Source organism: Microbacterium terrae (genome assembly GCF_017831975.1).
Lineage (GTDB): Bacteria > Actinomycetota > Actinomycetes > Actinomycetales > Microbacteriaceae > Microbacterium > Microbacterium terrae.
Genome location: NZ_JAFDSS010000001.1, coordinates 3,592,148 through 3,649,818 on the forward strand (window position 1 = coordinate 3,592,148; position 57,671 = coordinate 3,649,818).

At 71.1% G+C, this 57,671-nt stretch carries 46 protein-coding genes (2 of these 46 running past the window's edge); 25 read left to right on the forward strand and 21 right to left on the reverse strand.

Annotation, left to right across the window (positions count from 1 at the left end; genetic code table 11):
* The 4 genes in view from JOD63_RS16365 to fadD5 are tightly spaced (at most 55 nt apart) and all read right to left on the reverse strand, a layout consistent with a single transcriptional unit that may run on beyond the window.
* On the reverse strand, positions 1-356 hold the 5' end (the start) of the coding sequence (locus JOD63_RS16365) for an ABC transporter permease (RefSeq protein WP_045275650.1). Its footprint begins 1,264 nt before the window's first position; only the first 356 of its 1,620 coding nucleotides appear in the window; it begins with the start codon at positions 354-356; its stop codon lies beyond the left edge, outside the window.
* On the reverse strand, positions 353-1,300 hold the full coding sequence (locus tag JOD63_RS16370) for an ABC transporter ATP-binding protein (RefSeq protein WP_045275651.1): 948 nt from the start codon (positions 1,298-1,300) through the stop codon (positions 353-355). The genes JOD63_RS16365 and JOD63_RS16370 overlap by 4 nt, the downstream gene beginning before the upstream one ends.
* Positions 1,301-1,355: 55 nt before the next feature.
* Positions 1,356-2,969, reverse strand: coding sequence for an alcohol dehydrogenase catalytic domain-containing protein (locus JOD63_RS16375; protein WP_084613511.1), 1,614 nt, complete (start codon positions 2,967-2,969; stop codon positions 1,356-1,358).
* A 1-nt stretch (position 2,970) separates the two neighbouring features.
* Positions 2,971-4,545 (reverse strand): fatty-acid--CoA ligase FadD5, encoded by a 1,575-nt coding sequence (fadD5, locus tag JOD63_RS16380; RefSeq protein WP_045275652.1) that lies wholly within the window; start codon positions 4,543-4,545, stop codon positions 2,971-2,973.
* 163 nt (positions 4,546-4,708) lie between these two features.
* Between fadD5 and JOD63_RS16385 the strand changes: the two genes are divergently transcribed.
* Positions 4,709-5,953, forward strand: coding sequence for a TetR/AcrR family transcriptional regulator (locus JOD63_RS16385; RefSeq protein WP_045275653.1), 1,245 nt, complete (start codon positions 4,709-4,711; stop codon positions 5,951-5,953).
* Positions 5,954-6,069: 116 nt separating this feature from the next.
* Here JOD63_RS16385 and JOD63_RS16390 read toward each other — a convergent pair whose 3' ends face one another.
* Positions 6,070-7,563 carry an aldehyde dehydrogenase family protein gene (locus JOD63_RS16390; protein WP_045275654.1) on the reverse strand — a complete coding sequence of 498 codons (1,494 nt, stop codon included), beginning with the start codon at positions 7,561-7,563 and terminating at the stop codon, positions 6,070-6,072.
* Between the two features lie 170 nt (positions 7,564-7,733).
* Between JOD63_RS16390 and JOD63_RS16395 the strand changes: the two genes are divergently transcribed.
* Positions 7,734-8,339: a TetR/AcrR family transcriptional regulator gene (locus tag JOD63_RS16395; RefSeq protein WP_045275655.1), complete on the forward strand. Its 606-nt coding sequence runs from the start codon at positions 7,734-7,736 to the stop codon at positions 8,337-8,339.
* A 97-nt stretch (positions 8,340-8,436) separates the two neighbouring features.
* On the opposite strand, the gene JOD63_RS16400 is transcribed toward JOD63_RS16395, so the two are convergent.
* The 4 genes from JOD63_RS16400 to JOD63_RS16415 are packed head-to-tail and all read right to left on the reverse strand — an operon-like array spanning position 8,437 to position 14,146.
* Positions 8,437-9,459 carry an NAD(P)H-dependent flavin oxidoreductase gene (locus JOD63_RS16400; protein ID WP_045275656.1) on the reverse strand — a complete coding sequence of 341 codons (1,023 nt, stop codon included), beginning with the start codon at positions 9,457-9,459 and terminating at the stop codon, positions 8,437-8,439.
* On the reverse strand, positions 9,452-11,704 hold the full coding sequence (locus JOD63_RS16405) for a 3-hydroxyacyl-CoA dehydrogenase NAD-binding domain-containing protein (RefSeq protein ID WP_211088144.1): 2,253 nt from the start codon (positions 11,702-11,704) through the stop codon (positions 9,452-9,454). The genes JOD63_RS16400 and JOD63_RS16405 overlap by 8 nt, the downstream gene beginning before the upstream one ends.
* A 32-nt stretch (positions 11,705-11,736) precedes the next feature.
* Entirely contained in the window at positions 11,737-12,945 is a 1,209-nt protein-coding gene (locus JOD63_RS16410; protein WP_045275657.1) for an acetyl-CoA C-acetyltransferase, read from the reverse strand.
* A gap of 43 nt (positions 12,946-12,988) precedes the next feature.
* Complete coding sequence (locus JOD63_RS16415) at positions 12,989-14,146, reverse strand: acyl-CoA dehydrogenase family protein (RefSeq protein WP_245617984.1); 1,158 nt, start codon at positions 14,144-14,146, stop codon at positions 12,989-12,991.
* A gap of 150 nt (positions 14,147-14,296) precedes the next feature.
* Here JOD63_RS16415 and JOD63_RS16420 point away from each other — a divergent pair, with 150 nt between their 5' ends.
* The 11 genes from JOD63_RS16420 (at position 14,297) to pulA (ending at position 30,140) form a co-directional block, all read left to right on the forward strand.
* Positions 14,297-15,517 carry an acyl-CoA dehydrogenase family protein gene (locus JOD63_RS16420; RefSeq protein ID WP_045275659.1) on the forward strand — a complete coding sequence of 407 codons (1,221 nt, stop codon included), beginning with the start codon at positions 14,297-14,299 and terminating at the stop codon, positions 15,515-15,517.
* Positions 15,514-16,548, forward strand: a complete 1,035-nt coding sequence (locus JOD63_RS16425; RefSeq protein WP_045275660.1) for a phosphotransferase family protein — start codon at positions 15,514-15,516, stop codon at positions 16,546-16,548. Before JOD63_RS16420 ends, JOD63_RS16425 begins: the two co-directional genes overlap by 4 nt.
* Before the next feature lie 2 nt (positions 16,549-16,550).
* Positions 16,551-17,327 carry an SDR family oxidoreductase gene (locus JOD63_RS16430; RefSeq protein ID WP_045275661.1) on the forward strand — a complete coding sequence of 259 codons (777 nt, stop codon included), beginning with the start codon at positions 16,551-16,553 and terminating at the stop codon, positions 17,325-17,327.
* A 76-nt stretch (positions 17,328-17,403) separates the two neighbouring features.
* On the forward strand, positions 17,404-17,775 hold the full coding sequence (locus JOD63_RS16435; protein WP_045275662.1) for a VOC family protein: 372 nt from the start codon (positions 17,404-17,406) through the stop codon (positions 17,773-17,775).
* Between the two features lie 119 nt (positions 17,776-17,894).
* Positions 17,895-18,515 (forward strand): GntR family transcriptional regulator, encoded by a 621-nt coding sequence (locus tag JOD63_RS16440; protein WP_045275663.1) that lies wholly within the window; start codon positions 17,895-17,897, stop codon positions 18,513-18,515.
* Between the two features lie 9 nt (positions 18,516-18,524).
* Entirely contained in the window at positions 18,525-20,051 is a 1,527-nt protein-coding gene (locus JOD63_RS16445) for an MmgE/PrpD family protein (RefSeq protein ID WP_045275664.1), read from the forward strand.
* On the forward strand, positions 20,051-20,959 hold the full coding sequence (prpB, locus tag JOD63_RS16450) for a methylisocitrate lyase (protein ID WP_045275665.1): 909 nt from the start codon (positions 20,051-20,053) through the stop codon (positions 20,957-20,959). The genes JOD63_RS16445 and prpB overlap by 1 nt, the downstream gene beginning before the upstream one ends.
* Before the next feature lie 82 nt (positions 20,960-21,041).
* A complete protein-coding gene (locus JOD63_RS16455; RefSeq protein ID WP_045275666.1) occupies positions 21,042-22,232 on the forward strand; it encodes a bifunctional 2-methylcitrate synthase/citrate synthase in 1,191 nt (396 codons plus the stop codon).
* Entirely contained in the window at positions 22,229-22,690 is a 462-nt protein-coding gene (locus JOD63_RS16460; protein WP_084613513.1) for a hotdog fold thioesterase, read from the forward strand. Before JOD63_RS16455 ends, JOD63_RS16460 begins: the two co-directional genes overlap by 4 nt.
* 38 nt (positions 22,691-22,728) lie before the next feature.
* Positions 22,729-23,907 (forward strand): thiolase family protein, encoded by a 1,179-nt coding sequence (locus JOD63_RS16465; RefSeq protein WP_045275667.1) that lies wholly within the window; start codon positions 22,729-22,731, stop codon positions 23,905-23,907.
* Between the two features lie 194 nt (positions 23,908-24,101).
* Positions 24,102-30,140 carry a pullulanase-type alpha-1,6-glucosidase gene (gene pulA / locus JOD63_RS16470; protein ID WP_084613514.1) on the forward strand — a complete coding sequence of 2,013 codons (6,039 nt, stop codon included), beginning with the start codon at positions 24,102-24,104 and terminating at the stop codon, positions 30,138-30,140.
* Positions 30,141-30,164: 24 nt separating this feature from the next.
* Here pulA and JOD63_RS16475 read toward each other — a convergent pair whose 3' ends face one another.
* Complete coding sequence (locus JOD63_RS16475; RefSeq protein ID WP_045275668.1) at positions 30,165-30,359, reverse strand: hypothetical protein; 195 nt, start codon at positions 30,357-30,359, stop codon at positions 30,165-30,167.
* A 357-nt stretch (positions 30,360-30,716) separates the two neighbouring features.
* A complete protein-coding gene (locus tag JOD63_RS16480) occupies positions 30,717-32,072 on the reverse strand; it encodes an HNH endonuclease signature motif containing protein (RefSeq protein WP_052682510.1) in 1,356 nt (451 codons plus the stop codon).
* A 152-nt stretch (positions 32,073-32,224) separates the two neighbouring features.
* Between JOD63_RS16480 and JOD63_RS16485 the strand changes: the two genes are divergently transcribed.
* Positions 32,225-32,707, forward strand: a complete 483-nt coding sequence (locus JOD63_RS16485; protein ID WP_045275669.1) for a winged helix-turn-helix transcriptional regulator — start codon at positions 32,225-32,227, stop codon at positions 32,705-32,707.
* Positions 32,704-34,251 (forward strand): MFS transporter, encoded by a 1,548-nt coding sequence (locus JOD63_RS16490; protein WP_084613515.1) that lies wholly within the window; start codon positions 32,704-32,706, stop codon positions 34,249-34,251. The genes JOD63_RS16485 and JOD63_RS16490 overlap by 4 nt, the downstream gene beginning before the upstream one ends.
* A 71-nt stretch (positions 34,252-34,322) precedes the next feature.
* Here the strand turns inward: JOD63_RS16490 and JOD63_RS16495 are convergent, their stop codons facing one another.
* Both JOD63_RS16495 and JOD63_RS16500 read right to left on the reverse strand, forming a co-directional pair.
* Positions 34,323-34,691: a bleomycin resistance protein gene (locus tag JOD63_RS16495; protein WP_157003991.1), complete on the reverse strand. Its 369-nt coding sequence runs from the start codon at positions 34,689-34,691 to the stop codon at positions 34,323-34,325.
* Between the two features lie 156 nt (positions 34,692-34,847).
* Complete coding sequence (locus JOD63_RS16500) at positions 34,848-38,252, reverse strand: choice-of-anchor I family protein (RefSeq protein WP_045275671.1); 3,405 nt, start codon at positions 38,250-38,252, stop codon at positions 34,848-34,850.
* A gap of 229 nt (positions 38,253-38,481) precedes the next feature.
* On the opposite strand from JOD63_RS16500, the gene JOD63_RS16505 reads away from it, so the two are divergent.
* The 3 genes from JOD63_RS16505 to JOD63_RS16515 all read left to right on the forward strand — a co-directional run bounded on the left by JOD63_RS16505 (position 38,482) and on the right by JOD63_RS16515 (position 41,513).
* The gene (locus JOD63_RS16505) at positions 38,482-39,669 is read left to right on the forward strand and encodes an acyl-CoA dehydrogenase family protein (protein WP_245617985.1); all 1,188 of its coding nucleotides are present in this window, start codon (positions 38,482-38,484) and stop codon (positions 39,667-39,669) included.
* A 32-nt stretch (positions 39,670-39,701) separates the two neighbouring features.
* Positions 39,702-40,601, forward strand: coding sequence for a 3-hydroxyisobutyrate dehydrogenase (gene mmsB / locus JOD63_RS16510; RefSeq protein ID WP_045275672.1), 900 nt, complete (start codon positions 39,702-39,704; stop codon positions 40,599-40,601).
* A gap of 135 nt (positions 40,602-40,736) precedes the next feature.
* Positions 40,737-41,513, forward strand: coding sequence for an enoyl-CoA hydratase (locus JOD63_RS16515; RefSeq protein WP_045275673.1), 777 nt, complete (start codon positions 40,737-40,739; stop codon positions 41,511-41,513).
* Positions 41,514-41,905: 392 nt separating this feature from the next.
* Here the strand turns inward: JOD63_RS16515 and JOD63_RS16520 are convergent, their stop codons facing one another.
* Positions 41,906-42,442 (reverse strand): MarR family winged helix-turn-helix transcriptional regulator, encoded by a 537-nt coding sequence (locus tag JOD63_RS16520; protein ID WP_045275674.1) that lies wholly within the window; start codon positions 42,440-42,442, stop codon positions 41,906-41,908.
* A gap of 180 nt (positions 42,443-42,622) precedes the next feature.
* Here JOD63_RS16520 and JOD63_RS16525 point away from each other — a divergent pair, with 180 nt between their 5' ends.
* The 3 genes from JOD63_RS16525 to JOD63_RS16535 are packed head-to-tail and all read left to right on the forward strand — an operon-like array spanning position 42,623 to position 46,120.
* A complete protein-coding gene (locus JOD63_RS16525; protein ID WP_045275675.1) occupies positions 42,623-43,399 on the forward strand; it encodes an electron transfer flavoprotein subunit beta/FixA family protein in 777 nt (258 codons plus the stop codon).
* A 14-nt stretch (positions 43,400-43,413) separates the two neighbouring features.
* Entirely contained in the window at positions 43,414-44,379 is a 966-nt protein-coding gene (locus JOD63_RS16530; RefSeq protein ID WP_045275676.1) for an electron transfer flavoprotein subunit alpha/FixB family protein, read from the forward strand.
* Positions 44,380-44,389: 10 nt separating this feature from the next.
* On the forward strand, positions 44,390-46,120 hold the full coding sequence (locus JOD63_RS16535) for a cytochrome b/b6 domain-containing protein (protein WP_211088145.1): 1,731 nt from the start codon (positions 44,390-44,392) through the stop codon (positions 46,118-46,120).
* Positions 46,121-46,135: 15 nt separating this feature from the next.
* Here JOD63_RS16535 and JOD63_RS16540 read toward each other — a convergent pair whose 3' ends face one another.
* The 3 genes from JOD63_RS16540 to JOD63_RS16550 are packed head-to-tail and all read right to left on the reverse strand — an operon-like array spanning position 46,136 to position 50,455.
* Positions 46,136-49,126 (reverse strand): DEAD/DEAH box helicase family protein, encoded by a 2,991-nt coding sequence (locus JOD63_RS16540; protein WP_045274912.1) that lies wholly within the window; start codon positions 49,124-49,126, stop codon positions 46,136-46,138.
* A 4-nt stretch (positions 49,127-49,130) separates the two neighbouring features.
* Positions 49,131-49,922, reverse strand: coding sequence for a coenzyme F420-0:L-glutamate ligase (gene cofE / locus JOD63_RS16545; RefSeq protein ID WP_045274913.1), 792 nt, complete (start codon positions 49,920-49,922; stop codon positions 49,131-49,133).
* 26 nt (positions 49,923-49,948) lie between these two features.
* Positions 49,949-50,455, reverse strand: coding sequence for a GNAT family N-acetyltransferase (locus tag JOD63_RS16550; protein WP_045274914.1), 507 nt, complete (start codon positions 50,453-50,455; stop codon positions 49,949-49,951).
* A 118-nt stretch (positions 50,456-50,573) separates the two neighbouring features.
* On the opposite strand from JOD63_RS16550, the gene JOD63_RS16555 reads away from it, so the two are divergent.
* Positions 50,574-51,134: an acyl-CoA thioesterase gene (locus JOD63_RS16555; RefSeq protein ID WP_045274915.1), complete on the forward strand. Its 561-nt coding sequence runs from the start codon at positions 50,574-50,576 to the stop codon at positions 51,132-51,134.
* 429 nt (positions 51,135-51,563) lie between these two features.
* Here JOD63_RS16555 and JOD63_RS16560 read toward each other — a convergent pair whose 3' ends face one another.
* The gene (locus JOD63_RS16560) at positions 51,564-51,878 is read right to left on the reverse strand and encodes a DUF7882 family protein (RefSeq protein WP_045274917.1); all 315 of its coding nucleotides are present in this window, start codon (positions 51,876-51,878) and stop codon (positions 51,564-51,566) included.
* A 145-nt stretch (positions 51,879-52,023) separates the two neighbouring features.
* Here JOD63_RS16560 and JOD63_RS16565 point away from each other — a divergent pair, with 145 nt between their 5' ends.
* Positions 52,024-52,803 carry an EAL domain-containing protein gene (locus JOD63_RS16565; RefSeq protein WP_052682431.1) on the forward strand — a complete coding sequence of 260 codons (780 nt, stop codon included), beginning with the start codon at positions 52,024-52,026 and terminating at the stop codon, positions 52,801-52,803.
* Positions 52,804-52,818: 15 nt separating this feature from the next.
* Here the strand turns inward: JOD63_RS16565 and JOD63_RS16570 are convergent, their stop codons facing one another.
* Positions 52,819-53,073, reverse strand: a complete 255-nt coding sequence (locus JOD63_RS16570; RefSeq protein WP_045274918.1) for a hypothetical protein — start codon at positions 53,071-53,073, stop codon at positions 52,819-52,821.
* A 49-nt stretch (positions 53,074-53,122) separates the two neighbouring features.
* On the opposite strand from JOD63_RS16570, the gene JOD63_RS16575 reads away from it, so the two are divergent.
* Positions 53,123-53,422, forward strand: a complete 300-nt coding sequence (locus JOD63_RS16575; RefSeq protein ID WP_045274919.1) for a DUF7882 family protein — start codon at positions 53,123-53,125, stop codon at positions 53,420-53,422.
* A 51-nt stretch (positions 53,423-53,473) separates the two neighbouring features.
* Here the strand turns inward: JOD63_RS16575 and JOD63_RS16580 are convergent, their stop codons facing one another.
* Entirely contained in the window at positions 53,474-55,423 is a 1,950-nt protein-coding gene (locus tag JOD63_RS16580; protein ID WP_052682433.1) for a sensor domain-containing diguanylate cyclase, read from the reverse strand.
* 114 nt (positions 55,424-55,537) lie between these two features.
* A complete protein-coding gene (locus JOD63_RS16585; protein WP_045274970.1) occupies positions 55,538-56,443 on the reverse strand; it encodes a LysR family transcriptional regulator in 906 nt (301 codons plus the stop codon).
* Positions 56,444-56,529: 86 nt separating this feature from the next.
* Here JOD63_RS16585 and JOD63_RS16590 point away from each other — a divergent pair, with 86 nt between their 5' ends.
* Positions 56,530-57,671, forward strand: the beginning of a protein-coding gene (locus JOD63_RS16590) for a proline dehydrogenase family protein (RefSeq protein ID WP_407665028.1). The gene runs 2,623 nt beyond the window's last position; the window shows 1,142 of its 3,765 coding nt (coding positions 1-1,142); the start codon lies at positions 56,530-56,532; its stop codon lies beyond the right edge, outside the window.

A 57,671-nucleotide genomic window follows, 5' to 3' on the forward strand; every position in this document is an offset into this window, starting at 1 on the left:
CGACCAGCTGGGGTGGCCGACACCAGTTCGGCCCGCCCGGGCTCCTCCTCGCCGCGCGTGTGCCGCACCGCGAGGAAGGTGCTCATGAACGCGGCGAGCATCGCGAGCCACGGGAAGATCAGGAACGCCATCACCGCGCTCTGCGTGACCCCTGACGGGAGCCCGCGGAAGAGGAGGATGACGGGGTTCGCGAGCGCTGTCGCGATGAGGGCCGACCGCTCCTGCTCGGTGCCGAAGGACTCGGCGACGCCGGTGTACGACAGGTAGGCGAGCGCCGCCGTGCCGAGGATCCACAGGGCGAGCTGCCGCCAGTCGCGGCGGAGGCGCTGGCCGAGGAGCGTGCCGACGGTGCTCATCGCCGGTCGCTCCGCAGGGCCGCACGGCCGTTGCCCTCGAGTTCGGCGATGTCGTCGCCGTAGTGGCGCAGGAACAGCTCCTCGAGCGACGGCGGCGCGATGCGCAGACCCTCGACGCCGCGGCGGCCGAGATCGGGGAGGAGCGCGGCCACCTGGTCGGAGTCGACGGTGAACCGCACGCGGCCCTCTTCGGCGAGCACATCGTGCGCGCCGGGCAGCGACGCCGCTGCCGCGGCATCCGTGCCGGCGAACGACACCTCGGTGCGGGTGAGGTGACGCAGGTCGGCGAGGGTGCCCGACTCGATGATGCGGCCCGCGCGGATGATCGATACCCGATCGCAGAGCTGCTCGACCTCCGACATGATGTGGCTCGACAGCAGCACCGTCGAGCCCGCGTGCCGCACGCGTGCGACCTCGCGACGGAACATCACGTCCATGAGCGGGTCGAGACCGCTCGTGGGCTCGTCGAAGATGTACAGGTCGGCGGGGAGCGCGAACGCCGAGATGAGCGCGACCTTCTGTCGGTTGCCCTTGGAGTACGCACGCCCCTTCTTGCGCGGATCGAACTGGAAGGCCTCCATCAGACGGGCCTTCTCGCGTGTGTACGCGCCGTCGCGCCGCGGCGCGCCGCGCAGGCGCCCCAGCAGGTCGATCGCCTCCCCGCCGGAGAGGTTCGGCCACACGCTGACGTCGCCGGGGATGTACGAGACGCGTTTGTGGATCGCGACCGCGTCACGCCAGGGATGGAGGCCGAAGACGGATGCCTCACCCGAGGTGGCTCGCGCCAGCCCCAGCAGCACGCGGATCGTGGTTGATTTGCCGGCACCGTTCGGACCGAGGAAGCCGTGCACCTGCCCGGCTTCGACGTCGAGATCGAGTCCGTCGAGGGCGTGGACCCGCCCGTAGTGCTTGGTGAGCCCGGCCGTGTGGATGACTGTGGTCATGCGCCGGAGCGTACGCCCGTTTCACGAATTTGTGAATACTGTGCAGCGAACGGTCTCAGTCCGCGTCTCGCTCGAGCACGAAGTAGAACTCGCGCCCCTCGTCGGCGGTGTTCTTGCCGCCCATCACGCCGAGGACGGCGTCGGGGGTGATCCGGGTGAAGCTGTCGACGATCGGCAGCGCGTCGTACACCATCGCCACGGTCAGCACCCCGTCGCGCTCGATGCGCCAGAGGGAGGCGCCGCCGTGCGAGAACGTCTCGTCGGCGACGAGTTCCCCGTCGCCGGTGCGCACGACGATGGGGTCGACCTCCGAGTCGGAGTGGAACCGCTTGCCGTACCAGCCCGAGCGGGCGAGCATCCGCTCCGCGCGATGACCGGTCGTCACCGCCCAGCCGCGCCAGAGCCCGCGCAGTTCCGCGGGCTCGACGGGTGGCAGCGAGCGCCACAGGCGAGCGAGGCCGGCGTCGTCGAGCGTGCGCGCGCGCAGCGTGAAGAGTAGACCGACGGGCTCGCCCGCGTCGGTCGGGCGGTCGGCGACCGGTGCGGATGCCGTGTCGGCGGCGCGGCGGGTGGCTTCGCTCGCAGCCTCCGGCGTGACGAGCACCGCCTTCACGGCGCGACCTGCGCGCGTGTCGTCGACGGCGCGCTCGATCTCGTCGAGCCCGTACGCGGTGACGATCCGCTCGACCGGCAGCAGCCCGGCGTGCCACAGGTCGACAAGCCGGGGGATGTCTCGCTGCACCACGGCGTCGCCCTCGATCACGCCCGTGATCGTGCGGCCCCAGAGAAGGCGCCCCTGGGCGATCGAGACGCGGTTGCTCCCCGGGCGCAGGGCCACCGTGGCGACGGTGCCGCGCGGGGCGAGCGCCGCGAGCGCGGCATCCGTCGTCTCCTGCGTGCCCACCGTGTCGATGACGTGACGCACCGGGCCGCCTGCGGCGATGGCCTCGGCGAGCCCGTCGGGGCCGACCGCGGCCGTGGCGCCGAGGTCGAGGGCGAGGTCGCGGCGGGCAGGCAGCGGATCCGACACGATGATCGACCGGCATCCGCTCGCGCGCGCCGCCATCACAGCCGAGAGGCCGACGGCGCCGGCCCCGATCACGACGAGGTCATCGCCCGCGGTCGGCGACAGCACGTTGAGCACCGTCGCCGCGCCGGTGAGCACACCGCAGCCGAGCGGAGCGGCGACCGTGGCGGGCACGTCGGCAGGGATCGGCACGGTGTTCGACTCGTGGGCGAGCACGCGCGTCGCCCACGACGACTGCCGCATGAAACCGGCGTTCAGCGCCTCGCCGGTCGCCTCGACCGCCATCGCCCCGGTCTCGGGACTGTGGTTGAGAGAGCCGAACAGCTCGCAGTAGGCCGGATGACCGCTGCGGCAGGCGGCGCAGGTGCCGCACGACGCGAAGCTCAGCACCACGCGATCGCCCGGATGCACGCGGGTGACGCCCTCGCCGACGGCTTCGACGATGCCCGCGCCCTCGTGTCCGAACACCGCGGGGAAGGGGTACCCGATGCCGCCGTCGATGGCGACGAGGTCGGTGTGGCAGACGCCGGAGGCGAGGACCCGCACCAGGACCTCGCCCGCCCGCGGGGGCGACACCGAGACGCTCTCGAGTACGGGCGCCCCGCCGCGACCGCGGACGATCGCGGCGACATCCGCTCCCATGTCAGACGGTCGTCGGCTGGCGGTCGGCCGCGCGCAGCCTGACCTTGTCGACCTTGCCGCCGGCGTTGCGGGCGATGGCCTCGACGACGACGAGCGCCTTCGGGTGCTTGTAGCGGGCGAGCTTGTCGCCCAGCCACTCCTGCAGCTGCGCGAGGTCGACCTCTTCGCCCGGGCGGGCGACGACGGCCGCCACCGGGATCTCGCCCCATCGTTCGTCGGCACGGCCGTAGATCGCGACGTCGAGGATCGCCGGGTGGGCGAACAGCACGTTCTCGACCTCGGCGCAGTAGACGTTCTCGCCGCCCGAGATGATCATGTCCTTCTTGCGGTCGACGACCCAGACGAAGCCCTCGTCGTCCTGCCGCACCAGGTCGCCCGAGTGGAACCAGCCGCCCGCGAACGCCTCGGCGGTCTCGACCGGCTTGCGCCAGTAGCCCTGCATCAGGGTCGGCCCGCGGTAGAGGATCTCGCCGACCTCGCCGGGCGCCACGTCGTCGCCGTCCTCGTTCACGACGCGGTACTGGATGGTCGGGATGGGCCTGCCGACCGACCCGATCTTGCGGTGCGAGTCCTCGCCCTTGAGCACGCAGGTGATCGGCGACAGCTCGGTCTGGCCGAACACGGCGACGATGGTGGCCGCCGGGAACGTGTCGGCCATCGTGCGCAGCAGGGTCTCGGAGGCGGGCGCGGCCCCCCAGCTGGCGATGCGGATCTTCAGATCACGGCTCGGGATCGACGGGTCGGCGCAGATCACCTGCCACTGCTGCGGCACGTTGAACACGATGGTCGCGCCCTCGCGCTCCCACGCGTCGAGCAGCTCGGTCGGGTTGAACGCGCCGAGCGGGTGGATGACCGTCGGGATGCCGAGGATGAAGTTCGGCGCGATCGAGCCCATGCCCGCGATGTGGAACAGCGGTGCCGTCAGGAACGCGATGTCGCTCTCGTCGGTGACGTCGTTGGCGCGGATGCACGTGATCGACTGCGAGAACATGTTGATGTGGTCGAGCAGGGCGCCCTTCGGACGGCCGGTCGTGCCCGAGGTGTAGACGATGAGCGCGGGGGTGTCTTCGGGAACGTCAGGGGCCTCGAAGTCCGACGCATCCTCGGCGATCAGCTCGTCGTACGACTCCTGGCCCTCGCCCGCTTCGCCGATGACGATGACAGTCTTGATGCGATCGGTGATCTGCGCGACGGCGCCGACCAGCGGGGCGAGGGGGCCTTCGACCACGATCACGCTCGCGTCGGCGTCGTCGACGATGTACGCGATCTCGGGTGGCGTGAGGCGGAAGTTGATCGGCACGGCCATCGCGCCGATGCGATTGATGCCGAAGATGGCCTCCACCACCTCGGGACGGTTGAGGGTGAGCAGCAGCACCCGATCGCCGGCCGCGACGCCGCGGCGCTGGAGGGCGGCGGCGAAGGCATCCATGTGGGAATCGACCTGGCCCCACGTCCACGACTGGCCGACGAACCGGAACGCCGTGGCGTCGGGCTTCATCGATGCGTGGCCGGCGACCTGGTTCATCCAGTGGTTGCGGCGTGCGGCGCTCGGGATCACGCGCTGCTCAGTGCTCATGCTCGTCTCCAACATCTTCGTCAGGGGTCGCGTCAGTGCGACGACGTGCAATCGAGTATGCCAGTGGCGAGGTGATCTGGGAAGAGTTTTGTTAACGGTGATTCACGTCTGATGTTCATCGGCGATCACCCTCGTCCGCGTCGCCGGGAGTAGGGTGAACGACATGTCCAGCCGGAGTGCCGGCACCGCCGGTGCCACAGTCCCCGCTCCGGCTCAGGCCGGCGAGCCGGTGCGCCGCCGCCCCCGCGAGCGCAAGCGCCAGATCGAGACCGCGGCAGCGCTCGCCTTCGCCGAGCGGGGCTACCACCAGGTCAGCATGAACGACGTCGCCCATGCCGTCGGCATCTCGGCGCCGGCGCTCTACCGGCACTTCCCGAACAAGTACGCCCTGTTCGCGCAGACGGTGTTCGACCTCGCCCACCGCCTCGTCGAGGCGACCGCGGATGCCGCGGCGATGCCCATCGGCGACCCCGAGGCCGCACGCACCGCCCTCGACATGCACCTCAACGCGCTCATCTCGACGTCGATCGACCTGCGCGCCACCGGCGGTGTGTACCGGTGGGAAGGGCGCTACCTCGAGAAGGACGACCGCGACCGCCTGACGGCGGAGTTCCGCACGCTGCGCGAGCGCATGGTGCCGCCGCTCCGGGTGTACCGACCCGAGGTCGACGAGGCCGACGCGGGGCTGCTGGTGCTCGCGGCGCTCGCGTCGATCGCGAGCATCACGACCCACCGCACCGTCATCTCCTCGCGCGCCCTCCGGACGATCCTCGACGCCGCCGCGTGGCGACTGCTCGACGCCGATCTGCCGGATGCCGGCGACGACCCGCTCGAGCGCGCCGTGCCCGACGCGGGCACCACGCGCCGGGAGCGGCTCGTGGCGACCGCCGTCGCGCAGTTCCACGCCCGCGGCTACCACGAGGTGTCGATCGAAGACATCGCGACCGCGGTCGACCTCACCCCGTCCGGGGTGTACCGCCACTTCGAGAGCAAGTCCGCCCTGCTGATGGAGGCGTGCCTGCGCGCGTCCGCCCAGCTCGACGCGGCTCGGGTCGCAGCCCAGTTGTCGTCGGACTCGCCGCAGGCGGTGCTCGACGCGCTGTGCGACGACTACGTGCGCCACAGCTTCGAGAACTACCAGCTGGTGGGCGTGTGGGCGGCCGACGTGTCGGCGCTCGACGCCGACGACGGCAAGCGCATGCGCGGCCTGCAGCGTGCCTACCTTGCGGAGTGGTCGGAGCTGCTGCAGCGCACGCGCCCCGAGCTGTCGTCGAAGGATGCCACCGTGCTCGTCCACGCCGGGTTCAACGTCGTGGCCGACGTCGCCATGATGCTCCGCCACCGTACGAACGCCGCGACATCGCGGAGGGTCGCAGCGCTTCTGCGTGCGACCCTCGGCGTCGCCTGACACCGCGTTTCGTCTCGTCGCTGCGCTCCTCGCTCAACGCCCGGCACCTTTCGGTCGTTGAGCGAGCGAAGCGAGTCTTCGGTCGTTGAGCGAGCGAAGCGAGACGAAACGCCGGGCTACTTCGCGCGGCCGTGCAGCATCGGCAGCATCCGCGCGACCATGTGGTCGTCCTTGTGGCTGCGCTCGAGGGTGAGCAGGTTCAGCGCCGCCTTGCTGGTCTGGTGCGCGACCGACTTCGGCGTCGAGAACTCACGCAGGCCGTCGGCGCCGTGGATGCGCCCGAAGCCCGAGCCCTTCACGCCGCCGAACGGCAGGGCGGGGATGCCGGCGAACCCGAGCACCGAGTTGATTGTGACCACCCCGGCACGCAGCTGCTTCGCGGCACGGCGGCCGGTCGCGGCGCTCCTGGTGAACACCGCGGCACCCAGGCCGTAATCGGTGGCGTTCGCGCGCTGCACCGCCTCGTCGACGCTCGACACCGTGTTGATGACGACGGTCGGACCGAAGGTCTCGTGGCGCACGGCGTCGGAGTCCTCGGGCACGTCGACGAGCACGACCGGCTCGACGAATCGCTCGCCGACCGACTCGCGTCCGCCGAGAGCGGCAGTGCCGCCCCGCTCGAGTGCGTCGCCGATGTGCGCCGCGATGACAGCGGTCTGCGACGGCAGCGTCATGGGGCCGTAGGTCGCGGTCTCGCCGCCGACGCGCACGCGCTCGCCGCGTTCGACGACCTTCGCGATCAGCGCATCGGCGACCGTCTTGTCGACGTACACGCGCTCGACGCCCACGCACGTCTGGCCCGCGTTGCCGAAGGCGCCGAAGGCGATGAAGGATGCCGCGGCGTCGAGGTCGGCGTCGGCGGCGACGATGAGGGCGTCCTTGCCGCCGCACTCGGCGACGAGCGGCGTGAGCGACAGTGCGCACAGCGCCATGACCTTCTTCGCGGTGCGGGTCGATCCGGTGAAGGCGACCTTGTCGACCCCCGAGCTCACGAGAGCGGCGCCGGTCGCGCCGTCGCCGGTCACCGCCTGCAGCACCGGCTCGTCGCACACCTCGGCCCACTTGCGGGCGATCCACACCGCGGTTCCGGGGGTGAGCTCGCTCGGCTTGAAGACGACGGCGTTGCCGGCGGCGAGCGCGTACGAGATCGAGCCCATCGGCGTGTAGAACGGGTAGTTCCAGGGCCCGATGACGCCGACGACGCCGTAGGGCTCGTACCCGACGCTCGCCTTCTGGTTGTAGTTCATGAGGCCGGCGTGCACCTTGCGGCGCTTGAGCACACCCTCGGCGTTCTTCGCAGCCCAATCGAGGTGGGTGAGCGTGAGCATCACCTCGAGGAGTGCGTCGGACTCGGGCTTGCCGGTCTCGCGCGAGATGGTCTGGGCGAGGGATGCGGCGTCGCGGGCGATCGCGCTCTTCCAGCGCAGCAGCACCCGCTTGCGCCCGGCGTGGTCCTGTGCGGCCCACCACGCGGCTGCCTCCCGCGCGCGGCCGACTGCCGCCCGCACCGCGGCGGCGTCGTCGACCGGGTACGACTCGATCGCGCTGCCGTCGCGCGGGTCGACCGTGGTGTACGTGCCGGGGGTTCCGGAGTCTGCGAGAAGGGTCATCGGGGTCTCCTCCGCTCGTCTTCGAGCATCTGTCGTCCGTCGCGCGCCGTCGCGAGACAGTCCGTACTAAGTGAATCGCGATTCACAGTAGGTCCCGTGCGACCCCGGCGCAAGGCATCCCGGAATTTTCTCATCTTGGTTAGAATCGCTGGAACCGCGAAAGGCAGGCGATGGCGGAGACCCAGACCGCGACCGCGAAGTCGGTGCGCACCCGGCAGCGCATCCTCGATGCCGCCGCCGAGATCCTCAGCCGCAAGGGCTACGCCGGAACACGCCTCGCCGACGTCGCCGAGGTGGCAGGCGTGCAGGCTCCCGCGATCTACTACTACTTCGGATCGCGTGACGACCTCGTCGAGGAGGTCATGTGGGCGGGCGCCCACCGGGTGCGACTCCACGTCGAGGAGGCGCTCGCCGCCCTGCCGGCCGAAGTGGGCCCGTTCGAGCGCATCCTGGTCGGCGTCGACGCCCACCTGCGGTACGAGCTCTCGATCTCGGACTACACGACGGCGTCGATCCGCAACGCCGGGCAGGTGCCCGAGCACCTTCGCGTGCGCCCCGCCGCCGAGGAGGGGGAGTACAGCCGTGTCTGGCGCGACCTCTTCCGCCAGGCGCAGGAGCAGGGCCGGATCCGGGCCGACCTCGACGTCAACGTCTTCCGCCTGCTGCTGCTGGGCGCGATGAACTGGGCGGTGGAGTGGTGGAACCCGCGCACCCGCTCGCTCGACGACCTGGTGCGCTCCACGCAGGACCTCGTGCGCCACGGCGCCGGCGCCTGACGCGTTTCGTCTCGCTTCGCTCGCTCAACGACCGGGCGAGGCGACTCCGGTCGTTGAGCGAGGAGCGCAGCGACGAGACGAAACGCGGCTCCCGGCGTCAGGCGAACTGGGCGAGGCGCCGGGTGAGCACGTCGTGCGCCTGCGCGACGGTGCGGCGCACGACCTCACCGGCGGTCGGGATGTCGCGGATGATGCCCTGAACCTGGCCGACCGTCCAGATGCCCGCTTCGACGTCGCCGTCCTCGAACACCTTTCGTCCGCGCGCCCCCGCGACGAGCGGCTGCACGTCGGGGAACCGGCCGCCGGCCGCGAGGATCTGCACGACCTCGTCGCTCACGGAGTTCTTCGCCACGCGCGCGGTATTGCGCAGCGACCGGAAGATGAGATTCGTGTCGAGCTCGGATGCCGCGACGATGCGCTCCTTCACGCTCTGCGCGATCGGCGATTCGACGGTGCACATGAAGCGCGAGCCCATGTTCACGCCGTCGGCGCCGAGGGCCAGCGCCGCGGCGAGGCCGCGCCCATCGGCGAAGCCGCCCGACGCGATGAACGGGATCTCGAGCGCGTCGGCGGCGGCGGGGATCAGCACGAGGCCCGGCACGTCGTCCTCACCCGGGTGCCCGGCGCACTCGAATCCGTCGATCGACACGGCGGTCACACCGACGCTCTGCGCCTTGAGCGCGTGCCGCACCGATGTGCACTTGTGGATCACGCGCACGCCGGCATCGCGGAACATCTCCATGTGCGGCTCGGGGCTCGACCCGGCGGTCTCGACGATGGTGACGCCCGCGTCGACGATCGCGCGGCGGTACTCGTCGTACGGCGGCGGGCTGATCGACGGGAGGATCGTGAGGTTCACGCCGATCGGCTTGTCGGTCATCGTGCGCGCGCGCTCGATCTCCTTCACGAGGTCGGCGGGCGTCGGCTGGGTGAGCGCGGTGATGATGCCGAGACCGCCCGCCTCCGACACCGCCGCGGCGAGTTCGGCGCGGCCGACCCACATCATGCCGCCCTGGACGACGGGGTGCTCGATGCCGAGGGCCTCGGTGAACCGTGTGCGCAGGCGGGGCTGCGCTTCGTCTCGCTCCGGTCGCTCGACGACCGAGATCGTCTCACTCATAGGTCTCACCGGCCTCCGCCTTGGCGAGGAGGGATGCCGGCGGCTCGAAGCGCTCGCCGTAGGCCTCCGCCAGCTCGCGGGCACGGGCGACGAACCCGGGGAGACCCCCTTCGTACTGATTGACGTACTGCAGCACGCCGCCGGTCCACGCCGGGAAGCCGATGCCGTAGATCGAGCCGATGTTCGCGTCGGGAACCGAGGTGAGCACGCCGCCGTCGAGGCAGTCGATCGTGTCGAGCGCCTCGGCGAACAGCATCCGCTCCTGCAGATCCTTCAGCGGCAGCACCGTGCGCCCGGAGTCGTACTTCTCGCGCAGGCCCGGCCAGATGCCGAGGCGCCTGCCGTCGTCGGAGTAGTCGTAGAAGCCGCCACCGGCCTTGCGGCCGGGGCGTTCGGCGTCTTCGACCATCCAATCCATGACGGCCTCCGACGGATGCTCGATCCAGGTGCCGCCCTCGGCTTCCGCGGCCTCGCGGGTCTCGATGCGGATCTTGCGCGAGAGCGAGATGGTGAGCTCGTCGAGCAGCTGCAGCGCGCCCGCAGGATAGCCGGCCTGGAGTGCCGCCTGCTCGACCGAGACCGGCTCGACGCCTTCGCCCACCGCGGCGACGGCCTCGGCGATGAACCTGCCGATCACGCGCGAGGTGAAGAACCCGCGGCGGTCGTTGACCACGATCGGGGTCTTGCGGATCTGGAGCACGTAGTCGAACACGCGGGCGAGCGTCTCGGCGCTGGTTCCCTGTCCCTTCACGATCTCGACGAGCGGCATCTTGTCGACCGGTGAGAAGAAGTGGATCCCGATGAAATCGGGCCGGCGCTCCACACCCTCCGCCAGCTCGGTGATCGGCAGCGTCGAGGTGTTCGAGCCGAGCACGGCATCGGGCTCGACGATGTGCTGGATCTCCTGGAACACGGACTGCTTGACGGGAACCGACTCGAACACCGCCTCGATCACGAAGTCGACGCCGGCGAAGTCGGCGGGGTCGGCGGTGGGGTGGATGCGGGCGAGCAGTGCCTCCGACTTCGCGGCATCCGTCTTCCCCCGCGCCAGCGCTTTGTCCTCGAGGCTGCGGGCGTAGTCCTTGCCCTTCTCGGCGGCCTCGAGCGAGACGTCCTTCAGGACGACCTCGATGCCGACCTTGGCCGAGACGTACGCGATCGCGGCGCCCATCATGCCGGCGCCGATGACGCCCAGCTTCGTGACCTCGCGGCGGGGGATCGGGGTGCCGTCCTCGTCGGCGGTGGGCCGCGAGCCGCCGGAGTTGATGTGCTGCAGGTCGAAGAAGAACGCCTTGATCATGTTCTTCGCCACCTGGCCGTGCGTGAGCGAGACCAGGTAGCGGGTCTCGACGAGCGATGCCGTGTCGAAGTCGACGTACGCGCCCTCGACGGCGGCGGCGAGCGCCGCACGGGGAGCCGGCAGCGGCGAGCCCTTGAGCTGCTTGCGCAGCGTCGCGGGCAGGGCGGGGAGCATCCCGGCCACACCGGGCGAGTTCGGCGCGCCGCCCGGGATGCGGAAGCCCTTCTGGTCCCACGCCACGACCGGCTCGGGGTTCGCGGCGATCCACGCCTGCGCGGCCGGCACGAGGTCGGCGACCGAATCGACCACCTCGTCGACGATCCCGACCGCAAGAGCATCGCGCGGCGAGAACTTCGTGGCGGGGAGGATCACGTCGGCGAGCGCGCGCTGGAGGCCGAGCATCCGGACCAGACGGGTGATGCCGCCGCCGCCGGGGAGCAGGCCGAGCGACACCTCGGGCACGCCGAACTGGGCGCCGCGCACGTCGGCGGCGATGCGGTGGTGGGTGGCGAGGGCGACCTCGAGGCCGCCGCCGAGCGCCGTGCCGTTGAGCACGGCGACGACCGGGCGGCCGAGTTTCTCGAGCCGGCGCATGATCGCCTTGACGTGATCGATGTGCGCGGTCTCCTCCGCGGCCTTCGCGGGGTCGGCTGCGCGCAGCAGGTTGAGGTCGCCGCCGGCGAACCAGCTCTTCTTCGCCGAGGCGAGGATGACCCCGACGATGTCGTCGCGCTCCGCCTCGAGCCGGTCGACCGTCGCCTCGAGGGTCGAGACGAAGTGCGGGTTCATCGTGTTGACGCTCGCGCCGGGGTCGTCCATGGTGACGGTCACGATGCCGTCGGCGCCGCGGTCGTAGGCGTATCCGGTGTAGGTCTTCACGTCGGTCGCACGCGGTGCGTCGGTGCGTGCGGTGTCGGTGGTGGGTGCGGTGTCGGTGGTGCTCATGCGTGTGCTCCTTCAGAGGCTCGCTGGGGCGCTCAGACGCGCTCGATGACGGTGGCGATGCCCATGCCCGCGCCGACGCAGAGCGTGGCGAGGCCGCGGCGGAGGTCCTGCCGCTCGAGCTCGTCGAGCAGGGTGCCGAGGATCATGGCGCCGGTGGCGCCCAGGGGGTGGCCGAGGGCGATCGCCCCGCCGTTGACGTTTACCTTGTCGTCGGGGATGCCGAGGTCCTTCTGCCACTTCATCACGACCGCGGCGAAAGCCTCGTTGAGCTCGAACAGGTCGATGTCGGAGGCGTCGAGCCCCGCCTTCTCGAGCGCCTTCTGCGTCGCCGGCGTGGGCCCGGTGAGCATGATCGTCGGGTCGGACCCCGTGACGGCGGTCGAGACGATGCGCGCCCGCGGTGTGAGCCCGAGGCGCTCGCCGATCTCGCGGGTGCCGATGACGACGAGCGCGGCGCCGTCGACGATGCCCGACGAGTTGCCGGGCCCGTGCACGTGGTCGATCTTCTCGACCCAGTGGTACTTCTGGAGGGCGACCGCGTCGAAGCCCGCCTGCTCGCCGAGCGCGGCGAACGACGCGGGCAGCTGCCCGAGCGACTCGACGGTAGAGCCCGGGCGGCGGTGCTCGTCTTCGGCGAGGAGGGTGACGCCGTTGATGTCGGTGACGGGGACGACGGATGCCGCGAAGCGTCCTTCGCGCCAGGCGGTGTCGGCTCGCGCCTGCGAGCGGGCGGCGAAGGCGTCGACGTCTTCGCGGCTGAACCCCTCGATCGTGGCGATGAGGTCGGCGCCGATGCCCTGCGGCACGAAGTAGTGGTCGTAGCCGGTGGTCGGGTCCTGTGCATAGGCGCCGCCGTCCGACCCGATCGGCACGCGCGACATCGACTCGACGCCGCCCGCGAGCACGAGGTCCTCGTACCCGGAGGCCACCTTCTGCGCAGCCAGGTTGACCGCTTCGAGTCCCGACGCGCAGAAGCGGTTGACCTGCACGCCGGCGACGGTCTCGGGGAGGCCCGCGACGAGGGCCGCGGTGCGCGCGATGTCTCCGCCCTGTTCACCGACGGGCGAGACGACGCCGAGCACGATGTCGTCGATGAGGTCGGCCCTGAGCGAGGGGTTGCGCTCGCGCAGCGCGTCGATCAGGCCGACCACGAGGTCGACGGGCTTGACGCTGTGCAGCGATCCGCCCTTGTTGCGCCCGCGCGGGGTGCGCACGGCGTCGTAGATGTATGCCTCGGGCATGGTGTACCTCCGCTGGCTGGGGATGAGTTCGAAGACGGGTGGATCAGAGTCCGAGGCTGCGGCCGACGATCTCCTTCATGATCTCGGTCGTGCCTCCGTAGATGGTCGTGATGCGCGCATCCTGGTAGTCCTGCGCGATGCGGTACTCCTGCATGTAGCCGTAGCCGCCGTAGAGCTGCTGGCACCGGTAGACCACATCGTTGTACTGCTCGGTCGTGTACCACTTGGCCGCTGCCGCCTGCTCGGCGGTGAGCTCGCCCGCCGTGTGCAGACGCACGAACTCGTCGATGTAGACGCGGCTCGCCTGCAGCTGCGTGGCGATCTCTGCGAGGACGAAGCGGGTGTTCTGGAACGAGCCGATGGGCTGGCCGAACGCGGTGCGCTCCTTCACGTAGGCGAGCGTCCGCTCGAGCACGCCTTCGGAGGCCGCGACCGCGGCGGCCGCGATCGACAGACGCTCCTGGGGGAGGTTGCGCATGAGCCCGAGGAAGCCGTCACCCTCAGCGCCGAGCAGGTTGCCGGCGGGCACCCGCACGTCGGCGAACGACAGCTCGCTGGTGTCCTGCGCGTGCAGACCGATCTTGTCGAGGTTGCGGCCGCGGGTGAACCCGGGACGGTCGCCTTCGACGACGATGAGGCTGAGCCCGCGGTGCCGGTCGGCGGACGTGCGCACCGCCACGACCACGAGGTCGGCGTTCTGGCCGTTCGAGATGAAGGTCTTCGAGCCGTTGATGACGTAGTCGTCGCCGTCGCGGACAGCCGAGGTGCGGATGCCGGCGAGGTCGCTGCCCGTGCCGGGCTCGGTCATCGCGATGGCGGTGACGAGCTCGCCCGCGGCGATGCCGGGGAGCCAGCGCTGCTTCTGCTCGTCGTTCGTGAGGTCGACGAAGTACGGGAAGACGATGTCGTTCTGCAGCGCGATTCCGGCCATGCCGTCCGACACGGGGTTGCGGGCGAGCTCTTCGCCCATGATCGCGTTGAAGCGGAAGTCGTCGGCCCCGCCGCCGCCGTACTCCTCCGGCAGGGCGAAGCCCAGGATCCCCGCCTCGGCGGCCTTCGTGAAGAGCCACCGGTCGACCTTGCCGTCGGCTGCCCAGCGCTGCGCATGCGGTGCGGCGTGCTGGTCCACGAACGCGCGGATCACCTCGCGGAACTGCTCGTGGTCGTCGTCGTACAGCCTGCGTGGCGTCTTCACCGTCACTCCGATCCTCATCGATCCCTCTGGACAGAACTTTTTATAGCACATTAAATTCTGTCGGGCGATGGTCTTGTCGATCACTGAGGAATCAGTCAGGATCGGCGCAGGTGTTTTAATCGCCGATAAGCAGATCGCGATCGAAGGAGCTCGCACATGCCCACCCCAGATGCCCCCGGCATCCCCGATGCTCCAGCCGTCGAGCAGCTCGCCGCCGCCACGCGGCGCTTCGTCCGCGACGTCGTGCTGCCGATCGAGCGGCGAATCGCGGGATCCGTGCACGACCTCGACCCCGCCGAGCGCGCCGAGCTCATCGCCGCGGCGAAGGCAGCAGGCGTCTACGCGCCGCAGCTACCGACCGCGTACGGAGGCGCGGGCCTCGACACCCGTGGCCAGGCCGTCGTGTTCGCCGAGGCCGGCTACACACTGCTCGGCCCGCTCGCCACGGGTTGCGCGGCACCCGATGAGGGCAACGGACTCCTCCTCGAGCGGGTGGCGACCGCCGCGCAGCGCGAGCGCTGGCTCGCCCCGCTCGCCACGGGCGACATCCGCACCTGCTTCGCGATGACCGAACCGGCGCCGGGGGCCGGATCCGACCCCCGCGCACTCCAGACACGCGCGACGCGCGTGGCAGGCGGCTGGAGCATCGACGGACGCAAGTGGATGATCACGGGCGCGCGGGGTGCGGCCGTCGCGATCGTGATGGCGCGCACCTCGGGTGAACCCGGCGACGCCGGCGGGGCCACGATGTTCCTCGTCGAGACCGACAACCCCGGCATGCGGATCGAGCGCGACGTCGAGACCATGGACGCCGGCTTCTACGGCGGGCATGCCGAGATCGTGTTCGACGGATGCCTCGTGGGGGAGGCCGACGTGCTCGGCGAGGTCGACCGCGGGTTCGAGTACGCCCAGGTGCGCCTCGCACCGGCACGGCTCACCCACTGCATGCGCTGGCTCGGGCTCTCCCGGCACTGTCACGACCTCGCCCTCGCCCACGCGACCGAGCGTCAGGCGTTCGGGTCGACGCTCGCCGACCTCGGTCTCGCCCAGCAGCTGATCGCCGACAACGAGATCGACCTGGCCGCCGCGCGCGCGGTCATCGCGCAGGCCGCGGCATCCGTCGACGACGGCGTCGACGCCGCGAACGCGTCGTCGATCGCCAAGGTGTTCGTGTCGGAGGCGGTGGGCCGCGTCGCCGACCGCAGCGTTCAGCTCGCCGGCGCACGCGGGCTCACCGGCGAGACGCTGCTGTCTCGCTACTGGCGCGAGATGCGCGCGTTCCGCGTGTATGACGGGCCGAGCGAGACCCACCGCTGGGCCATCGCCAAGCGGGCGGTGAGCCGGCACCGCCGCGCCGTCGCCGGGGCCGGCGCATGAGCGACGTGCAGATCGCCGGCATCGACCTTCCTCGGCTGCGGGACTGGGTGACGCGCGTCGCGCCGGGCGCCGAGATCGACCGTATCGACCTCATCACGGGCGGCAAGTCGAACCTCACGTACCGCCTGCGGGGGACGGATGCCGCAGGCCGGGCGCTCGACTGGGTGCTGCGGCGGCCGCCGCTCGGGGTGCTCACTCCGAGCGCACACGACATGGGGCGCGAGTTCCGGGTCGTGGATGCGCTCCAGGGCTCCGCCGTTCCGGTCGCGCCGACCATCGCGCTCGGCGACGACCTCGACGTGCTCGGCGTCGTGTTCGCCGTGTACGGGCACGTCGACGGTCGCACCGTGCAGTCCGCCGATGACGCGAGGCTGCTCACCGGGTCCGAGCGGCGCGAGGCCGCGCTCGGGCTCGCCACCGGACTCGCCCGCCTCCACGACGTCGATCCCGCGGCCGTGGGCCTCGCCGGCTTCGGCCGGCCCGAGGGCTTCGCCACGCGCCAGGTGGCGCGGTGGGCCGATCAGTGGGGCCGCGTGAAGACCCGCGACCTGCCCGTGGTCGAGCGTCTCGCGAGCGAACTCGCCGCGCGGGTTCCCGCCCCGCAGCGGGCGTCGATCCTGCACGGCGACCTGCGGCTCGACAACGCGATCCTCGCCCACGACGGCCCGCGGGTGCTCGCGTTCGTCGACTGGGAGATGGCGGCCCTCGGCGATCCGCTCACCGACCTCGCGACCCTGCTCGTATACGCCGACCCGATCGTCGAGCCCGTGCTCGGGGTGCCGCACCTCGATGGGGCCGGCGGCTTCCCGTCGCAGGGCGGCCTCGCGCAGGCGTACGCCGCCGCGAGCGGGCTGTCGCTCGACGACCTCGACTTCTACCTGGCCCTGGCCTATCTCAAGCTCGCGGTCATCGCCGAGGGCATCCATCACCGCTATCTCGCCGGGGACACCGTCGGCGACGGCTTCTCCGCTGTCGGCAGTGCGGTCGAGCCGCTGTTGCGGCGCTCCGTCGACCACGTGAGGGGGCTCTGAACATGGATGCGGACGACGTGGGCGCAGCGCGGGTGCGCGGGGCGATCGTGACGGGCGGCAGCCGCGGGATCGGGCTGGCCGTCGTGCGCCGGCTCGTCGACGACGGGTGGGCGGTCACGATCACGGGGAGGGATGCCGCGGGGCTGGATGCCGCGGTCGACAGCATCGGCGCGGGCACCGGTGCGGGCGCCGCGGCGCGGCATCCGGTGCTCCCCGTCGTCGCCGACATGGCCGACGATGACGCGCCGGAGCGCATCCTCGCCGCGCACGCCGATGCCGGGCGCACTCTCGACGCGCTCGTGCTGAACGCCGGCATGGGGCACGGCAGCCGCATCGTCGACACGCCGCTGCGCCGCCTCGACCGGCACTATGCCGTCAACCTCCGCGCGGCATTCGCGCTGGTGTCTCAGGCGATCCCAGCCCTGCGCGAGGCGGCATCCGGAGCCTCGGCGGCCCGCGTGATCGCCATGTCGTCGATGACCGCGGTCATGCCCGAACCCGGGCTCGCCGCGTACGGAGCGACCAAGGCCGCACTCGTGTCGCTGTGCGAGACGCTCAACGCCGAGGAGTCCGCCGCGGGCGTGATCGCCACGGCGATCTGCCCGGGCTACGTCGACACCGACATGAGCGCGTGGAAGCACGGCGACCTCGCCGCGGGCGAGATGATCCGCCCCGACGACATCGCCGAACTCGTCGGCGCGCTGGTGCGGATGTCGCGGTATGCGGTGATGCCGAAGATCGTCGTGAGCCGCCCGGGGGAGGGACTGTTCACCGCATAGCCCCTTGAACGACGGATGCCGCGGGGTGAGACTGGGCGACGAGTCGTATGCCGACCCCCGGCGGAAGGAGCGTGCCATGGCGCACGGAGACATCACCCACATCGACATCCCGGTCACCGACTTCGCGAAGGCGACGGACTTCTACTCGTCGCTGTTCGGCTGGACGATCGCCGAGATCCCCGGCTACGAGGGGTACCCGATGTGGCAGGCGCCCAACAAGATCTCGGGCGGCGGACTCGCGCCGCGCAGCGACGGCTTCACCCAGCCCCGCTCGTACGTCGAGGTCGACTCGATCGACGACACCGTGGCGAAGGCGGTGGCTGCGGGCGCCGAGGTGCTCATGGCGAAGGCGCCGATCTCGGAGACCAGCTGGTGGGCGGTCATCGCCGACCACGACGGGAACAGCATCGGGCTCTACGAGGGCACCACCGACGCCGGCGAGGGCTGACTCCGCGGAGCGGAATCCGCGGTCTTGTATACGCACGGGCTGATTTGAGCCCCGTCGAGCGCGCATCGGCGTGTTTGTGTATACACTGGCAGGGTTGGATTCCCACGAGGAGGTGAGCTGTGCGGGCAAGCGACCGTGCGTACTCGACTCTCCTCGGGGAGATCCAGTCGGGCACGCTGCGCCCCGGCTCGGTGCTCGGCGAGGTCGAGCAGGCGTCACGACTCGGCGTCAGCCGCACCCCCCTGCGCGAGGCGCTCGGCCGGCTCGCCTCCGACGGACTGGTCGTGCAGCAGTCCCCGCGCATGACAGTTGTCACGGCGATCGACGCCGACGACATCCAGGAGCTCTTCGAGCTCCGCCGCGCCCTGGAGGAGGCGGCAGCACGCCTCGCGGCCGAGCGCGGCGACCGCGCGCGGTTCGGCGACCTCGCCTCGAGCCTCGCCGCCGTCGACCTCGACACGGGGCGCGACGCCTATTACGCACTCATCAGCCGCTTCGACGAGGAGCTCGACGCCGCCGTCGCCAACGACTACCTCGTCTCGGCGCTGCGCACCGTCCGCACGCATCTCGTGCGCGTGCGCCGCCTCGCCCGCGACAACCCCGGCCGCCTGGCGGCATCCGTCAGCGAGCACCGGCTCATCGCCTCGGCCATCGCGGCCGGCGACGCCGACCTCGCCGCCCACGCGACGCACGTGCACCTGCACAACGCGCTCACGAACATCCTGGAATCCCTGAAGTAGAGGAACACCATGACCGTCACACACCACCTCCGCGTCCACCGCAGCGACGAGAACCTCGCCCGCGAGGGGCAGCTCGCCTGGCACATCGCCGAGGTCGCGGCCGATCCGGTCGAGGTCGGGGCCGAGGTCGTCGACATGATCATCAACCGCGTCATCGACAACGCGTCGGTGGCGGCGGCGTCGCTCACCCGCTCGCCCGTGAGCGCGGCGCGCCAGCAGGCGCTCGACCACGCCGTCTCGGTCGGCGGCGACGGAGCGACGGTGTTCGGCTGCGCACTCGACCGCGTGACCTCACCGGAGTGGGCGGCGTGGGCGAACGGCGTGGCAGTGCGCGAACTCGACTACCACGACACCTTCCTCGCGGCCGACTACTCGCACCCGGGTGACAACATCCCGCCCATCCTCGCCGTCGCGCAGCACGTCGGATCCGACGGCGCCGCACTCGTGCGCGGCCTCGCCACCGGCTACGAGATCCAGATCGACCTGGTGCGCGCCATCTGCCTGCACAAGCACAAGATCGACCACGTCGCCCACCTCGGCCCCTCGGCCGCCGCAGGCATCGGCACCCTCCTCGGCCTCGACGTCGAGACGATCTACCAGGCGGTCGGGCAGGCCCTTCACACCACGACCGCCACGCGGCAGTCGCGCAAGGGCGAGATCTCGACGTGGAAGGCCCACGCCCCGGCGTTCGCCGGGAAGATGGCCATCGAGGCGGTCGACCGCGCGATGCGCGGCGAGACGTCGCCGAGCCCGATCTACGAGGGCGAAGACGGCGTGATCGCCTGGATGCTCGACGGCCCCGACGCCACCTACGAGGTGCCGCTCCCCGCCGCCGGCGAGGCCAAGCGCGGCATCCTCGATTCGTACACGAAGGAGCACTCGGCCGAGTACCAGGCGCAGGCCTGGATCGACCTGGCCCGCAAGCTCCACGGCTCGAACCCCGAAGCGGCCGACCCTGCGAACGTCGAGTCGATCGTGCTGCACACCTCGCACCACACGCACTACGTGATCGGCTCGGGCGCCAACGACCCGCAGAAGTACGACCCGACCGCGTCGCGCGAGACGCTCGACCACTCGATCCCGTACATCTTCGCCGTCGCGCTGCAGGACGGCGGGTGGCACCACGTCGACTCGTACGCCCCCGAGCGCGCGGGCCGCGAAGACACCGTCGCGCTGTGGCAGAAGATCACCACGGCCGAAGACGCCGAGTGGACCCGGCGGTACCACTCCGACGACCCGAACGAGAAGGCGTTCGGCGGCCGCGTGGTCATCACGCTCACCGACGGCACGGTCATCGAGGACGAGATCGCGGTGGCCGACGCGCACCCGCTGGGTGCCCGGCCGTTCGCGCGCGAGGACTACATCCGCAAGTTCCGCATCCTCGCCGAGCCCGTGCTCGAGGAGGACGAGATCGAGCGGTTCCTCGAGCTCGCCCAGCGCCTGCCCGAGCTGACCCCGGCCGAGGTGCGCGAGCTGTCTATCGTCGCGAAGCTCGGTGTGCTCGCCTCGGCGCCCGCGCCGAAGGGCCTGTTCTGATGCTCTACAGCCAGGTGCCGGCGCACGAGAAGCGGCGGCTCTTCCGCGAGCGGCTCGCCACGGGGGAGCTGCTGCGGTTCCCGGGTGCGTTCAATCCGCTCAGCGCGCGCCTCATCGAGCGCCAGGGGTTCGAGGGCGTCTACATCTCGGGCGCGGTGCTCTCGGCCGACCTCGGGCTTCCCGACATCGGGCTCACGACCCTCACCGAGGTGGCTGCGCGCGGCCAGCAGATCGCGCGCATGACCGACCTGCCGGCGATCATCGACGCCGACACCGGGTTCGGCGAGCCGATGAACGTCGCCCGCACCATCCAGACGCTCGAAGACGCGGGGCTTGCCGGAACCCACATCGAGGACCAGATCAACCCCAAGCGGTGCGGTCACCTCGACGGCAAGGCGGTCGTCGACGAGGGCACGGCGCTCAAGCGCATCCGTGCGGCGGTCGACGCCCGCCGCGACCCGGACTTCCTCATCATGGCGCGCACCGACATCGCCGCGGTGGAGGGCCTGGATGCGGCCGTCGACCGCGCGAAGGCGCTTGTGGATGCCGGCGCCGACGCGATCTTCCCCGAGGCGATGCGCTCGCTCGAGGAGTTCGCCGCGGTGCGGGCGGCGGTCGACGTGCCGATCCTCGCGAACATGACCGAGTTCGGGAAGTCCGAGCTGTTCAGCGTCGACCAGCTGCGCGACGTCGGCGTGAACATCGTGATCTGGCCGGTGTCGCTGCTGCGCATGGCGATGGGCGCGGCATCCCGTGCCCTCGACACCTTGAACGACGAGGGCCACCTCACGAGCAGGCTCGGCGAGATGCAGCACCGCGCCGACCTGTACGACCTCATCGACTACGAGCAGTACAACCACTTCGACACCAGCGTCTTCAACTTCACCATCGAGTCCCCCGGGCGTTGAGCGAGGCGCGCAGCGACGAGACGAAACGCGTTTCGACTCGCTACGCTCGCTCAACGACCGGGCCGCGCAAAGGAGCAGGCACATGACAGACACCGACATCAAGAAGGGCCTCGCGGGCGTCGTCGCCGACACGACGGCGATCTCGAAGGTCAACCCCGAGACCAACTCGCTGCTGTACCGGGGCTATCCCGTGCAGGAGCTCGCGTCGACCCAGTCGTTCGAGGCGGTGGCGTACCTGCTGTGGAACGGCGACCTCCCCGACGAGACGCAGCTGGCGCAGCTGCGGGCGACCGAGCGGGCGTACCGGCACCTGCCCGCCGAGGTGCGCGCCGCGATCGACCTGGTCCCGCTCGACGCGCATCCGATGGACGAGGTGCGCACCGCGCTCAGTCTCATCGGCGCGAAGGACCTCGCCGGCACCGGCTCGGTGCTCGATGTCAGCGGCTCGACCGAGGAGAACCTGGCGCGGAGCGTCCGTCTGTTCGCGGTGCTCCCGGCGATCGTCGCCTACGGCCAGCGACGCCGTCGGGGACAGCAGCCCGTCGAGCCGCGCGACGACCTCGACTACGCGGCAAACTTCCTGTGGATGACCTTCGGCGAGGAGTCCGACGCGGTGGTCGTCGACGCCTTCAACCGGTCGATGATCCTGTACGCGGAGCACTCGTTCAACGCGTCGACCTTCACGGCCCGCGTCATCGCGTCGACCCTCAGCGACCTGTACTCGGCCGTCGTCGGTGCGGTCGGCGCTCTCAAGGGGCCGCTGCACGGCGGCGCAAACGAGGCGGTGCTGCACATCTTCGACGAGATCGGCTCGGCCGAGAACGTCGGACCGTGGCTCGATGAGGCCCTCGCCCAGAAGCGCAAGATCATGGGCTTCGGCCACCGCGTCTACAAGCGCGGAGATTCGCGCGTGCCCACGATGAAGGCGGCGCTCGACACGCTCGTCGAGCACTACGACCGCCCGGATGTCGCGGCGCTCTACGACACGCTCGAGTCCGAGTTCGTCGGCCGCAAGGGCATCTACCCGAACCTCGACTACCCGTCGGGGCCGGCGTACAACCTCATCGGGTTCGACACCCTCACGTTCACGCCGCTCTTCGTCGCCGCGCGCGTGACCGGCTGGACCGCGCACATCATGGAGCAGCTCGGATCGAACGCTCTCATCCGCCCGCTGTCGGCCTACAACGGCCCGGACGAGCGGCACATCGACGGCTACGTTCCGGATGCCGCGGCCCTCGAGGCCGCCGAACGCGCCGAGGAGCCCGTGGCGTGAGCATCTGGTTCGGCGACGTCTCGGAGGTGGATCTCGCCGCGATGCGCGGCGGGACCCTCATCGAGAACCTCGGCATCGAGATCGTCGAGGTGCGCGGCGACGCGCTGGTGGGGCGGATGCCGGTCGACCACCGCACCGTGCAGCCGGCCGGAGTGCTGCACGGCGGAGCATCCGTCGCCCTCGCCGAGACGCTCGCGTCGTGGGCCGGTTACCTCGCGGTGGACCGCGAGCGCTTCCACGTCGTCGGGCAGGAGATCAACGCCAACCACATCCGGCCGGTCACGACGGGGTGGGTCACCGCGACCGTCAGTGCGGTGAACATCGGCCGCCGTGCGCACGTGTGGGAGATCCGCATCGTCGACGAGGCGGGCAAGCTGGTGTGCATCTCACGGTGCACGCTCGCGGTGATCGAGCAGCGCTCGACGTACGCCACGCCCGAGGGGCGCACCGCGGGCTGAAGGCTGAGCGACCGAGCGGATCGAGCGAAGGAGCCGTCATGCGAGAAGCAGTCATCGTCGATGTCGTGCGCACCCCGTCGGGGCGCGGCAAGCCCGGGGGAGCGCTGAGCACCCTGCACCCGGTCGACCTCGCCGCCGTTGCGCTGCGGGCGCTCCTCGAACGCAGCGGGCTCGAGTCGCGTCAGGTCGACGACGTGATCATGGGATGCGTCAGCCAGGTCGGCGACCAGTCCATGAACGTCGGCCGCATGGCCGTGCTCGCCGCCGGGTTCGACGAGCGCGTGCCGGCGACCACCATCGACAGGCAGTGCGGGTCGAGCCAGCAGGCGGCGCACTTCGCCGCGCAGGGTGTGATGTCAGGCGCCTACGACATCGTGATCGCCGCCGGCGTCGAGTCGATGAGCCGCGTGCCGCTCGGCTCGTCGCGCACCGGAGGCTCCACAGCCCACGGGATCGCGGCGCGCTACCCCGACGGACTCGTGAACCAGGGGGTGTCGGCCGAGCTGATCGCCGCGCGCTGGGGATTCTCGCGCGAGGAGCTCGACGCCTTCGCGGCGCAGTCGCACGAGCGGGCCGCGCGGGCATGGAGCGAGGGACGGTTCGACTCGCAGGTGCTGCCGGTGTTCGCCGGCGGCGAGGATGCCGTCGCGTTCGACGAGACCGTGCGCGCCGGCACGACCGCCGAGGGGCTCGCGGGGTTGAATCCGGCGTTCCGCACCGACGCGCTCGCGGAGCGCTTCCCCGAGATCTCGTGGAGCATCACCCCGGGCAACTCGTCGCCGCTCACCGACGCGGCGTCGGCGGTGCTCATCATGAGCGCCGAGAAGGCCGACGAGCTCGGCCTCACGCCCCGCGCGCGGTTCCACGCCTTCTCGGTTGTGGGCGACGATCCGCTGCTCATGCTCACGGGGCCCATCCCCGCCACCCGTCGCATCCTCGAGAGGTCGGGTCTGACGATCGCCGACCTCGACGCGTACGAGGTCAATGAGGCGTTCGCGCCGGTGCCGCTCGCGTGGCAGCGCGAACTCGACGCCGACCCGGCGAAGCTCAATCCGTGGGGCGGAGCCATCGCGCTCGGGCACGCGGTTGGGGCATCCGGCGCGCGTCTGCTCGGGACTCTCGTCGCGTATCTCGAGGCGACCGGCGGGCGGTACGGCCTGCAGACCATGTGCGAGGGCGGCGGGCTCGCGAACGCCACGATCATCGAGCGCCTCTGAACCTGCCCGAAACAGCGAGTGCAAGCGATTGCGCGTCCACGGCTTCGGTCGCGCCTGCGGAGCTGACGGATGCCCGAAATGAGAGCCTTCTCATGCTGTAAGCGCTTGCAATCCGGCCGCGGGCCGCGCTAACGTCGGCCACACACAGCCCTTCGGGCACGTCGCCGTGCCCTCGCGCCTCTCCAGGAGCAACCGTGTCGAAGACGACCACCCCTCTCCGCCGCACGATCGCGAGCCTCGCCGCCGGTGCCCTGATGGTGACGGGCGGGGTGATCGCCGCGACGCAGCCCGCCGCGGCCGCCGACCGCTCGTTCGCCGTGGTCGGCAGCCTGCAGTCCGAACTCGGCTGCTCGGCCGACTGGCAGCCCGAGTGCGCGGCATCCGAACTCGTCGCCACCGAGACTGAGGGGGTGTACGCCGCCGAGTTCGAGGTGCCGGCGGGCTCGTACGAGTACAAGGTCGCGGTGAACGACACGTGGGACGAGTCGTACGGACTCGACGGAGGCGGCGACAACATCCCGCTCACGGTCGAGGGGCCGACGACCGTGCGGTTCCTGTTCGACGACGTCTCCCACCGCGTGGGGCTGGAGGCGACCGGCGTAGGCGGCGGCTACACGGCCGACGACGACGCGCTCGTCGCGGCCCCCGTCCGCCAGCCCGGCAGCGACGAGCAGTTCTACTTCGTGATGACCGATCGCTTCGCCGACGGCGACGCGTCGAACAACACCGCGGGCATCGATGGCGACCGCCTCGACCACGGCTACGACCCCACCGACAAGGGCTTCTACAATGGCGGCGACCTCGCGGGCCTCCACGCGAACCTCGACTACATCGAGGGGCTCGGCACGACGGCGATCTGGCTCACCCCGAGCTTCGCCAACCGCTCGGTGCAGGGCGAGGGCGCGAACGCCAGCGCCGGCTACCACGGGTACTGGGTGACCGACTTCACGCGCATCGACCCGCACCTCGGCACGAACGACGAACTCGAGGCACTCATCGCCGACGCGCACGACCGCGGCATCAAGGTGTACTTCGACATCATCACGAACCACACCGCCGACGTCGTCTCGTACGAGGAGGGCGAGTACTCGTACATCGACCAGGCGACCTCGCCCTACCGCGATGCGAGCGGCACCGCCTTCGACCCGGCCGACCACGCCGGCACCGGCGATTTCCCGGAGCTCGACGCGGCCACGAGCTTCCCGTACACGCCCGTCGTCGCCGAAGAGGACGCCGACGCCAAGACCCCGGCGTGGCTCAATGACCCGACGCTGTACCACAACCGCGGCAACTCGACCTGGTCGGGGGAGTCGGTCACCTACGGCGACTTCGACGGCCTCGACGACCTCATGACCGAGCATCCGACCGTCGTGGGCGGCTTCGTGCAGGTGTACCAGGACTGGGTCGACCTCGGCATCGACGGCTTCCGCATCGACACCGCCAAGCACGTGAACTTCGAGTTCTGGGAGCAGTGGACTACCGAGGTGCTCGACTACGCCCACGCGGCCGGCAAGCCCGACTTCTTCATGTTCGGCGAGGTCTACGACGCCGACCCGGTCAAGCTCGCCCCCTACATCCGCGACACCGACATGAACTCGGTGCTCGACTTCACGTTCCAGTCGGCTGCGGTGAGCTTCGCCGCGGGCAACAGCACGAAGGGCCTCCAGTCGCTGTACGCGGGCGACGACCGCTACACGACGCCCGACTCGTCGGCGACGGCGCTGCCCACCTTCCTCGGCAACCACGACATGGGCCGGGTCGGCTACTTCCTGCAGAACCAGTCGCAGCCGCTGGAGCGCGACCTGCTCGCCCACGACCTGATGTTCCTCGGGCGCGGCCAGCCGGTCGTCTACTACGGCGACGAGCAGGGCTTCGCCGGAACCGGCGGCGACAAGGACGCCCGGCAGACGCTGTTCGCGAGCCAGGTGGCCGCGTACCAGGACCAGAACCTCATCACCGGCGAGAACGCGGGGTCGACCGACCGCTACGACACCGCTGCGCCGGTGTACGAGCACATCGCCGATTTGGCGGCTCTGCGCGAGGCGCACCCCGCGCTCGTCGACGGCGCGCAGATCGAGCGGCACGTCACGAACGGCGCAGGCGTCTACGCCTTCTCGCGGGTCGACCGCGACGACAAGATCGAGTACCTCGTCGCCCTCAACAACGCCACCACCGCGCAGACGGTCGACGTGCCGACCCTCACGCAGGGCGCCGGGTTCGCGCCGGTGTACGGCGACGGCGCCGCATTCACGACGGATGGCGCGGCCGTGGCATCCGTCACCGTCCCGGCACTGTCGGCCGTGGTCTGGAAGGCGGATGCCGCGGTCACCGCGCCCGCCGCACCGCTGGCGCTCACCGTCGCAGCTCCCACCGCGGGTGCTGGCCTCGCCGGGCAGGTCGCGATCTCGGCCGACGTCGACGACGCCACCTGGGCCGAGACGAGCTTCGCCTGGCGCGTCGCCGGGTCGAACGACTGGCACGCCCTCGGCACGGCGGAAGACACCGAGCCGCGCGTCTACCACGACATCCGCGGCCTCGCGAAGGGCACGCTCGTGGAGTACCGCGCGGTGACGACGGATGCCGCCGGCGCCCACGCTGCCGCGTCGACGTACGCCTCGGTCGGCAACGCCGTCTCGCTCGAGGTGGCGGAGCAGCCAGAATCGCCGATCGACATGGTGACGGTGCCCGGCAGCCTCAATAGCGAGATGGGCTGCGCGGGCGATTGGGACCCGGCCTGCGAGGCGGCGAAGCTGACGCTCCGCGCCGACGGCATCTGGGCCGGCACGTTCGACCTGCCCGCGGGCGACTACGAGTACAAGGCCGCGATCAACGGGTCGTGGGCGATCAACTACGGCGCGAACGGCGTGCAGGACGGTCCCAACGTCGCGATCACCCATGACGGCGGCCCGATTACCTTCTACTTCGATCCGCGATCGAACGTGGTGCAGTCCACCGCAGAAGGCCCGATCGTGACGCTCCCCGGCTCATACCAGTCGGCGATCGGATGCGCCGGCGACTGGGCTCCCGACTGCCTCGCCAGCCTCATGGCAGACGGCGACCGCGACGGCGTCTACGAGTTCGCGACGGCGGCGATCCCGGCGGGAGCCTACGAGGCGAAGGTCGCCCACGGCATGAGCTGGGACGAGAACTACGGCCAGGGCGGCGCGCCGGGCGGGGCGAACTACTCGTTCAGCGTGGCCGACGGCGAACTCGTCACCTTCCGCTACACCCTCGAGACCCACGTGCTCGAGATCGTCGTCGACAACCCGCCCCTGCCGGGCCTCGACGAAGAGCGCGCGCACTGGATCGACGAGACGACCCTCGTGTGGCCGGTCGGCCTCGGCGACACCGCCGAGGCGACGTACGAGCTCTACGCGTCGGCCGACGCGGGCATCGCGCTGGCCGACGGCGAGATCGCCGGTGCCGAGCCGATCGCGCTCGCGATCGTCGACGGCGGGCTGAGCGAGGAGCAGCTTGCGCTGTTCCCGGCGCTGGAGGGCGGGGTCGCGCTCCATACCGACGGTCTCGACCGTGACGCGGTCGCCACCCTGCTGCAGGGGCAGCTGATGGTCGCCCAGCGCGGCGCCGACGGCACCCTCACCGGCTTCACCGGCGTGCAGATCCCGGGCGTGCTCGACGACCTGTACGCGGATGCCGTCGCCGATGTCGAGCTCGGTGTCGACTTCTCGGGCAAGAAGCCCGCATTCCGCGTCTGGGCTCCCACCGCGCAGAGTGCGACGCTGCTGACGTGGGACCCCTCGACGGGTGCGGAGGCCACGGGTGGCGAGCCGCAGCGGCACGAGGCCACGTGGGACGCGGCATCCGGAGTCTGGAGCGTGACGGGCACGAAGGCCCTCGTCGGCGACGAGTACCTGTGGGAGGTCGTGGTCTACGCCCCGACCACGGGCGCGATCGAGACGAACCTGGTGACCGACCCGTACTCGGTGGCGCTCACGCTCAACTCGGAGCGGTCGGTCGCCGTCGACCTCGCCGACAAGACGTACCGCCCGAAGGCGTGGGAGAAGACGAAGGCGCCGGTCGTCGAAGACGCCGTCGACCGTGCGATCTACGAGCTGCACGTGCGCGACTTCTCGATCACCGACGAGACGGTTCCCGAGGAGGAGCGGGGCACATATCGCGCCTTCACCCGCGACAGCGCGGGCACCGATCAGCTGCGTGAGCTCGCCGATGCCGGCATCAACACCGTGCACCTGCTGCCCACCTTCGACATCGCCACGATCGAGGAGGACCGCTCGAAGCAGGCGGTGCCCGACTGCGACCTGGCGTCGTTCGCCGCGGACAGCGCCGAGCAGCAGGCCTGCATCGAAGCGGTCGTCGACGCCGACGGATTCAACTGGGGTTACGACCCGTACCACTACACGGTTCCCGAGGGCTCGTACGCCGTCGACCCGGAGGGCGGCGCACGCGTGGCCGAGTTCCGCTCGATGGTCGGCGCCCTCCACGGCATGGGCCTGCAGGTCGTGCTCGACCAGGTGTTCAACCACACCGCCGCCTCGGGGCAGGACCCGAAGAGCGTGCTCGACCGTGTCGTGCCGGGCTACTACCAGCGGCTGAACGCGGGCGGCGGGGTCGAGACGTCGACCTGCTGCCAGAACGTCGCGACCGAGCACGCCGTGGCGCAGAAGCTGATGGTCGACTCGGTCGTCACGTGGGCGCGCGACTACAAGGTGGACGGGTTCCGCTTCGATCTCATGGGGCACCACTCGAAGGCGAACATGCTCGCCATCCGCGAGGCGCTCGACGAGCTGACCGTGAAGCGCGACGGCGTCGACGGCTCGAAGGTGTACCTGTACGGCGAGGGGTGGAACTTCGGCGAGGTCGCCGACAACGCCCTCTTCGAGCAGGCGACGCAGGGGCAGCTCGGCGGCACCGGCATCGGCACGTTCAGCGACCGGCTGCGCGACGCCGTGCACGGCGGCAGCCCGGTGGCCGCCGACACGATCCAGCAGCAGGGGTTCGGCACCGGCCTCGGCACCGACCCGAACGGCGCGCCTGTCAACGGCACGACCGATGAGGCGCTCGCCGACCTCGCCCACCAGACCGACCTCGTGAAGCTGGGTCTTGCGGGGAACCTCCGCGACTATGCGCTCACCGCGTCGGACGGCACGGTGGTGCCGGGTGACGAGCTCGACTATCGCGGGTCGCCGGCCGGATACGCCGATCAGCCCGACGAGATCATCACCTACGTCGATGCGCACGACAATGAGACGCTGTACGACCTGTCTGTGCTGAAGCTCCCGGCCGACACGACGATGGCCGACCGGGTGCGCATGAACACGCTGTCGCTCGCGACGACGACGTTCGCCCAGACCCCGTCGTTCTGGCACGCCGGCACCGAGCTGCTGCGCTCCAAGTCGCTCGACCGCAACAGCTACAACTCGGGCGACTGGTTCAACCGCATCGACTGGACCGGCCAGGAGTCGACCTTCGGCTCGGGGCTGCCGCGCGCGGCCGACAACTCCGAGTCGTGGGCGATCAAGCAGCCGCTCCTCGCCGATCCGGCGAACAAGCCGGCGGCGGCCGACATCGCCGCAGCGGAGGCTGCTGCCCTCGATCTCCTCCGTGTGCGCGACGAGGTGGGTCTGCTCCGGCTCGGCTCTGCGGAGCTGATCGGCGAGAAGGTGTCGTTCCCCGGCAGCGGGCCGGATGCCGCGCCCGGCGTGATCGCGATGCTCATCGACGACACCGTCGGCGCAGACGTCGACCGCGGCCTCGACGGGGCACTGGTCGTGTTCAACGCGGGCGTCGAACCGGTGACGCAGACTGTGGGCTCGCTCGCGGGTCGGTCGTTCGCGCTCACCCCCGCGCTTGCGAACGGGTCGGATGCAGTCGTGAAGACGACGACGTGGGATGCCGCGACCGGCACGGTCACCATCCCGCCGCGCACCGCGGCGGTGCTGGTCGATCGCGCCCCAGTCGACACGTTCGTGCTCGCCGCCCCGAGCCCCCTGCTGCCGAAGGTCGGTCAGACCGTGACGGTGAAGGGCAAGATCGCCGCGGCCGACGGTTCGGCGCCGGTCGGGACGGTGACGGTCACCGACTACGGTCGCGTCATCGCCACCGTGGAGCTCACGGCCGACAAGCGCGGCGCCGTGTCGATCGCGCTCCCGCCGCTCGCGCGTGGTCTGCACATGATCCGGACGTCGTTCGACGGCGCGGCCGACTGGAAGGACTCGCGTTCGGCGATCCCGCTTCCGGTTCTGGTCCGCTGACGCACGACCTGCTCGCCGGCGCGGTCACAGCCCGGCGAGCAGGTCGGCCCCGAACACCACGAACGCCGCCCCTGCGACCGCGACAGCGCCGACGGCGAGGATCGCCAGCACGAGGATGTTGCCGGATACGGCGAGCGCGAGCGCGGCTCCGCGGGGGAGCCGGTCGTGCGCTCTCGCCGCCGCTGCGGGGGTCTGGGATGGACGCTGCGAAGAACTCATGCTTCGACGCTAGGAAAGTGGCGGCGGAAGCGCGTCAGCCGAGAGGACCATCCGCGTCCCTCGCGAGGATGACCTGCGGGACAGAGGCCCGGGTCGATCGAGGTGCGGGCAAGGGTGCGCGCGCGGTCCGGCGGAGTCCGAGCAGGGGCGCGCGAGCTCCGGCGCTGGGTACGGTGCAGGCACTGCCGCGGGAACGAGCTCCGGGAGATGCGGCCGCCCCGCACACCGGGGGACGGGTTCGATGCGGGGTGGGGCCGATGCGGGAGCGGGTCAGCACGAGCGGGCTCACTGCGCGGCGACGGGCCCACCGCACAGCAACGGGGCTCGTGGTTGGACGGGCTCGACGCCGAAGGCGCGTCAGAATGGCGGCGGATCGGACGTTCGCGACTCTTCGCCCCGGGTTCGTTCTGACCGTCGGGCCCAGCCCGCCGGCACGAAGCGGACCGTCGCGGGTGGCCGATCGGGATAGGTGCGCCCGGTGGGCCCGCGCCAGAGGAGTACGCCGCCCGGTCGTTGGGTGACGGTCCACGTCGTCTGGTGCTTGACCGTGTGGTGTCGCCGGCAGAGGTGAGCGAGGTTCTCGACGCTCGTCTCGCCGCCGTGCGCGTGGTCGACAGTATGGTCGGCATCGCACCGCCACGGCTTCTGCGTGCAGCCGGGGAACCGGCAGCGCTCGTCGCGTGCGCGGAGGAAGCGGCGCTGCTCTTCGCTGGGGCGATATCGGTCGACGCCGAGCGGGAGGCCGGTGCGAGGGTGCACCATCAGCCGATCCCAGCCCGGCGCCCCGGCGGCGAGAGTGCGGGCCGTCTCGGGATCGATGGGCCCCGACCCGCTGAGCAGCGCGGGTTCGTCGCCGTCATCGGCGAGCGTGAGGACGGGGATGGTGACCTGCACCTGAGCCCGGATGGCACCGAGCGCGCTGCCGTCGCCGTGGGCTGTCGGCGCACCGGTGAGGAGCAGGTCGGCGAGCACATCGGCCCGCTTCTGATCGAGCGTGCGGCTGGAGGTCGAGACTGCGTCGGCAGCTGTGCTCGAGCCGGCCTCGCAGGCTTCGTCTTCGATGGGGTCATCGATCGTTCGCGCCATCTGAGTGAGGCGATCGTGGATGGCGTGCGCGAGTGTGCTCGGGAGGTCTGCGAGAAGGCGCGTGATGCCGTCGCCTCGGTCGACCAGACGCACCTGGCGATCTGCCCGCGCACGTCGCTGGATCTCGTCGAGTGCGGCGGGATCGAGGCGCGCGGCGACGACGCGGGCGATCTCCCGCAGTCGCGGCGGAGTCTCGAACCGAGCGGCGTCGAGGAGGATGCGCTCGTATTCGGTGCGTACACGGGCGTCGACGATCACCACGCCGGCGTCGACGATGACGCGAGCATGGGCGGCATCGATGTCGCCGGCGAGGAGGGCGTGCATCGCCGCGGGGAACGACTCGGCAAGGGTGAACGCATCGGACATGCGCGCCTGCACGACCCGGTCGCTGACCCGCATCGCTGCACCGAGCTCGGCCGACACCTCGCGCAGGGCGAGGTCGGTGAGTTCGCGTCGCCGTGCGGTCCGACGCTGCTCGGAGCGGGTGCGTACGAGCTCGGTCGCCTGCACCAGGAGCCGGGCCTGCTGCGCCTCGAGCGTCGCGATCTGTCGGCGCGTGGACTGCACGTGCTCGACGAGATCGTCGAGTGCGTGCCACGCGCCCGGCTGCGAGGATTCGTGCCCCATGTGATGCTCCGACCGCGAAGACGACAGGTGGAAGGTCACGCAGTGGGCACGAGGCGTGATCTGTTGATGAAGACGCTACTCGGGGGTTCCGACATCGTGAGGTCGAGCACCGCAACCTTGACAAGCCGAACTTTCTTCAAGAAAGTAAGCACATGCCGCTCCGCTCCGACTGGTCCAGCGCGACCTGCCCGATCGCCCATGCCGCGGATGTGCTCGCCGATCCGTGGGTGCTGTTGATCCTGCGCGAGGCGTTCTCGGGCCGGACGCGCTTCGACGAGCTCCGCGACGCCACCGGCGCGGCAGACAGCGTGCTCGCCCGCCGGCTCAAGGGCATGGTGGCCGCGGAGCTGCTCCACAGAGACGCAGCGGCCAACTACACCGTGACGGATGCCGGGGCCGAGACGCTGCCGATCCTCCATGCCTACGCCCGGTTCAGCCGGGCCGTTGCTCCCGACGGCCCCTGGGGGCTCACCATCGCGTGCGCGCGGTGCGGCGCGGTGGCGGATCTGGCCGACTGGTGCGCCTCGTGCGATCTGCCGATCGACGCCAGGTCGACCACCTGGGCCCGTCGCAGCCTCGGCGGCGATCCCTTCGCCCTCCACATCGGGCCCGCCGCGGTGGGGGCGGCGTCATGAGCGGCATCGACTCCGCGGAGCAGCCCGGCGCGTCGGAGCCGCCCACGCGGCCCGACTCGCCCGCCGCACCCCTCACGCGGCCCGACTCGCCCGCCGCACCCCTCACGCGGCCCGACTCGCCGGCCGCACCCCCCACGGCATCCGCGCGTCCGCCGCGCCGCGGCATCCACCCCGCGTGGTTCGTCGCGGGCACCGCGCTCATCGCCCTCGTCGGAGCCGCAGGGTTCCGCGCGGCCCCAGGCGTGCTGATGCTGCCGCTCCACGAGGAGTTCGGCTGGTCGATCGGCGAGATGTCGATCGCCGTCACCCTCAACCTGCTGCTGTTCGGCCTCACCGCGCCGTTCGCCGCCGCGCTCATGCAGCGGTTCGGCATCCGGGCCGTCACGACGGGGGCGCTGCTGCTCATCGCGACCGGCAGCGCGCTCACCGTATTCGTGACGGCTCCCGGGCAGCTGCTGTTCACGTGGGGGCTGTTCATCGGCCTCGGCACCGGCTCGATGGCGCTGGTCTTCGCCGCGACGGTGACCGACACATGGTTCGCGGCGCGACGCGGACTCGTCTCGGGCGTGCTCACAGCCGGCAGCGCCACCGGTCAGCTCATCTTCCTGCCGATCATCGCGACGGCGGCAGAGGAGTACGGATGGCGCATCGCGTCGATCATCATCGCCAGTGGCGCGCTCATCGTCGTTCCGCTGGTGCTCGTCTTCCTGCGCGATCGCCCGAGCGATCTCGGTGTCGGTCGGTACGGCGAGGAGACGCCGCACGCTGCAGCCGGAAGCCAGGTCGCCCCCGCCCAGCCGATCGCCGCCGAGCCCGCGCCGGGCACAGCTGAGCCCCAGCCAGCCGCCGCCGAGCGCGAGTCGATCACGGCCGAACCCGAACCGACAGCGGCCGCCGCCCCCGCGCACGCGCCGACGTCCCGCCCGCTGAGTGCGGGCGCCCGTGCCCTGGGCGCCCTGCGCGACGCCGCGAAGGTGCGCTCGTTCTGGGCGCTCGTGGCCGGCTTCGCCATCTGCGGCGCGACGACGAACGGTCTGGTCGGCATCCACTTCATCCCCAGCGCCCACGATCACGGGATGCCGCAGACCACAGCGGCCGGGCTGCTCGCGCTCGTCGGCATCTTCGACATCGTCGGCACGGTGCTGTCGGGGTGGCTGACCGACCGGGTGAACCCGCGCATCCTGCTGGCGGCGTACTACGCCTTCCGCGGGGTGAGCCTGCTCTTCCTGCCGAGCCTGCTCGCCGCAGAGGTGCAGCCGAGCATGCTCGTCTTCATCATCTTCTACGGCCTCGACTGGGTCGCCACCGTTCCGCCGACGATCGCGCTGTGCCGGGAGCTGTTCGGCGACCGAGGACCGCTAGTCTTCGGCTGGGTGTTCGCCGCGCACCAGGTGGGCGCCGGCATCGCCTCGGCGGCCGCCGGGTTCGTCCGCGACGAGACCGGCCATTACACCTACGCGTGGTTCGCGGCGGCGGCGCTGTGCGCGGTGGCTGCGCTCGTCAGCGGGCTGATCGCGCGCCGCACCGCGCCCGCCGCCGGCTGACCGGGCTCAGACCGGGCTCGCACCAGTCCCGAACCCAGGGCCCGCACCGGGCGCACCCCTCCAGACCAGACTCAGACCATACTGCCGACGCGCACCAGGTTGCCGCTGCGGTCGACGACCGCGAACTCGTGCATCCCGTAGTCGGTCGCGGCCACGTCGGTGATGCGGCTTCCGGTGGGCGGATCGGGCTGCACGACGGCGGACCACTCGGCGTGCAGCGCCGGGGCATCCGACACGTACAGGTAGCACTGGGCGGCGGTGCTGAGCGGGTCGACGTCGGCGTGCGAGAAGAAATGCAGCATCGCGTCGCCGCGGCCGATGATGAGGTAGTCCCACACCTCGGGCGGTGCACCGCGGTTCTCGAATCCGAGCGCCTCGTAGAACGCGAGCGTCTCGGCCAGATCGCGGCTCGGGAGGATGGGCACGGCGGTGTCGGTCACGGATCGCACGCTACCGTGCGGGGCGCGGCGGCGACAGCATCCGTCGCGTCCGTGATTCGGCGACGCCGAGGTCACCGACCGGGAACAGCAGCGAAAGGCCCCGGGCGCGTGGTGCGCACCCGGGGCCTCGCTTCGGAGTCGACTACTCGGAGTCGACTACTCGGAGACGACCGCGCGACCGAGCTCGGCCGGGGCGACCGGCGAGTTCTGCTCGAAGTACGCCACCGATGCGGCGAGGTCGACCTGGCCGGTGTCGGTGCGATCGGTGCCCTCGGCGAAGGTGAAGAAGTTGTCTCCACCGGCGGCGAGGAACGAGTTCGTCACGACGGTGAACTCATCCGTCGCGGCGATCGGCGCGCCCGCGTACGACATCGAGAGGATGTGCGATCCGGCGACGGCCGCCGGGTCGTACTCGTACGAGAAGCCGTCCGACACGCCCAGGTGCAGCTTGGGGCGCGATGAGCCGGCGGGCTGCCACTGCTCCTCGAGCACCTGCTTCAGCTGTGCGCCGGTGAGCGTCACCGTCACCAGTGTGTTCGCGAACGGCTGCACCGAAGCGGCCTCGGCGTAGGTCGTCGATCCGTCGGCGCCGAAGAGCAGGTCGGCACGGAGGCCGCCCGGGTTCATCAGGCCGATCTGCGCCGGGGTGCCCGCGTAATCCTCGTTCGAGGTCGCCCACAGGTACATGTCGGCCACCAGGTTGCCCAGCGACGACTCGACACCGCGGTCGGCGCCCGCCGGCGTTCCGCCGCGCAGGATGTCGCCCGTGACCGTGCCGACCTCGACCGAGCCGAGTTCGAGCGCCACTGCGGCGGCTTCGTCGACGATCGCCTTCACCGCGGCGTCTTCGGGGAAGAGCGCCGTCGCCGGGGCGGTCGGGTTCGTGGTCGCCGGCTTCACGAGTGACACGAGGCCGCCCGTGATCGACACGAGATCCTTCGACTCGGTCTCGACGGTGATGTCGAGCTTGCCGAGGGTCTTGCCGTACTCGAGCGCCTGGATCACGGTGCGCGTCTGCCCGGGCTCGCCGCCGGCCGCGGCATCCACCGGCACGTCGCAGTCGTACGACTGGTGCGTGTGACCCGAGACGATCGCGTCGATGTCGGCCGACGCTCCGCGGATCAGCTCGCCGTATGCGGTGCCGTCGGTCGCCACCGCCGCGCAGTCTCCCGTGGCCGACCCCTCGTGCGTGAGCAGGACGATCACGTCGGCGAGGTCGCCCTCGACGAGCTCGGCCGCCACGCGGTTGGCGGCCTCGAGCTGGTCGCCGAACTCGATGTCGGCGATTCCCGTCGGGGTGACCATCCCGGCGGTCTGCTCGGTCACCGTGCCGATGAAGCCGATGCGCACGCCGCCCGACTCCTCGATCGCGTACTCGGGCAGGGCGGGGGTGTCGGTGCCCCTGAGGTAGACGTTCGCCCCCAGTCCGAACTCATCGCCGCCGAAGCGGGGGATGACGCGGTCGGTGAGGTCGGCGAAGCCGGCGTCGAACTCGTGGTTGCCGACGGCGCTCACGTCCAGCCCGGCCGCGACCAGCGCGTCGATCGTCGGGTTGTCCTGCTGGATGAACGACGTGAACGTCGATGCGCCGATGTTGTCGCCGGCCGATACGAACAGCGTGTTCGGGTTCTGCGCCTCGAACGTGTCGATCGCGCCCGCGATGACCGCGGCGCCTGCGACGCCGCCGGCGTAGTCCGCCTGCAGGCGTCCGTGGAAGTCGTTGATCGTCAGCACCTGCACCTCGGTCGTCGGCACGATCTCATCGATCTCGAAGAGCGTCGTGGTGCCCGAGACCTCGTTGCCGACGGCGAGCAGCGGAGTGCCCGTGGTCGACTTCTCCGCCGGGATGAAGACGATGCCCTCAGGGCCGAGGTCGCCTGCCGCGGAGAGGTCGCCGCCGTCTTCGACCGAGACCGAGAAGTCGCGGTTGTTGACGTACGTGACGAAGGATGCCGTCGCGGGATCGGTCACGTCGTACACGGCGATGCCGCCGACGCGCTCGAAGCCGACGAAGGCGTAGGTGCGCTCGCCGATCGTGCCGAGCGCCACGGACTCGGGCTCGGGGCCCTTGTCGTCGCTGCGGCCCTCGAAGTTCGACTCGGTGTGGTTGGAGTTGACGAAGTCGGGGATGGCCGCGGCGGTGATCTCCTCGAAGCCCGAACCCGAGTCGAACACCTGCTCGCCGTCGGTCGTCCAGATCGAGAACGAGCGGCCGCCGAACGCGTACAGCTCCTGGTAGCAGCCGGCTGCGGTGTCGAAGCCGCCCTCGATGGTGACGTTGAGGCGGCCGAGGTCCGCGTCGCCCAGCGAGTCTGCGAGGGGGCTGGTCTCGCAGACCGGGCCGTAGCCATCGTCCTCGAGGTCCTTCACGCGCGACGGCTCGGCGTAGTCGCCCCACTCGCGCGCGTCGCCCTCGTTCGCCGTCACCAGGTAGGTCTTGCCGCCGGCGGAGTACGACTGGATCGCGTCGGGCATATAGAGGCCGAAGAGGCCCTCGTAGGTGCGCAGCGTGTGCGCGCCGTCGCGGTCGCTCGGGTCGAGCGCGTTCTCGGCGAGGCCGTGGTCCTTGGCGCCGAGCGGCAGGATCTCGGTGACCTTGGCGCTCGGGATGTGCACTGCGGCGACGGCGTTCGCCTCCTGCAGCGTCACGTACGCGGTGTTGCCGTCGACGGTGATGTACTCGGGCTCGAGGTTGCGGCTGACCGGCTTGTCGGTGCCGTGCGGCTGCGGGCCGAACACGCGCACGCCCTCGGGCAGCTTGCTCGCGGTCAGCTTCTCGACCTTCGCGATGAGCGAGGCGAGCAGCTTCTTCGCGCTGTCGCTGAGCTTGGGCGACGATGCCAGCTTCTCGATCTGCTTCATCAGCGACTTCGCGAACGCCGGCAGGTTCTTGGCCTCGAAGCCGTGGAAGTCCGCCGTCTTGACGTCCTTCTGCTTGGGCGCGGAGACCTTCGTCGGCAGCTTCACGACGCTCACCGACCCCTCGGGGTCGATCGAGAAGTCGTCTGCAGGCTCGCCCTCGTTGGCGACGACGGCGTACTTGCCGTCGCCCGAGAAGGTCACCATGTCGGGCAGGGCGCCGACGGTGACGGTGCCGAGCACGGCGGATGCGGCATCCGTGGCGTTCGCATCGAAGAACAGGAGGTGACCGCGATCGGTCTTCACCGATGCCTCGAACGCGACGACGCCGAGGCCGTCTGCGCGGACGGTGACCGAGTTCGCGACACCTGTCGAGGACAGTTCGAACTCCTCGGTCATGTTCGCGGGGTCGGTGTAGTCGAGCACGCTGACGCTGCCGGCCTGCGCGTTGACGACGAACAGGCGGTCGCCGTGGGCGGCGACGATCTCGGCGGCCGACTCGTCGAACACGCCGGTCTCGAACGAGCCGAGCGGAGTGAGCGAGAGGGTGGCGTCTTCAGCGGAGTACGAGACGGGCTCGGGGACGACGGCGGCGGATGCGGCGGTCACGGGCACGAGCGCGAGCGTGCAGGTGACCGCGACAGCCGCGGTGATGGCCACCGCGCGCCGACCGGCGCGCGGAAGTGGGGTCTGCGATGGCATCGGAATCCTCGGGTCGGAGAGAGCGCGATCAGCGCAGGTCTGTCCTATTCGGGCAGCGTGACCGGCGAGTGAACACGCGAGGAACGGACCGGTGGCATCCGATCGGAATCATCAGGAACCCAGAGGAAATAGTAGGAAGTCCATGTAAAATGGCGAGCGTGCCCACGCAGGCACATCGACGTCGCGCAGAACGCCCCACGAAGGCGGACTGCATCGCAAAGGAGCATCGGTGTCCACCACGATCACCCCCGTACCCGCCATCGCCGCCGGCATCACGGCCGAAGAGCGCGCCGCGATCCTCGAGGCCGTCCGAGAGTTCGCCCAGACCGAGCTCCAGCCGCACGCGCTGGAGTGGGACGAGCACAAGCACTTCCCCCGCGAGACGATCCACCGCGCGGGCGAGCTCGGCCTCGGCGGCATCTACGTGCGCGAAGACGTGGGCGGCGTCGCCCTCGACCGGGCCGACGCCGTGCAGATCTTCGAGGCGCTCGCGCAGGGCGACCCTGCGATCGCCGCGTTCATCACGATCCACAACATGGTCGCGTGGATGATCGACACCTACGGCACCGAGCCCCAGCGGCGTGCGTGGCTCCCGCAGCTGACCGCCATGGCGGGCTTCGGCAGCTACTGCCTGACCGAGCCGGGGGCGGGATCGGATGCCGCGGCGATCACCACGACGGCCATCAGAGACGGCGACGAGTTCGTGCTGACCGGGGTGAAGCAGTTCATCTCGGGCGGGGGTGAGGCATCCGTCTACGTCGTCATGGCGCGCACCGGCGAGCCGGGCGCCCGCGGGATCACCGCGTTCCTCGTGCCCGACGGCACCACCGGACTCTCATTCGGCGCGAACGAGAAGAAGATGGGCTGGAACGCCCAGCCGACCCGTCAGGTGATCCTCGACGAGGTGCGGGTGCCCAGGGCGAACATGCTCGGCGCCGAGGGGCAGGGCTTCAAGATCGCGATGTCGGCGCTCGACGGCGGCCGCCTCAACATCGCCGCGTGCTCGCTCGGCGGCGCTCAGTGGGCGCTCGACCGTGCGGTGAAGTACGTGAAGGAGCGGTTCACCTTCGGCGAGGCCCTCGCCGAGAAGCAGTCCGTGGTGTTCACCCTCGCCGACATGGCGACCGAGCTGCAGGCCGCACGGGCGCTGGTGCGCGACGCCGCGCTCGCCGTCGACGCGAAGAACGCTGGTGCCGACGTCGCCGACGTGTCGATGCAGTGCGCGATGGCCAAGCGCTTCGCGACGGATGCCGGATTCCGGGTCGCGAACGAGGCCCTGCAGCTGCACGGCGGCTACGGCTACCTTCAGGAGTACGGCATCGAGAAGGTCGTGCGAGACCTGCGCGTCCACCAGATCCTCGAGGGCACCAACGAGATCATGCGCATGATCATCGGCCGTGAGGTGCTCGGGCGCTGACGGCGCTCGAGCGAGGACGAGGAGGTCCGGCGATGAGGATCGCATTCCTGGGGCTCGGGCACATGGGCCTGCCCATGGCGCTCAACCTGCAGCGCGCAGGGCACGACGTGACCGGGTTCGACGTGTTCACCGGCGCACGTGAGGCGGCTGACGCGGCCGGCCTGACGACGGTCGGGAAGGCGACGGATGCCGTAGCCGGCGCCGAAGCCGTGATCACGATGTTCCAGTCCGGCCAGCAGGTGATCGACGCCTACCGCGGGTCCGCCGACGACCCGGGGCTGCTCGAGGCCGCGGCATCCGGAACGCTGTTCATCGACTCGTCGACGATCGCCGTCGACGATGCCCGCGCCGCGCACGCGCTCGCCGAGGCTGCGGGGCAGCGCTCGGTCGACGCCCCCGTCTCGGGCGGGGTGGTCGGCGCCGAGAACGCCACGCTGGCCTTCATGGTGGGCGGCTCCGACGACGACTTCGCCGCCGCGCAGCCGCTGCTCGAATCGATGGGCCGCCGCGTGGTGCACTGCGGCGGAGCCGGGCTCGGGCAGGCGGCGAAGGTGTGCAACAACATGATCCTCGCGGTGTCGCAGATCGCGGTGGCCGAGGCGTTCGTGGTCGGCGAGCGGCTCGGGCTCGAGCATCAGGCGCTGTTCGACGTCGTGTCGAATGCGTCGGGGCAGTGCTGGGCGATCACGGTCAATTGCCCCGTCCCCGGGCCCGTGCCCACGAGCCCCGCCAACCGCGACTTCCAGCCGGGCTTCGCGGGGGCGCTCATGAACAAGGACCTGGGGCTCGCCGAGCAGGCGGTGGCTCTCACGGGTGTCGACGCCCGCATGGGGATGCTCGCCCGCGAGATCTACGCCCGGTTCGCGGAGGGCCCCGGCGCAGGGCAGGACTTCTCGGGCATCATCAACACCATCCGCGGCGAGTCGGCCTGACCCGGCGGCATCCGTCGCATCGCGAGATCGCCTGTTCCGGTGGACGCAGGATGATCCGGGCCGGATCGTCCTGCCCGGGCCGGATCGCCCGTTCTGGTGGAATGATCACCACCCCACACGAAGGAGAATGCCCCGATGACGGACTACGAGACGATCCTGGTCGAGACCCGCGGTCGCGTGGGGTGGATCACCCTGAACCGGCCCGAGGCCCTCAACGCCCTCAACTCGCAGGTGATGCGCGACATCGTGGCCGCGGCATCCGTCTTCGACGCCGACGAGGCGATCGGCGCGATCGTGGTGACCGGCTCGGAGCGTGCGTTCGCCGCCGGCGCCGACATCAAGGAGATGGAGTCGAAGTCGGGCCTCGAGATGGTGATGGACGACCACTTCGGCCAGTGGTCGCGCTTCGCTGAGGTGCGCACGCCCGTGATCGCCGCCGTGTCGGGCTACGCCCTCGGCGGCGGGTGCGAGCTCGCGATGATGTGCGACATCATCCTCGCCGCCGACACCGCGAAGTTCGGCCAGCCCGAGATCAACCTCGGCGTCATCCCGGGCATGGGCGGCTCGCAGCGCCTCATCCGCGCGGTCGGGTACTACAAGGCCGCCGAGCTGATCCTCACGGGGCGCATGATGGATGCCACCGAGGCGGAGCGCTCCGGTCTGGTCTCGCGCGTCGTGCCTGCGGCGGACCTCCTCGCCGAGGCCGAGAAGACCGCGGCGACGATCGCGTCGAAGAGCCTGCCGTCGCTGTACGCCGCGAAGGCGGCGCTCGACACGGCGATGGAGACGCCGCTCGCCGAGGGCCTGCGGTTCGAGAAGCACGTGTTCGCGGCGCTCTTCGACACCGCCGACCAGAAGGAGGGCATGGCAGCCTTCCGCGAGAAGCGCGCTGCGGAGTTCGAGGGGCGCTGAGCCCGCTGGGCGGGCGGCTCATTCGGGCGGGGGCCGGCGGGGTGCGCGCGTTTCGTCTCGCTGCGCTCGCTCAACGAGCGGGGCGCCGTCGAGGGTGCGGCAGCGTGGACCCTGGACGTTGAGCCCGCCGGGCGGGCGGCTCCCTCGGGCGGGGGCCGGGTGCGCGCGTTTCGTCTCGCTGCGCTCGCTCAACGACCGGGGCGCCGTCGAGGGTGCGGCAGCGCGGACCCTGGTTGTTGAGCCCGCCGGGCGGGCGGCTCGCTCGGGCGGGGCCGGGTGCGCGCGTTTCGTCTCGCTGCGCTCGCTCAACGAGCGGGGCGCCGTCGAGGGTGCGGCAGCGCGGACCCTGGTCGTTGAGCGAGGAGCGCAGCGACGAGACGAAACGCGGCCGGTCAGAGGGGATCGGGCTGCGGCTTCGGCTCGGCGAAGTCGCCGGAGTCCTTGCGGAACCGCGCGATGATGCGCACGAGCTTCGTCGCATCGTCTCCCGCGAACCCCGGCTGCTCGAACACCTCGGTGTTGAGGGCGGTCGTCGCGCGCTCGACCAGCATCCGTCCGGCGGGCGTGATCTCCAGCATCGCCGCGCGACCGTCGAGCGGATGCGGGTGCCGTTCGACGAGCTCGTCGCGCACGAGCCGGTCCACGGTGTTGGTGACGCTGGTCGGGTGCACCTGCAGGCGGGCGATGGCGCTGGCCATCGGCATCCGTCCGTAGCGGGTGAAGCCGAGGAGGCGCAGCATCTCGTACCGGGCGAACGAGAGGCCGAAGGGCTTGAGGGTCGCGTCGATGCGGGCGAACAGCAGCTGCTGCGCGCGGATGATCGAGGTGACGGCGGTCATTCCGGCCGCAGCCGATTCCCACCCGTGCTCCACCCATTGGCGCTTCGCCTCGGCGATCGGGTCGACGGGGAGCCGCTTGGTGCCTGCCACGTGAACCTCCTGCACCCCACCGTAGCGCCGAGGTACGCCGGACTCGGGGTGCCGAGGGCAGATTTGTCGGGCGTATGTATACACACGGCCGCGACAGGATGCCTCTTTGTCGGGTTTCGTGACCGATTGGGTACATTCACCGCCCGCCCCTAGACTCGTGGCCAGTGTGAGGAGATCGACATGAAGATCGTCGTCCTGGTCAAGGAAGTCCCGGATACATACGGGGATCGCAAGCTGTCTCTGGAGACGGGCTTGGCGGATCGCGGAGCGAGCGAGCGGGTGCTCGACGAGATCGGCGAGCGGTCGCTCGAGGTCGCGTTGAGCTATGCCGACAAGAACCCGGGCACCGAGGTCGTCGTGCTGTCGATGTCGCCGGAGGCCGCTGTCGCGTCGGTGCGCAAGGGGCTCGCGATGGGTGCCGGCTCGGCCGTGCAGATCGTCGATGAGGCGCTGCTCGGAGCCGATCTGGGGCTCACGGCCGAGGTCCTCGCCGCAGCCATCCGCAAGGCCGGGTTCGACCTGGTGATCGCCGGCAACCAGTCGACCGATGGGTCGGGCGGCGTGCTGCCCGCGATGCTCGCCGAGCTGCTCGAGGTCCCGGCGGCGACCTACCTCAACACGGTCGAGATCTCGGCCGACTCCGTGCGCGGCACGCGCGCCTCCGACGGCGCGACCGTCGAGGTGTCGGCTCCGTTCCCGGCCGTGATCTCCATCACCGAGGCACTGCCCGACGCGCGGTTCCCGAACTTCAAGGGCATCATGGCCGCGAAGAAGAAGCCGTTCGAGACGTGGTCGCTCGCCGACCTCGACATCGACGCGGCCGACCCCGCGGCCGCGCGCGGCATCATGATCGCGCTCGGTGAGAAGCCGCCGCGCGAGGCAGGTCTCAAGATCGTCGACGAGGGTGACGCGGGCGAGAAGCTCGCGGACTTCCTCATCCAGAACCGGCTCGTCTGAGCGGGGAGAGTGTGATGGCTTTCGCAGAAGATTCGATCATCGTCCTCCTCGATGTGACCCCGGCCGGGGCGCTCGCGAAGTCGGCCGCCGAGGTGATCGGCGCCGCCGCCCAGGTGGGAACGCCCGTCGCACTCGTCGTCGGCGATGCCGCACTGGCGACGGATGCCGCAGCCCTCGGCGCCGCGACCGTGCTGGTGGCCGCCCCCGGCGACGGACTCGTCGTTCCGGTCGTCGACGCGCTGGCAGCCGCGGCGGAGCTCGTCCGACCCGACGCGATCGTGGTGTCGCACTCGGTCGAGGGGCGTGAGGCCGCCGCGCGGTACGCCGCTCGCACCCGCTCGGGCATCGCGGTCGACGCCGTCGGAGTCGCGCGCGACGAGGAGGGCGTCGTCGCCCAGCACTCGGTCTACGGCGGCGCCTACACCGTCGACTCCGCGGTCACCTGGGGTGCTCCGGTGATCACGATCCGCCAGGGGGCGGTCGACGCCCGCGCCGAGGCTGTCGCCTCGCCCGCCGTCGAGACGCTCGAGGTCGCAGCCTCGGGACGCCCCACCGCCACCGTGGGTGCGGTCGAGGCGGCGGTCGTCGCGTCGTCGCGCCCCGAGCTGCGCGGCGCGGCGAAGGTCGTGTCGGGCGGCCGTGGTCTGGGCGGCGCCGACAAGTTCCCGCTCGTCGAAGAGCTCGCCGACGCTCTGGGCGCAGCGGTGGGCGCCTCGCGCGCCGCCGTCGACGCCGGCTGGGTGCCGCAGTCGTTCCAGGTCGGCCAGACAGGAGTGTCGGTGTCGCCGCAGCTCTACGTCGCGCTCGGCATCTCGGGAGCGATCCAGCACAAGGCCGGCATGCAGACAGCGAAGACCATCATCGCGATCAACAAGGATGCCGACGCCCCGATCTTCGAGATCGCCGATTTCGGCGTCGTCGGCGACGTGTTCACCGTGGTGCCGCAGCTGATCGCGGCGCTCGAGGCGAAGAAGAAGTAGGCCGCACGGCATGGCGACGTACGGACAGGCAGTGCGGCGCGGTCTGCCGCGCGTGGCCGGCGGCGACGCCTGGCCGCCGGCGGGGGATGCGCCCGACGGCATCGGCGCCGTGGCGACAGCCGTGGCTCCCGGTGGTGCGGCCGAGCCTGACGCCGGTGCGGTGAGCTCGGCGACGGCCTCTGCCCCCGACACCTCTGGCGCTGTCGACGCGGTGGCGGCTGCCCCGCAGGCGGTCGCGCCGGATGCGGCTGTCGCGCCGGATGCGGCAGTCGCCGCCGGCGGAGTTCCGAGCGCGGATGCTTCGGCTGCGGCGCCCGCCGCGCCACGGGCCGTGCGTCGCGGGCTGCCCCGGACACCGGGCGGCGAGCCGTGGCCGCCCGCATCCGTCGTCGCTGCCGCTGCCGTCGCTCCGGCGGCCGGTTCAGTCGCCACTGCCGGGTCGGTCGCGGTGGAGCCGGCAGCGGCGTCCGCGGCACCCGCGCCCGAGGTGGCCGAGGCCGTGCCGTCCGTAGCGGCGCACGCCGCCGTCGGGGCCACCTCGTCGCATCCGGTGCGCCGCGGCCTGCCGCGCGTGCCGGGCGGCGACCCCTGGCCGCCCGAGGACTTCACTCCCGTCGTCGTCGCCGCACAGGAGCAGGCGCCCGCAGTCCCGGCGGAGGACGCCGCAGTCGCGGCATCCGTCCCCGCGGCATCCGTCTCTGCCCCGGTCGTCCCCGCGAAGGCGGGCCCCGACGTCAGCGTGCCGCTGCCGTTCCCGCGCACGGTCTGGGAGGGCGCGTCCGCGCGCAGGCGGCCCGTGGCCGAGCCGGAGCCGGCGCGCATCGGACCGTTCACGAAGCTGCAGTGGGCGGGCGTCGTGATCGTCGGCGGCGGCGGGCTCCTCTACGCGGCGGCGATGGTCGTGTTCGCGGTGCAGTGGCTGCTGTCGACTCCGTGGGGAGTCGGGTTCCTCGAGACCTATCCGGGCGAATACCACCTGCCCGAGGGTGCCCCAGTCGGGTTCCCGGCGTGGCTGGGCTGGCAGCACTTCTTCAACGTGTTCCTCATGGTGCTGATCATCCGCACCGGTCTGCAGGTGCGCACCGAGAAGCGGCCGACCGTGTTCTGGTCGCCGAAGAACAACAACCGGCGCAAGATCAGCCTCGGCCTGTGGTTCCACCAGTCGCTCGACATCCTGTGGCTGGTCAACGGCGCCGTCTTCGTGGTGCTGCTGTTCGTCACCGGGCAGTGGATGCGGATCGTGCCCACCTCGTGGGAGGTCTTCCCGAACGCGATCAGCGCCGCGCTGCAGTACGCGTCGCTCGACTGGCCGACCGAGAACGGGTGGGTCAACTACAACGCGCTGCAGCAGCTCGCCTACTTCACCACGGTGTTCATCGCCGCCCCGCTCGCCGCCATCACCGGCGTGCGCATGAGCGGCATCTGGCCGAAGCATGCGACGGGCCTCAACAAGGCGTATCCGGTCGAGTGGGCGCGCGCCGTGCACTTCCCGGTGATGCTCTACTTCGTGCTGTTCATCTTCGTGCACGTGGTGCTGGTCTTCGCGACGGGGGCGCTGCGCAACCTCAACCACATGTACGCCGCGCAGGGTTCGACCGATCCGAACGAGTACATGACCAACTGGACCGGGTTCTGGATCTTCGCCGTCTCGATGCTCGTCATCGCCGGCGCCTGGGTCGCCGCCAGGCCCCTCGTGCTCGCCCCGATCGCACGGCTGTTCGGCAAGGTCAGCGGCCGCTGACCAGCGGCCGTCGCGTCAGAGCCATTCGTCGCGCGCGGCCGGAGCCGGAGCGCCGCCCGCGCTCCGACGCGCCCGCACGGCGAGGGCCAGCGCCTCGGGGCGGTCGAGCTCGTGCAGGGTGCAGGGGCCGATCGTGCGGACCCAGTGCGCGGCGAAGGCTGCGGCATCCTCCCGACGGCGCCCGATCCTCGCGGGCACCGGAAGGAACTCCTCCTCGCGGACGCGGCCGACGCGCAGCACGGCATCCCTGAACCACGAAGAACGCCCGGTGCCCACCTGCAGCAGGAATCTCGGTGTGCGCACAGGGCCGAACAGCTCGGTGAGCGCCTCGGCCAGTCGACGCTGGTCGGCCACGGGGGCCGACGGACAGGTCACAGACCACTCCACCGAGCCCGCGGTGACGGATGCCCGCGACACGAGCATCTCGGGGCGCTCGATGTCTGCCACCCGCCCCGCTGCGCGCAGGGCCTCCCACACGACGCCGGCGGCATCCTGATACCCGCGCTCCTGACGCTCGGTCTGCCGGCGGGCGCGGATCGCCTGCGGAGCGAGCGTGATCGCGCCCGCGCCCGCGGCCACCGCGAGGGCCGCGCCGCCGACGACGGCGGCGAGATCGGGAACGGCGAGCGCCACCGCGGCGCCGCCGACCGTCGCCGCTCCGAGGAGCGTCGACGCTCCCGTCAGCGTCCGTGCGACCGGACGGCTCGTTCGGAAGAGCGCCGCTCGGGCGGGGCGCAGCAGCACCGCGCTCACGCGCTCGTCGTCGCGGTACGGCTCGCCGACGCGCCAGTCGGCGTGGGTGGTCTCGCGCGGGAGCAGGTCGGCCTCGAGCTGCGCGTTGAGGCTCGCCGCCGACACGTCGGCCGCTGCACCCGAGGCGCGCTCGGCACCGGTCGCCCGGGCCAGCTCGGCGCGCGACGTCGCGCTGAGCGCGATGCCGAGGCCGCGGGTCACACGGGAGCGATCGTCGCGGTCGAGACCCCACAGCCGGGCGTGCTTGCGGCGCAGCCGCGCGGCATCGGGATCGGCCTCCACGGGGAAGCCGGGAGGGAGGAGGCCGGTCACCGTCCAGTTGTGCGCCACCTTCGCCGGCCACGCCGGATCGAGGCGCAGCGTGCGACCGCGCAGCTGCTGCGTCGCCGACGCGGTCGAGACCGCCGTCAGATCGATCAGCGTGTTCACCGCCGGGCAGTCCCAGCCCTCGCCGAACAGGCCGCGGGTGCCGACGACGACGCTGACCACGCCGCGCGTGAGCAGCGCCGAGACCGCGCGCACGATCGCCGACGTCGTCGCGCCGGGCGCGTGCAGGGTCGACACGGCCGGGCGGTCGGGGAGCGCGGTCGCCGCGACGGGGATTCCGAGCTCGCCGACGAGGGCCGCCACGACGGGTTCCGCACAGGCGGTCGACACCCGCGTCGTCGAGCCCGTGACGAGCACGGCGGCGAGGTCGCGCGTCGCGACATCGGTCGCGATGACGTCGAAGGTGCGGAGGGCTCCGGCGGCTGTCACGAGTCCGCCCTGCCGGTTGCCGTGGCGGGCGAAGTCGGTCACGACGAGTGCGCGCAGACGCGCGTCGCCGAGACTCGCCCGCTCGAGACGGAGGATGTCGCAGGCGCCGTGATCCTTCGCGATCGACGAGGCGAGCATCGTGTCGACGGGATCCCGCGAGCGGCGCACGCCGCGATCGGTGAGCGCATAGCCGAAATCCGCGAGCGAACGGCGGATGCGCTCCCACTGCCCACGCTGCTCGGGATCGGGCAGCACCCGCTCGAGGGCGAAGCGCGAGAGGAGGCGCATCGCCTCGTCGGTCGTGGGCGGACGCCGAGATGCGGCGGGGAGCGCGGCGACCACCTCGTGCTGCGGCGCGACCGTGGCGAGCATCGCGGCAGCCGCCTCGGCGCCGACGAAGTCCGCGGCGAACGCCAGCGCGAGACGCGCATCCACCAGGGCCGCCGCGTCGAGCGGGGGAGGCGGGGGAGGCGAGGGCTGGAGCGGATCGGTCGACGGCGCGTCGGGCTCGGGCAGCGGCGGCTGCAGGGTGTCGATCACGTGGGCGAGTCCGGCATCGCGCGCGAAGGTGAGCCGGATCAGCACCTGCAGGCCTTCCGCGCGCGAGCGCAGGAAGGCGAGTTCCGAGTCGACCGGCTCGACGAACCGCACGAGGTCGCGATACGGAGCGAGGTTGCCCTCGCGCACCACCGCCGGGGTGGGCACCTCGTAGTCGACGTCGCCGAGCAGGGAGGTGTAGTTGTCGTACTCCTCCGCGTCGTCGGGCGACGGCAGGGTCGCGGTGAGCCCGATGACGAGCGGGCTGCGCCCCGCCTCGCGCAGACGCGCGACGAGCAGCGCGACCACCATCGCCCAGTGGTCGAGCAGGTGGTGACATTCGTCGAGCACCACCGTCTCGACCCCGTGCGCGACGAGCCGGTCGACGAGGGCGCGGGCGTTCGGATGCAGCGCCGACTCGAGCACGCTCGGGTCCTCGCGGGCGAGGCGGCGGCGCAGGCTGCGGGACCGGCGGGAGACGCCGCTCGTGTACGCCCGCTCGTTGGTGGCCTGCAGGTCGTCGAGCCAGGCCGCCGCTGCATCGGCGGACCTGCCCGAGGCTTCGAGGTCGGCCACCCACCGCTGCCGGGCAAGGCGCTCCAGCGGGTTCGCCTCGTCGAGCACGCTGAGCGCCTGATAGGTGAGCGCGGTGAGGTCCGACGGAGTCGCGGAATCCTCCGATACCGCTTCGGCGCCGGCGGGGGCGAGCGATGCGGCGGTCGCCGCCCATTGGCCACGGATCGTCGTCGTCGGTGCCAGCACCACGGCGCGCCCGCCGCGGCGCGCCGCGAGGAGCAGGCCGAGAAGCGTCTTGCCCGAGCCCGGCGGCGCCACGATGTGGAGCGGGCCGGCGTCGCCGACGCGGGCCAGTGCGTCGGCCTGATAGTGCCGCAGGGTGCCGGTGAAACGCCACGCTGCGAGCGGGCCGACGGCGCCCTCGGAGCGGTGGGTGTGGGCCATCGACTCAGACGGCTCGGGATGCCGCGCCCGCGGCGAACCCGTCGGCGTAGGCCTCGTCGGCGCCCTGGCGGAACATGTCGGTCTCGAGCGCCCGCACGATCGAGCGGGCGCCGGGAAGATCGAGCGGGCCGACGAGGTCGGCACGGCCGCGGACGACTGCGACCGGCAGGCGCGCCGCCTTGCCCTTCACGAGGTCGGTCGCCGCGGCGAGCTCGTCGGCCACGCAGGGGAGGGTCACGGTGAGGGGCCGGCCCTCGGCATCCGTCGTCCCCCGCAGGTCTTCGAAGACGCGCACGCCGCCGGCCCCGATCGCGTGATCGGTCTGGCCGTCGCGCCAGGCGCGCCCGAGCGTGTCCGACACGATGACGCCGACCTCCACGCCGAGGCGCGCGCGCAGGCCGGCTGCGATGGCGCGCGCAGAGGCGTCGGGGTCGACGGGGAGCAGCAGAATCGTGCCGTCGGGGGTGTTGGACGCATCGACCCCGGCGGCCGCCGAGACGATGCCGAGGCGGTTCTGCACGATGCGCGTCGTGTGGCCCGACGGACCGGTGCGGGCTGCCACGAGGCGCACGGTCTCGGCGGTGATCGCGTCTTCGCGGTCGTCTGCGACGACGAAGCGTCCCTCGGCCTTGGAGACGATCTTCGAGGTGACGACGAGGATGTCGCCGTCGGCGAGTGCCGGGCCTGCGGCATCCGCGATCAGGGCGACGAGGTCGTCACCGGTCGTGACCTCGGGGATGCCCGGCAGCGCCCAGATCGAGAGGGCGGGAACAGGAATCGGCGAGGATGCGGGCATCCCCCCATCCTCGCCGATCTGCGAGGTCAGCGGACGAACCGCACCTCGGTGAGCGTCTCGCCGAGGAAGGGCTCCGTGTGCGTGGCGCCGTCGAGGGCGAATCCGTTGCGCGCGTAGAAGCGGTGTGCGCGGGGGTTGTCGTCGGCGACCCACAGGTACAGCTCCTCGCCGTCCTCGACGACGGCGTCGAACAGCTTCTGGCCGATGCCGGTGCCGTGGTGGGCGTCGAGCAGGTAGATGAAGTACAGCTCGCGGAATCGCGGAGCATCCTTGTCGCGGGCGGGACCGGAACCGGCGAAGCCCACGATCTCGCCCCCCACGAGGGCGGCGAACATCTTGAACTCGGGACCCTGGACAGCCCAGTGGGTCCACAGCTCTGCGAGTCGCTTGGGTGAGACGGCCTCGAGGGCCGCCTTGCTGATCAGGTGGTCGTAGGTCTCGTGCCAGGCGGTGGCGTGGACGCGGCCCAGGGCTTCTGCGTCGACATCCCGCACCGGACGGACGACGGTGTCGGTCTGGGTTTCGGCTTCCATGGCCAGACTCTACGCGCGCCTCACCGAGACGGGAAATCGAGCGGATGCCGCCGCAGAACCTGTGCGGAACGCACAAGCGAACCGCGCAGGGACGCGTTGACAGCTACTATCGCTCCTCGTGAACGTGATCTGGCGCACCCTCCTGACGATCTGGCACGCCAAGGTGCAGCTGCGCCGTCGCGGCCCCGTTCCGCTCAATGCCGTCGGGCGGGTGCGCGTGCGCACGATGCCGACCGACATCGATCTGCTCGGTCACATGAACAACGGGCGCTACGGGTCGCTCTTCGACCTCGGCCGCTTCGACCTCCTCATCCGTACGGGGCTCTGGGACACGGTGAACGAGCGTCGCTGGTACGCGGTCGTGGCGAGCGAGACCATCACGTTCCGCAAGTCGCTCGAGCTGTGGCAGCGCTTCACGATCGAGACGCGCCTCCTCGGCCACGACGACAAGTCGGTGTACATGGTGCACCGGGCCGTTGTGAAGGGCGAGGTCTACACCGAGATGATCGTGCGGGCGCGGTTCCTCAAGCGCAGCGGCGGGCTGGTCTCGCACGAGGAGCTGTTCGAGGCGGTCGGCCGCCCGGAGGGTGTTCCGGATGTCGCCCCCTGGGTGCACGACTGGGCTTCGGCATCCGCTCTCCCCTCGACGAAGGCGCCCGCGCCCAGCATGTGGGAGTGATCGCGGATCGGGTGCTCGCGCCGGCCGTCAGGTGGCGATGGCCAGGATCACCAGTCCGAGCGCCGTGGCGACCGCGAGGTCGACGACGGCGAGGACGGCGATCCAGGCTCCGGTGCCCGCGTGTGGAGCAGGGAGCACGGCCGCCGGGGAACGGGTGTCGAGAAGGGAGAGGGCGTCGTGATCCCGGCCCCCCGGCCCGGAGACGCCATGCCTTCTCGACACCCGACGCGCGGCGGGACTGGGGGATCCGCCGTGCGCGATCCAGGACGGCCGGCTCACTCGGGGGGTGGTTCTCTCGAGGAGTCCGATCGGCCACTGGGTCATGTCGACGACGGTACGACGGTCGCGACCGCCGCGTCGGGTGTTGACGCTCGGCATCCGTTGTGGTAAACCTCCCGCGTCGCGCAGGTGCCGCGACGGGACGGGCGCTCAGGTCACGCCGTCGCCGCCCTCGGGCTCGGCGACCAGGGTCAGACCGCCCGGCGAGTTCGCCGACTTCGTGAGCGCGTCGATCCACGCGGGGTTCAGGCGCGGCGCCCGGCTGCCGAAGTACTCGAACGCGAGCGGGATGTGCGGGCTCAGCCACACCGAGGTGCGCCCCAGGCCACTGCGCATCGGGTCGGTCCACGTGAACGCGAACTGCTCGCCACGGCGCAGCTTCGACCAGATGACAGCCTGCAGATGCGCCAGCACGCGGTCGTCGAGCGCCACGGTCAGCTTCGAGTCGTAGGTCAGAGTGCCCATCGATCACAGCGTAGCCGCGCACTGTCGTCGCGCGGTGATCGACTCGGCGAGCGGATGCTGCGCGCTCGCGCGCGGGCATTATACGCAGAATCGGCCGTCGTGTCGGGTGTTGCGCCGATTCGGTGGCCGCCCCAGGGTGGACCGTGTGGACATCGAGGCGGAGCTGGCGCGCGACCTGAGGGACGCCGTCGACGGCGGTCAGCTGCAGGTCGCCTACCAGCCGCTGTTCGATCTGTCGACGGTGCGCGGCAAGCGCGGCGTCCCCGCCGCGGTCGAGGCGCTCTGCCGTTGGCTGCACCCGAAGCACGGGGTGCTCATGCCCGACCGGTTCATCCCCATCGCCGAGCGCGAGAACCTCATCGCCGACATCGACGCGCGCATGCTCGAGACCGCCGCGGCACAGGTGGGCCGCTGGCAGCGGGCGGGGAGTGCGACCCTCGGCCTGTCGGTGAACGCCTCGCCGACCGGCGTCGACGCGGCCTTCGCGCGCCGTGTCGCGGACTGCGCCGACGCGGCGGGGCTGCTGCCGGGAACGCTCGTCGTGGAGGTCACCGAGACCCCGCCGCCGCAGATCGCGACCGCGGTGGTCGACGCGATCCCGCTCCTGCACGCGGCGGGCATCGCCGTCTCGATCGACGACTTCGGGGGGAGCGAGACCACGCTCACCATGCTCGAGCCCCTCGCGATCGACGAGGTCAAGATCGACCGATCGCTCACGCAGCGCACCGACGACGCTGCCGAGCGTGCGATCCGCGACCTGGTCGCGGGGGCTGTGCGGCACGGCTGGCGCGTCGTCGCCGAGGGGATCGAGACCGCCGCAGACCTGGCGCGGTCGCGGGCACGCGGGTGCCACCGCGGGCAGGGCTACCTCTGGTCGGCGCCGGTGGAGGCGCGCGAGATCGAGCGCATGCTCCAGGTCGTCTGACGCTCCGGACGAGGGTCAGATGTCGTCGGCGGTGCCGGTCTCGGCGACGGCGGCTGCCGATTCGGCCCCGCCCACCTCGATCTGCGACCAGGTCACCGGCATGCCCGGCGAGAAGAGGATGTCGATGCCGGGGCCACCACGCAGCGGCGGCACGTTGACGTAGCCGCCTCCGGACTTGATGGCCTCGAGGATCTGCTGCTTGAGTTCGGTCACAGGCTCGGGCAGGAAGTAGTCCCGCCCGTCGACGGTGAGTCGGTTCACGATCGTCACGGTCTCAGGCTACCGGCAGGGCTCGCTGCGGCGGGCCTAGGATCGTGCCGTGGGAACATTGCACTACGGCGCACCGGCGGTCGAGCTTCCGATCGACGATCGCACGCTCGCACACCTCGAACTCGTGATCGTGGCGAAGCTGCGCCGCAGCGAAGGGTTCGCGTTCTCCCTCGCCGACGACACCGGCCGGCGCGACGTGGTGTGGCTGTCGTCGGCGACGACCCTGCGATTCAGCTACGACGGGCCGATGCCCGAGATCAACCGCGTGTGGATGCAGGAGCTCGCGGACGCCGCGAACACGCCCGGCGGGCTGCGGGTGACGCCCGAACCCGACCTGCGGTCGCGCTGACCCGGCGCCCGGGGCTCCGCGCCCGGGGCTCCGTGCCCTTCTTCGACCCGCTCAGGCCGAGAGGCGCGCGCCGCCCGCCCGCTTCGCTCGATACATCGCGGCATCCGCGTTCGACAGCAGATCCGACGGGTGCAGGTCGTGTCCCGCGGCGACGACGCCCGCGGATGCGGTGATCCGCAGCACCAGCTCGTCGACGACGATCGGCTCGGCCAGGGTCGCCAGCATGCGATCGCCCACGCGCCGGGCGTCACGGCCGTCGGCATCGAAGAGCACGATCACGAATTCGTCGCCGCCCAGGCGCACCACCGCATCGCCGCTGCGGGCGTGCGAGGCCAGGCGCCGACCCACCGCGGAGAGCACGATGTCACCGGTCTCGTGACCGTAGGTGTCGTTGATCTGCTTGAAGTCATCGAGGTCGACGAACACCATCGCGGTTCTCGCGGCGGCGATGTCGTCGAGCGCGCTGAGCCGCTCGTCGAGGTATCGCCGGTTGTAGAGGCCCGTGAGCGCGTCATGGAGGGCGAGTTCGGCCAGTTCCGCTTCGCGACGACGATCCATCGCAGCGCGGATGTCGGCGGCGAGGTCGGCGGCGTCCCGCAGGTGCTCGTCCCATGGCAGGCTGCGGCCGGTGACGCTCTCCCGCCAGGCGGAGAATGAACGCCGCGGCGACAGGGGGTCGTCGCGGTTGGCCGCCGTCTGATCGCCGAGCCACTCCACCTCGTGGGCAGCCTCCCCGCGGAGGAAGACGAGGGTGTCGCCGGCATCCGACAGCGGCACCGCGAGCGTCCCGGCCACACCGGGAACGCGTGCCGCGAGCTCGGGATGGTCGACCGGAAGCGCGTCGGTGTGAAAGTCGGTGCCCAGCGCGTCGACGATTGCGCTCACCCCGGCGACGGACGGCACGACGCCGAGGATGTCGACCCGGTCGGCGAGGCGCAGGTAGACGCCGGTCGCCGGCACGACGTCGAGCACCGTGCGATCGCGGCGCAGCAGCACGGTCGGCGTCGGCTGTGAGCCGTACATCGGCGCGACGACCGCGGTGCGTCGTTCGCGGGCGTCGAGCTCCCGGCGCAGAGCCCGGATCTGCTCGGCCGCGGTCAGCTGGGTCGCCACCTGCGCGGCCAAGACCTCGAGGGCGCGGCGGAGGAGGACCGGGAGTCGCTTGGGAGTGCGGTGGGCGCACGTGATCATGCCGATCAGGCGCTGCTCGTGCACCAGCGAGAGCGACACGGTCGCCGCCTGGTCCATGTTGCGCATGAACTGCAGGTGGTGCGGCGACGCCGCGCGCAGCTCGGTCACGCCGAGATCGAGATCGGATGTCGCGCCGGTGGTGGTGAGCACGGCGGCGCCGGCGTCGGCCGTGTCGACGATCGCCCGCGAGCGCTTCTCGAGATAAAGCGCACGCGCCTGCGACGGGATGTCGGATGCGGGGAAATGCAGTCCGCCGTACGGCTCCATGCCGGGTTCGCGCTCATCGGCGACGATCTCGCCGTGTCCGTCGTCGTGGAAGTGGTAGCACATCACCCGATCGAAGCCGGTGACGGCCTTGATCTCGGCGGCCGCCGTCACACGCAGCAGATCGGGATCGGTGATCGAGGCGATGCGCTGGATCGCGCCGACGACGCCGGTGCGGACGTATTCGAGATCGGGCTCGACCGGCTCCAGCTCGACGAGCAGAGGCGCGGTGCCGCGGTGCACGATCATGTCGCAGCGCCGCCCGTCGAACTCGACCCGCACCGGGTCGACGGCCACCGCCTGGACGGCTGCCCAGCCGACCGTGGGATCGGAGGCGTCGGCGAGCTGCCGGCCGAGCCAGTGAGCAGCATCCTCGCTCGCGGCGACGACGGCCCCGGTCTGCTCATCGACGGCGAGCAGCGTGCCGTGGGACTGGATCACGCCGGGTGTGCGGATGGGTTCGATCGAGCACTCCTCGAGCCGTCGCCGTTCGTCTCGGGTCCAGCGCCGCTCGTCTTCGAGTGCGGCAGCGGATGGATCTGGCACGCGGGCCTTCCTTCGCCGGGGCCGGCTCGTCTCCCGCGCGTCGCCCGTTCGTTAGTCGATGATATGTCGTGTCGGGGCGGGTGCAGAGGCCGGATCTCCCGGCTCTGCCCGTGCTCACCCGTCGACCGTCGACGTGGGCGTGCCCGGGTCGAACGCGTCGGCCAGCGCGGCGATCACCGCGCGGATGCCGGGGCGCAGCGCCGACGGCTCCCGGTGCGCGACGAACACGTCGCGCACCGGGCCGCCGGGAAGATCCAGCAGTGTCACGGGCGGCACTGCCCCGCGCCACAGCAGGTCGGGGAGGATGCCGACGGCGCGGCCCGACGCGATCAGTGCGGCATGCGCGGTGAGGTCGGCGATCTCGAATCGCACGTCGGGCTCGAACCCCGCGGCGCGACACTGCTGAACCGCCCAGCGGCGCGAAGCGGTGCCGGTGGGTTCCAGCACCCAGGCGCGGCCCCGCAGATCGGCCAGGCCGGAGGCGCGGTCATTCGGCGGGACAGCCAGCCGGAGCGGGTCGCTGCCGAGCGCCCTGCGCTGCAGACCGGCGCGGTGCGCGCGCGTCTGGCCGGGGTATTGCTCGGCGATCGCGAGATCGAACCGACGGGCCGAAAGCTCGAACAGGCCCTCCTCCGGCGGAGCCTCCGTCACCTCCACCCGCAGATCGGGGTGACGGTCGGCGAGCAGCGTCAGCGCGCGGGGCAGTACGCCGTGCACGACGGTCTGCATGGTCGCGACGCGCACGGCGGCCACGCCCGGCTGCAGCGATTCGAGCGACCCGCGCACCTGCTCATCGAGGTCGAGGGCGCGCGCGGCGTGTGCGGCGAGCAGTTCACCGTGCTCGGTGAGACGCAGCCGGCGCCCGTCGGGAACGGTGAGCGCCACCCCCGCATCGCGCTCGAGCTGTGTCAGCTGCTGCGAGATCGTCGACGGGCTGTAGGCGAGCGCCTCGGCAACGGCGGCCAGTGTGCCTCGCAGGGCGAGTTCGTGCAGCAGGCGCAGGCGGCGCAGCTCGAACACGATGCATCCGATCATCGAGAAACCTGAACGGTATCGATCATAGATCGTCGCTGTTCCTGAACGATCGCATGCCGCACAGTGGACCCATGCGATCAGAGGTGCAGTCTGGAGTGGTGGCGATGAACGAGAACCCCGAGAGCTCCACGGCGTCGGCCGACGAAGCGGTCGCGCTGGCGAAGCGCTGGATCGCCGAGAGCGCCGAGGTCGAGGCCGACCCCGCGGCCGAGCGCCTCGCCGGAGTACTGAAGGACGGCAACGGGCTTCCGTTCACGATCGGCTTCGTCGACGGCGTCATGCGGCCGGAGTCGCTGTCGGCCGCGGCATCCAACCTGCAGCGGGTGGCCCCGCTCGTGCCCGACTTCCTGCCCTGGTACCTGCGCACGGCGGTCCGCGTCGGCGGCGCAGTCGCCCCGGTGCTGCCGATGCCGGTGGTGCCCATCGCACGGCGCGTGCTGCGCGAGATGGTCGGGCACCTCATCGTCGATGCCCGCCCCGACAAGCTCGGTCCGGCGATCGCGCAGCTCCGCGAGAGCGGGGCGCGTCTCAACCTGAACCTGCTCGGCGAGGCGGTGCTGGGCGAGAAGGAGGCGCTGCGGCGGCTCGACGGCATCCACGAGCTCATCCGTCGGGATGACGTCGACTATGTGTCGGTGAAGGTGTCGGCGATCGCCAGCCACATCTCGATGTGGGCATTCGACGAGGTCGTCGACACGGTGATCGAGCGCCTCCTCCCGCTGTACCTCACGGCAGCGGCGAACGGCACGTTCATCAACCTCGACATGGAGGAGTACCGCGATCTCGATCTGACGATCGCGGTGTTCACCAGAATCCTCGACGACCCGCGGCTGCGGCTGCTCGAAGGGGGGATCGTGCTGCAGGCGTACCTGCCCGACGCGCAGCCCGCCCTCGAGCGCCTCACCGCGTGGGCCCAGGACCGCGTCGCGGCGGGCGGTGCGCGGATCAAGGTGCGCCTCGTGAAGGGCGCGAATCTCGCGATGGAGCATGTCGACGCCGTCATGCACGGCTGGAGCCTCGCCACGTACGACGCGAAGGTCGACTCCGACGCGAACTACCTGCGGTGCCTGCGCTTCGCCCTCCGGCCCGAGAACACCGCCGCCGTGCGCCTCGGGGTCGCGGGGCACAACCTCTTCGACATCGCCTACGCGTGGCTGCTCGCCGGCGAGCGCGGTGTGCAGGCCGATGTCGAGGTCGAGATGCTGCTGGGCAT

Bases quoted from the DNA above. Each gene is read 5' to 3' on its own strand.
- JOD63_RS16535 (WP_211088145.1), top strand. From the start codon at position 44,390: ATGGCGACGTACGGACAGGCAGTGCGGCGCGGTCTGCCGCGCGTGGCC.
- JOD63_RS16500 (WP_045275671.1), bottom strand. From the start codon at position 38,252: ATGCCATCGCAGACCCCACTTCCGCGCGCCGGTCGGCGCGCGGTGGCC.
- JOD63_RS16485 (WP_045275669.1), top strand. From the start codon at position 32,225: ATGCCGCTCCGCTCCGACTGGTCCAGCGCGACCTGCCCGATCGCCCAT.
- JOD63_RS16455 (WP_045275666.1), top strand. From the start codon at position 21,042: ATGACAGACACCGACATCAAGAAGGGCCTCGCGGGCGTCGTCGCCGAC.
- mmsB (WP_045275672.1), top strand. From the start codon at position 39,702: ATGAGGATCGCATTCCTGGGGCTCGGGCACATGGGCCTGCCCATGGCG.
- JOD63_RS16430 (WP_045275661.1), top strand. From the start codon at position 16,551: ATGGATGCGGACGACGTGGGCGCAGCGCGGGTGCGCGGGGCGATCGTG.
- JOD63_RS16480 (WP_052682510.1), bottom strand. From the start codon at position 32,072: ATGGGGCACGAATCCTCGCAGCCGGGCGCGTGGCACGCACTCGACGAT.
- fadD5 (WP_045275652.1), bottom strand. From the start codon at position 4,545: ATGAGCACTGAGCAGCGCGTGATCCCGAGCGCCGCACGCCGCAACCAC.
- JOD63_RS16405 (WP_211088144.1), bottom strand. From the start codon at position 11,704: ATGAGCACCACCGACACCGCACCCACCACCGACACCGCACGCACCGAC.
- JOD63_RS16370 (WP_045275651.1), bottom strand. From the start codon at position 1,300: ATGACCACAGTCATCCACACGGCCGGGCTCACCAAGCACTACGGGCGG.
- JOD63_RS16475 (WP_045275668.1), bottom strand. From the start codon at position 30,359: ATGAGTTCTTCGCAGCGTCCATCCCAGACCCCCGCAGCGGCGGCGAGA.
- prpB (WP_045275665.1), top strand. From the start codon at position 20,051: ATGCTCTACAGCCAGGTGCCGGCGCACGAGAAGCGGCGGCTCTTCCGC.
- JOD63_RS16525 (WP_045275675.1), top strand. From the start codon at position 42,623: ATGAAGATCGTCGTCCTGGTCAAGGAAGTCCCGGATACATACGGGGAT.
- JOD63_RS16445 (WP_045275664.1), top strand. From the start codon at position 18,525: ATGACCGTCACACACCACCTCCGCGTCCACCGCAGCGACGAGAACCTC.
- JOD63_RS16410 (WP_045275657.1), bottom strand. From the start codon at position 12,945: ATGCCCGAGGCATACATCTACGACGCCGTGCGCACCCCGCGCGGGCGC.
- JOD63_RS16395 (WP_045275655.1), top strand. From the start codon at position 7,734: ATGGCGGAGACCCAGACCGCGACCGCGAAGTCGGTGCGCACCCGGCAG.
- JOD63_RS16425 (WP_045275660.1), top strand. From the start codon at position 15,514: ATGAGCGACGTGCAGATCGCCGGCATCGACCTTCCTCGGCTGCGGGAC.
- JOD63_RS16490 (WP_084613515.1), top strand. From the start codon at position 32,704: ATGAGCGGCATCGACTCCGCGGAGCAGCCCGGCGCGTCGGAGCCGCCC.
- JOD63_RS16465 (WP_045275667.1), top strand. From the start codon at position 22,729: ATGCGAGAAGCAGTCATCGTCGATGTCGTGCGCACCCCGTCGGGGCGC.
- JOD63_RS16560 (WP_045274917.1), bottom strand. From the start codon at position 51,878: ATGGGCACTCTGACCTACGACTCGAAGCTGACCGTGGCGCTCGACGAC.
- JOD63_RS16530 (WP_045275676.1), top strand. From the start codon at position 43,414: ATGGCTTTCGCAGAAGATTCGATCATCGTCCTCCTCGATGTGACCCCG.
- JOD63_RS16420 (WP_045275659.1), top strand. From the start codon at position 14,297: ATGCCCACCCCAGATGCCCCCGGCATCCCCGATGCTCCAGCCGTCGAG.
- JOD63_RS16435 (WP_045275662.1), top strand. From the start codon at position 17,404: ATGGCGCACGGAGACATCACCCACATCGACATCCCGGTCACCGACTTC.
- JOD63_RS16375 (WP_084613511.1), bottom strand. From the start codon at position 2,969: ATGGGAGCGGATGTCGCCGCGATCGTCCGCGGTCGCGGCGGGGCGCCC.
- JOD63_RS16515 (WP_045275673.1), top strand. From the start codon at position 40,737: ATGACGGACTACGAGACGATCCTGGTCGAGACCCGCGGTCGCGTGGGG.
- JOD63_RS16550 (WP_045274914.1), bottom strand. From the start codon at position 50,455: ATGGAAGCCGAAACCCAGACCGACACCGTCGTCCGTCCGGTGCGGGAT.
- JOD63_RS16400 (WP_045275656.1), bottom strand. From the start codon at position 9,459: ATGAGTGAGACGATCTCGGTCGTCGAGCGACCGGAGCGAGACGAAGCG.
- JOD63_RS16390 (WP_045275654.1), bottom strand. From the start codon at position 7,563: ATGACCCTTCTCGCAGACTCCGGAACCCCCGGCACGTACACCACGGTC.
- JOD63_RS16540 (WP_045274912.1), bottom strand. From the start codon at position 49,126: ATGGCCCACACCCACCGCTCCGAGGGCGCCGTCGGCCCGCTCGCAGCG.
- JOD63_RS16385 (WP_045275653.1), top strand. From the start codon at position 4,709: ATGTCCAGCCGGAGTGCCGGCACCGCCGGTGCCACAGTCCCCGCTCCG.
- cofE (WP_045274913.1), bottom strand. From the start codon at position 49,922: ATGCCCGCATCCTCGCCGATTCCTGTTCCCGCCCTCTCGATCTGGGCG.